General features: G+C 28.6%; 40 protein-coding genes and 1 pseudogene (1 of these 41 running past the window's edge). 18 read left to right on the top strand and 23 right to left on the bottom strand.

Features of this window, described 5'->3' with window-relative positions; all coding sequences use genetic code 4:
- Positions 1-276 precede the first annotated feature (276 nt).
- From ACX1M8_RS00005 to ACX1M8_RS00020, 4 genes are read right to left on the bottom strand one after another with little or no spacing between them, the layout of a single operon-like run.
- Positions 277-594 carry a Smr/MutS family protein gene (locus tag ACX1M8_RS00005; RefSeq protein WP_458616226.1) on the bottom strand — a complete coding sequence of 106 codons (318 nt, stop codon included), beginning with the start codon at positions 592-594 and terminating at the stop codon, positions 277-279.
- Positions 582-1,118 carry a cysteine hydrolase family protein gene (locus ACX1M8_RS00010; protein WP_458616225.1) on the bottom strand — a complete coding sequence of 179 codons (537 nt, stop codon included), beginning with the start codon at positions 1,116-1,118 and terminating at the stop codon, positions 582-584. The genes ACX1M8_RS00005 and ACX1M8_RS00010 overlap by 13 nt, the downstream gene beginning before the upstream one ends.
- Complete coding sequence (gene mutM, locus ACX1M8_RS00015) at positions 1,111-1,968, bottom strand: bifunctional DNA-formamidopyrimidine glycosylase/DNA-(apurinic or apyrimidinic site) lyase (protein WP_458836521.1); 858 nt, start codon at positions 1,966-1,968, stop codon at positions 1,111-1,113. Before mutM ends, ACX1M8_RS00010 begins: the two co-directional genes overlap by 8 nt.
- Complete coding sequence (locus ACX1M8_RS00020) at positions 1,968-6,353, bottom strand: PDDEXK-like endonuclease domain-containing protein (protein WP_458836522.1); 4,386 nt, start codon at positions 6,351-6,353, stop codon at positions 1,968-1,970. Before ACX1M8_RS00020 ends, mutM begins: the two co-directional genes overlap by 1 nt.
- Positions 6,354-6,535: 182 nt before the next feature.
- On the opposite strand from ACX1M8_RS00020, the gene ACX1M8_RS00025 reads away from it, so the two are divergent.
- Entirely contained in the window at positions 6,536-9,997 is a 3,462-nt protein-coding gene (locus ACX1M8_RS00025) for an MIP family Ig-specific serine endopeptidase (protein ID WP_458836523.1), read from the top strand.
- Positions 9,998-10,076: 79 nt separating this feature from the next.
- On the opposite strand, the gene ACX1M8_RS00030 is transcribed toward ACX1M8_RS00025, so the two are convergent.
- Together ACX1M8_RS00030 and ACX1M8_RS00035 are read right to left on the bottom strand one after the other, a co-directional pair.
- Entirely contained in the window at positions 10,077-11,147 is a 1,071-nt protein-coding gene (locus ACX1M8_RS00030; RefSeq protein WP_458836524.1) for a hypothetical protein, read from the bottom strand.
- A gap of 61 nt (positions 11,148-11,208) precedes the next feature.
- The gene (locus ACX1M8_RS00035; protein ID WP_458836525.1) at positions 11,209-11,421 is read right to left on the bottom strand and encodes a hypothetical protein; all 213 of its coding nucleotides are present in this window, start codon (positions 11,419-11,421) and stop codon (positions 11,209-11,211) included.
- A gap of 317 nt (positions 11,422-11,738) precedes the next feature.
- Between ACX1M8_RS00035 and ACX1M8_RS00040 the strand changes: the two genes are divergently transcribed.
- From ACX1M8_RS00040 to ylqF, 5 genes are all read left to right on the top strand, one after another.
- Positions 11,739-13,607, top strand: coding sequence for a ribonuclease J (locus tag ACX1M8_RS00040; RefSeq protein WP_458807185.1), 1,869 nt, complete (start codon positions 11,739-11,741; stop codon positions 13,605-13,607).
- A gap of 104 nt (positions 13,608-13,711) precedes the next feature.
- Positions 13,712-14,251: a tRNA (cytidine(34)-2'-O)-methyltransferase gene (locus ACX1M8_RS00045; protein ID WP_458616218.1), complete on the top strand. Its 540-nt coding sequence runs from the start codon at positions 13,712-13,714 to the stop codon at positions 14,249-14,251.
- Positions 14,232-14,960, top strand: coding sequence for a TrmH family RNA methyltransferase (locus tag ACX1M8_RS00050; protein ID WP_458798229.1), 729 nt, complete (start codon positions 14,232-14,234; stop codon positions 14,958-14,960). Before ACX1M8_RS00045 ends, ACX1M8_RS00050 begins: the two co-directional genes overlap by 20 nt.
- A 2-nt stretch (positions 14,961-14,962) precedes the next feature.
- Positions 14,963-15,226: a DivIVA domain-containing protein gene (locus ACX1M8_RS00055; protein WP_458811075.1), complete on the top strand. Its 264-nt coding sequence runs from the start codon at positions 14,963-14,965 to the stop codon at positions 15,224-15,226.
- Complete coding sequence (gene ylqF, locus ACX1M8_RS00060) at positions 15,219-16,079, top strand: ribosome biogenesis GTPase YlqF (RefSeq protein ID WP_458798227.1); 861 nt, start codon at positions 15,219-15,221, stop codon at positions 16,077-16,079. The genes ACX1M8_RS00055 and ylqF overlap by 8 nt, the downstream gene beginning before the upstream one ends.
- 60 nt (positions 16,080-16,139) lie before the next feature.
- Here the strand turns inward: ylqF and ACX1M8_RS00065 are convergent, their stop codons facing one another.
- The 11 genes from ACX1M8_RS00065 to efp all read right to left on the bottom strand — a co-directional run bounded on the left by ACX1M8_RS00065 (position 16,140) and on the right by efp (position 26,867).
- A complete protein-coding gene (locus ACX1M8_RS00065) occupies positions 16,140-17,786 on the bottom strand; it encodes an MHO_4530 family protein (protein WP_458836526.1) in 1,647 nt (548 codons plus the stop codon).
- Positions 17,786-19,972, bottom strand: coding sequence for an ATP-dependent helicase (locus ACX1M8_RS00070; RefSeq protein ID WP_458836527.1), 2,187 nt, complete (start codon positions 19,970-19,972; stop codon positions 17,786-17,788). The genes ACX1M8_RS00065 and ACX1M8_RS00070 overlap by 1 nt, the downstream gene beginning before the upstream one ends.
- Before the next feature lie 2 nt (positions 19,973-19,974).
- A complete protein-coding gene (locus ACX1M8_RS00075) occupies positions 19,975-20,619 on the bottom strand; it encodes an RDD family protein (protein ID WP_458836528.1) in 645 nt (214 codons plus the stop codon).
- Positions 20,619-21,638, bottom strand: coding sequence for a glycosyltransferase (locus tag ACX1M8_RS00080; protein ID WP_458616211.1), 1,020 nt, complete (start codon positions 21,636-21,638; stop codon positions 20,619-20,621). The genes ACX1M8_RS00075 and ACX1M8_RS00080 overlap by 1 nt, the downstream gene beginning before the upstream one ends.
- A 107-nt stretch (positions 21,639-21,745) precedes the next feature.
- Complete coding sequence (locus ACX1M8_RS00085) at positions 21,746-22,831, bottom strand: hypothetical protein (protein WP_458798224.1); 1,086 nt, start codon at positions 22,829-22,831, stop codon at positions 21,746-21,748.
- A 93-nt stretch (positions 22,832-22,924) separates the two neighbouring features.
- On the bottom strand, positions 22,925-23,518 hold the full coding sequence (locus ACX1M8_RS00090; RefSeq protein WP_458616208.1) for an FMN-dependent NADH-azoreductase: 594 nt from the start codon (positions 23,516-23,518) through the stop codon (positions 22,925-22,927).
- 32 nt (positions 23,519-23,550) lie between these two features.
- Positions 23,551-24,555, bottom strand: coding sequence for a nicotinate phosphoribosyltransferase (locus tag ACX1M8_RS00095; protein ID WP_458836529.1), 1,005 nt, complete (start codon positions 24,553-24,555; stop codon positions 23,551-23,553).
- A 53-nt stretch (positions 24,556-24,608) separates the two neighbouring features.
- Complete coding sequence (locus ACX1M8_RS00100) at positions 24,609-25,646, bottom strand: MAGa3780 family membrane protein (protein ID WP_458616205.1); 1,038 nt, start codon at positions 25,644-25,646, stop codon at positions 24,609-24,611.
- Between the two features lie 9 nt (positions 25,647-25,655).
- Positions 25,656-25,985: a hypothetical protein gene (locus ACX1M8_RS00105; protein ID WP_458616204.1), complete on the bottom strand. Its 330-nt coding sequence runs from the start codon at positions 25,983-25,985 to the stop codon at positions 25,656-25,658.
- 1 nt (position 25,986) lies between these two features.
- Positions 25,987-26,304, bottom strand: coding sequence for an MMB_0454 family protein (locus ACX1M8_RS00110; protein ID WP_458616203.1), 318 nt, complete (start codon positions 26,302-26,304; stop codon positions 25,987-25,989).
- Positions 26,304-26,867: an elongation factor P gene (efp, locus tag ACX1M8_RS00115; RefSeq protein WP_458616202.1), complete on the bottom strand. Its 564-nt coding sequence runs from the start codon at positions 26,865-26,867 to the stop codon at positions 26,304-26,306. The genes ACX1M8_RS00110 and efp overlap by 1 nt, the downstream gene beginning before the upstream one ends.
- 448 nt (positions 26,868-27,315) lie before the next feature.
- Here efp and ACX1M8_RS00120 point away from each other — a divergent pair, with 448 nt between their 5' ends.
- Both ACX1M8_RS00120 and ACX1M8_RS00125 read left to right on the top strand, forming a co-directional pair.
- Positions 27,316-27,747: a hypothetical protein gene (locus ACX1M8_RS00120; protein ID WP_458836530.1), complete on the top strand. Its 432-nt coding sequence runs from the start codon at positions 27,316-27,318 to the stop codon at positions 27,745-27,747.
- Between the two features lie 39 nt (positions 27,748-27,786).
- A complete protein-coding gene (locus ACX1M8_RS00125; RefSeq protein ID WP_458836531.1) occupies positions 27,787-29,238 on the top strand; it encodes a hypothetical protein in 1,452 nt (483 codons plus the stop codon).
- Between the two features lie 46 nt (positions 29,239-29,284).
- Here the strand turns inward: ACX1M8_RS00125 and ACX1M8_RS00130 are convergent, their stop codons facing one another.
- The 4 genes from ACX1M8_RS00130 to ACX1M8_RS00145 form a co-directional block, all read right to left on the bottom strand.
- Positions 29,285-29,719 carry a 23S rRNA (pseudouridine(1915)-N(3))-methyltransferase RlmH gene (locus ACX1M8_RS00130; protein ID WP_418018517.1) on the bottom strand — a complete coding sequence of 145 codons (435 nt, stop codon included), beginning with the start codon at positions 29,717-29,719 and terminating at the stop codon, positions 29,285-29,287.
- A 62-nt stretch (positions 29,720-29,781) separates the two neighbouring features.
- A complete protein-coding gene (mnmG, locus tag ACX1M8_RS00135) occupies positions 29,782-31,617 on the bottom strand; it encodes a tRNA uridine-5-carboxymethylaminomethyl(34) synthesis enzyme MnmG (protein WP_458836532.1) in 1,836 nt (611 codons plus the stop codon).
- A gap of 99 nt (positions 31,618-31,716) precedes the next feature.
- Positions 31,717-33,153: a hypothetical protein gene (locus tag ACX1M8_RS00140; protein ID WP_458836533.1), complete on the bottom strand. Its 1,437-nt coding sequence runs from the start codon at positions 33,151-33,153 to the stop codon at positions 31,717-31,719.
- A gap of 11 nt (positions 33,154-33,164) precedes the next feature.
- Entirely contained in the window at positions 33,165-35,384 is a 2,220-nt protein-coding gene (locus tag ACX1M8_RS00145; RefSeq protein ID WP_458836534.1) for a S8 family serine peptidase, read from the bottom strand.
- Between the two features lie 677 nt (positions 35,385-36,061).
- Between ACX1M8_RS00145 and gap the strand changes: the two genes are divergently transcribed.
- Positions 36,062-37,063 (top strand): type I glyceraldehyde-3-phosphate dehydrogenase, encoded by a 1,002-nt coding sequence (gap, locus tag ACX1M8_RS00150; RefSeq protein WP_458617103.1) that lies wholly within the window; start codon positions 36,062-36,064, stop codon positions 37,061-37,063.
- A gap of 75 nt (positions 37,064-37,138) precedes the next feature.
- Here the strand turns inward: gap and ACX1M8_RS00155 are convergent, their stop codons facing one another.
- Complete coding sequence (locus ACX1M8_RS00155) at positions 37,139-39,595, bottom strand: UU173 family protein (RefSeq protein WP_458836535.1); 2,457 nt, start codon at positions 39,593-39,595, stop codon at positions 37,139-37,141.
- A 729-nt stretch (positions 39,596-40,324) separates the two neighbouring features.
- Here ACX1M8_RS00155 and ACX1M8_RS00160 point away from each other — a divergent pair.
- The 9 genes and pseudogenes from ACX1M8_RS00160 to atpC all read left to right on the top strand — a co-directional run bounded on the left by ACX1M8_RS00160 (position 40,325) and on the right by atpC (position 47,235).
- Complete coding sequence (locus ACX1M8_RS00160; protein ID WP_458616196.1) at positions 40,325-40,546, top strand: hypothetical protein; 222 nt, start codon at positions 40,325-40,327, stop codon at positions 40,544-40,546.
- 17 nt (positions 40,547-40,563) lie between these two features.
- Positions 40,564-41,337 (top strand): F0F1 ATP synthase subunit A, encoded by a 774-nt coding sequence (locus tag ACX1M8_RS00165; protein WP_458616195.1) that lies wholly within the window; start codon positions 40,564-40,566, stop codon positions 41,335-41,337.
- A 17-nt stretch (positions 41,338-41,354) separates the two neighbouring features.
- Entirely contained in the window at positions 41,355-41,690 is a 336-nt protein-coding gene (atpE, locus tag ACX1M8_RS00170) for an ATP synthase F0 subunit C (protein WP_458616194.1), read from the top strand.
- 9 nt (positions 41,691-41,699) lie between these two features.
- Positions 41,700-42,290: a F0F1 ATP synthase subunit B gene (gene atpF / locus ACX1M8_RS00175; protein WP_458836536.1), complete on the top strand. Its 591-nt coding sequence runs from the start codon at positions 41,700-41,702 to the stop codon at positions 42,288-42,290.
- Between the two features lie 4 nt (positions 42,291-42,294).
- Positions 42,295-42,849 carry an ATP synthase F1 subunit delta gene (gene atpH / locus ACX1M8_RS00180; protein WP_458807200.1) on the top strand — a complete coding sequence of 185 codons (555 nt, stop codon included), beginning with the start codon at positions 42,295-42,297 and terminating at the stop codon, positions 42,847-42,849.
- Between the two features lie 3 nt (positions 42,850-42,852).
- Complete coding sequence (gene atpA, locus ACX1M8_RS00185) at positions 42,853-44,445, top strand: F0F1 ATP synthase subunit alpha (protein ID WP_458798011.1); 1,593 nt, start codon at positions 42,853-42,855, stop codon at positions 44,443-44,445.
- Positions 44,445-45,308: an ATP synthase F1 subunit gamma gene (gene atpG, locus ACX1M8_RS00190; protein WP_458616190.1), complete on the top strand. Its 864-nt coding sequence runs from the start codon at positions 44,445-44,447 to the stop codon at positions 45,306-45,308. The genes atpA and atpG overlap by 1 nt, the downstream gene beginning before the upstream one ends.
- Positions 45,309-45,325: 17 nt before the next feature.
- Positions 45,326-46,711, top strand: a pseudogene (atpD, locus tag ACX1M8_RS00195) (F0F1 ATP synthase subunit beta); the annotation flags it as partial.
- A 98-nt stretch (positions 46,712-46,809) separates the two neighbouring features.
- Positions 46,810-47,235, top strand: a complete 426-nt coding sequence (atpC, locus tag ACX1M8_RS00200; protein WP_458616189.1) for an ATP synthase F1 subunit epsilon — start codon at positions 46,810-46,812, stop codon at positions 47,233-47,235.
- A gap of 85 nt (positions 47,236-47,320) precedes the next feature.
- Here the strand turns inward: atpC and ACX1M8_RS00205 are convergent, their stop codons facing one another.
- On the bottom strand, positions 47,321-57,671 hold the 3' portion of the coding sequence (locus ACX1M8_RS00205; protein WP_458836537.1) for a GDSL-type esterase/lipase family protein. 659 nt of this gene lie beyond the right edge of the window; only the last 10,351 of its 11,010 coding nucleotides appear in the window; its start codon lies off the right edge, out of view; it ends in the stop codon at positions 47,321-47,323.

A 57,671-nucleotide genomic window follows, 5' to 3' on the forward strand; every position in this document is an offset into this window, starting at 1 on the left:
AAAAAATCACCTTTCTATTTACGAAGGTGATTACACAACATTCGGTCTATTACCCGTCCTAGTGGCGAATTTTTTTGTTCTAGAAACCATTAAGAGGATTGCAATCAATATTTAACTTGATTTAATCAAGTTTACACAAAGTTATTAATGTTACGTGTGTGATTGTAATGGATGTTGCGCTAACTTAATATAAGTTCAAATGCAACCATCACTACGTCATAGCTATAAAAGTAAAATAAAACGTCCTAAGACTAGGACGTGAGATGATACTTATAATTAGAATTTATAACCTGTAAAGATATCTTCTAGATCATCTTCATCGAGTTCTTCGACTTCAGTATCATCATAAAAGTTGGTACAATTTTTGAAACTATTATCTGAATCTAAATAGTAAGCTGCGCCATCATTACGTAATTCATAATCAATTTTATTTTTAACTAAAAATGATTCTAATACAGCTTTTAGTGTTCCTGTTCCATTTCCTGTAATGAAAAGAACAGAATCAATTTTATTTCTTTTTAGATCATAGATGTGTTTAACAACTTCAATCATTGCTTCTTCTGAATTTAAACCATGTAAGTCTACATTTCTCATTTTTTAATTATAACTCCTGCATTTTTTAAAGCTCTTAAGCCTACTAATGTATACTCATTAGCATCGTGTTCTTCATCATCGTAAGTAGCAATTGCATTTTCGTATGCAATAACTTTTTTGTCTGAATGAATTTTATTTAAATATGTTTTTAAAGTCACACCTAGTTGTAACACGCAAATATCTGTGCAACAACCTACAATATAAAATTCATCATATAGATCTCAAATTTTTGCCGGTATATCCCAAAAAGCATTAGTTGTATTTTTATATACAACTTCTTGCACATAAGGCTTTAGCTCTGAAACGATTTCTGATTCAGGATCATTAGCTAAACAATGTATTGGATATAATTTCATTTCTAAATCATTAATAGAATGATGATCACAAACAAATAAATTATTATCAAACTCTTGTACAATAGATTGTATTGTTGGGATAATCTTAGCAATATTGGGACTTGCTAAAGCTCCTTTATAAGCAAAACCATTTAACATATCAACAACTATAAGTAGTTTTTTATCCATTACTTTCCTTTTGACAGTTTGGACAAAAACTAGTGCCACGACCATTTTGCTTATAATCTAATTTTACTTTTTTTATTTTAAATTCCTTACATGTGGAACAAAATTGATTTTCTTTTCCATAAACTTGCAACTTATTTTGATATGTCCCTTTTTTAGAATTAACAGAAACATATGTATGGACTGAAGAGCCACCACTCGCTATTGAATCTTGCATAATTTCTCCAGCTGCTAAAAGTAATTGCTTAAGTCTTTCCTTACTTACTTTATTGCATTTTAGCATAGGGTACATTTTAACTCTATGTAAGGCTTCATCAGCATAAATATTTCCTACACCTAAAACTAATGATTGATCTAATAAAACAGATTTAATACTGATATTTTTCTTTTGCAATTTATTTCATAAAGAATCTACATCAACATCTTGGGGTAGTTGTGCTAGATTTTTAATTTCATAAATGCTTCTAGTATCACTTGCAGGGATAATTTCGAATGATCCAAACATACGATAATCGTTATATATCATTACTTTATTATTTTCTAGATAAAAGTAAATATAATTATGAGCATCTTGCATCATTACACTTTGTTCGCTTGTACCTATAACAAAGTATTTTCCAGACATTCTTAGGTGTGATATTAATCTAGAACCATCATCAAAAGTAAATATAATAAACTTTCCATAGTTATCTACACTTTTGATAGTTTTATTTACCAAAAAGGAGCTAAACTCTTCTTTGGTTGCGTTTTTGATTAATTTATCTTTTAGCACTGTAACAGAGATAATCTTGTGCCCTTGTGTTAATGAATTTAGTGTGTTGGTAACAACTGTAACTTCTGGATATTCAGGCATTAATTTCCTCCTCTGTCGGCAGCTGATTTTAGTAAGTAAACAACATTGCTTAATGCTGTTTGAGTTTGACGTTTATATCCTAGCAATTCTAGTGCAATTTTAGCTAATTCATCGTAGTTAATTTCGCTATTAAATTCTTTTGCTTTAGTTATGAAATCAACTCATTCATCAGGATGAACTCAAGTGATTTCTCTCTTAAATTCATCATTGTAAGCTGTTTTGAAAGCGATTTTTCTTGTGTTAGGAATTGTGTTGTAGACAAAATCATTATCACCTATAAATTTAAATCTACGTTGGTCAACTACGTCTTTATAACTTAATCCAAGTTTATCAATAATTGTTGTGAGTTCTTTTAGATATGCTACATCAATATTGTTGTGGATATATCAAACTCTATCTTTTGCTATCGGGATATTTTTAAGTTCTGCTCAATTAATTAAAGGCTTGAAAGAATTTCTAAAGTCTGACTTAGAAACTTGTTCGACTAATTCAGGAGCAGGAGTAACTTCTTTATTTTCTCTAAATGTTATATCACCATCTTGATTAATGTGTTTTTTAATGAAGTTAACTAATTGTTCTAGTTCCATATCTTTATTTTTGAATCAATCCGTAGATCACATACGATAAATAATTCAACCACGAGATTGAAGCACATTGCTTCTTAAATAATCGCGATCTTTTGCTACACGTGAAGAAGCGAATGTTGTTCCGTCGCATTCAAGACCTAAAACATATTTATCTAGTTCAGGGTTATAAATAGCTAAATCAAGTTTGAAATCACTAGCTCCAACATTAGAATGAACTTCGTAACCTAATTCTTTAAGTGATTGTGCAACATCTAATTTGAATGCTTCAGCAACATCGTTATTTGTTGCAGAAGTATCAACACCAACTTCAGCGTTCTTTAGAATTTCTTTTAGAAATTCAAGACCTCTAGCAGATGATTTGCTTAAATCGATATCTGTATATTTAAGTGAAGAAATAACATACATAGCTTCTTTAGATCTAGAAGCAGCTACATTTAGACGTTTGTATCCACCATCTTTATTAATAGCTCCGAAGTTATGTGAAATTTTACCTTTAGCATCAGGACCAAATCCGATTACAAGCAGAATAATATCTCTTTCATCCCCTTGCACGTTTTCGATATTCTTAATAAAGAATTTAGTGTTAGATTTTGGACTTAAAAATGCTTTATATTTATCATTGCCTTTTGCTTTTAAGAATTTATTTAATTCTTTTTCTAGATAGTTTGCCATCGTGATATTTAGTGTAATAACACCAATGGTCTTAGTATCTTCAAATTTATCAATAATTTGTGTTAATTGTTTAATTGTTGTATCAGCGTCTGCTTGATTTTGTTTATTTTCATAAACCCCATTTGTATAAATGAAGTTTAAACCAGTAAATGTATTATTTATAGATGCATTAGGGAATGAAACTAAAGTATTTTCATAAACATTTGAGTTTGAAGAATAAATAAGTGATTCATATTTAGAACGATAGTGTCATCTTAAAGCAATTGATTTTAAGAATGAAGCACCAGCAGAAAGAATAGATTCATATGCATCTAATTCATAGATATTATCGTCATCTTCGATTTCATCGAAATCACCTTTTTGTTCAAAGAAACTTGTAGGTGGTAGTTGTTCAATATCACCACAAATAATGTATTGATTTGCTCTAAAAATAGATGTTAAAGCATTTTCTGTTTTAATTTGACTAGCTTCGTCGATAATTAGCACATCAAATGTAGCATCTGAATCTTTTAGATAGGTAGAAACAGATAAAGGAGACATCATTAAACAACGTTTCATTTGTAAAATTGCATCACTTGCTTCTGACATAACATTTTTAACTGATTTAAAGCGTCTAGATTTTGATGCTTCAGCTTTAAGAATTAGATAGCTACGTTCAGTTCCAAGGAAGTTAGGAACTTGCTTACTGCAGGCTTCTAAAGCATTGGCATAAGCATTTTTGTTTAAAATAGCAATATCATTTTTATATCTTTCATGTAGGTCTTTTAATTTTACAAAGTCGCTTGCTAAGTTATTTTGTATTAATATGTTTTTGATCATTCAGCTTGAGTAAGCTCATTTAAATGTGTTAACAAATAATGTTTCATAGTTATTTGAGTGTAAGAAACTTAAATAGTTTTCTAATCCAAATTCAAATAATTTAAGCTCAAGATTATTTTTGTTAACTATGATATAACCATTATTTTGTTCGTAAATAAGATTTTCGACAAAATCCATTATAGCATAGTAGTTTTGAGCATCTAGTTCAACATTAAAGTCATTAAATAATTCATTATATGTTGTACTAATTTCGCTAATTAATTCTTGCAATTGAGCAAATGGGAAGTGAGCTACTGGAGCAACTTCTTTTGTGTAATTTACAGCAAAACTAAATTCAGAATCATTAAAGTGTTCTGATAACATTTCAAAATTATTAATAAGCACATTAAGCAATGTAATGTCCTTGATATCGAATTGGAATGTTAAGCTTGGAAGCATGCTTTCAATTTTTTCAAAAACCTTTTGAGCCTTTAAGCTAGCTTTATAAAGTTTTTTAGCTGCACCATAAGAATCAACTTTACGTAAGAAACCATAATTATGTAGTTGTAATTCGTTTTTGTTTTCTTTGTATTTTCTTGAAAATGCTCTAAAGAATGGATTAGAATTGTTGCTTAATCATGACTTTAAAAAATCAATATTTTGTATATTCATTTCTTTAGTAGGTTGATCAAAATCAAGTAATTTGCAGATTTGCTTATATTGTTTAGAGATTTCTTTTAAGTTTTTTAATTCATTTGTGAATGTAAAGTTATTTTTCTTATTTCAGTTAGTCTTTGTAAGGATAAAAGTAATATTTTTAACCTTTTCAATTTCATTAAATAATTCATTATTCTTAATAAAAATATAATCAGAATTTCCAAGTAAATAATTTAATTGAGACAAGTTATTTTTTAATGTGTTTAAGCAATTTATGACCTTGTTAAAGTCAATTTCTCTAGCACGTGTAATGTTTGACCATTTAGTGTAATTAATTTTGTTAAATGAAGCTAAAATAACTTGATAATTTTTAAGTAAATCATAAATATCTCTTAATTCATCTTCACTGTAGTTTCTCATAAAACTAAATGATTCATTAATTGGTAAATGATCTTTGATTTCTAAATAATTATTAAATAAGGTGAATAGTGGAACTTTATTTTTGTTAGTATCCACAAGAATATTTTCGTAGTTATTAATCAAATTAACATATTGAGAAATGTTCCGAGCCATTTCGTCTCTAAATTCATTATTTAATTTAGGATATGATTTAGTTTCTTCATAGTCTGCAAGCACCTTTTTAGCAAAAGATTTATTGTTGTCATCACTGTGAAGTCTTAAAACGAACTTTTCGAATCCCTTTTGAGATAATGTGTTATAAACTACATCAACAGCTGCTGTTTTTTCAGCAACGAATAGCACTCTTTTACCACGTGACATTAATTCTGTAATAATGTTTGTAATTGTTTGCGATTTACCTGTTCCAGGAGGACCTTGAAGAACAAAACTGTGGCCTTGAATAGCTGCTTGAATTGCTTTTTCTTGAGAACCATCTGATTCTAAACAATGGTAGTAATTTAAATAATCGATTTTTTCATCAATATCTTTATCAGAGATTAAATCAAAGTTAAAATCAATCATTTGTCCTGTTAATTGTTTATAAAATGGCGAAGCTTCTAATTTATCTCTATTTTGAATTAAGTCATTATAAATGCTAATTTTTGAATAAGTGAATACTCCAAAGTAGACTTCATCTAAAACTTTTATTTGTTCATGAGTTTTATTAAGGACCTCAAGAATTTCGCTTTCAAGTTGGCTCATTCCTATCATTACTTCTTCGATATTTGTTTTTGGTTCAAGATATTTTTCTAATATAGGCAAGATATCTACGCCATAGTCATTTTTAACCTTAAAAGCCATTGTATAGTTAGGCTCAATACTTGAAAATGAAGTATCAATGTAATAGTCATCTTTTTCTTTAGATAATTCAGAACTCATAGTAAAAATAGGTGAAAGAAGTTCATTATTATCACGATCTTTTCAATTTAGAAGGCCTAAAGCAAGATTTAAAATATTTATCCCTGTTTCTTCGATTGATAAACGATTTATTTTGATGAATTTATCTGCTTTAGTTGTAACTTCACCATCAGTTTCGTTAGTTAGCATCGCATTACGTTTTGCTTTAATTTTATCTTCATTATTTGTGAGTAAATAGCTTCCATCATTAACTTCATAAATCGAGCTAATTGAAATATATTTATCTGTTTTTAACTTAACAAGATTATTTGCTAGAGAGGTATCAAGCAATTTATTTAAAATATTTTCAAACATAATTCTCCTTTATTTTTTGTTTGATTAATTACTAGTAATTAAAGTTTATCAAAGTTTAAATTTTTCATTCAATTTTTAATAAAAATGGAAATAAATTTTTCACAATTTTAGAAATAAGATTTTTAGGTATTTAAAATGGTTGATTTTAATAGTCAAACTTGAATTTGGGATAAAATTAGAGTATGAAAAAGTTTAATAATTTATTATTAATTGCTCCTTTAATAAGTGCTGTATCCTCACTTCCAATGGTTGCTACTGCTTGCTTTAATGCATCCGAAAAAGATGAAAAAAGCAATGAGCTAGAGTTAAAAGTAACACAACTGCAAAATGAAAAAAGCCGTATGGAAGCTCAGTTTAATGAGAAAATAACTATTATTCAAAATTTAGAGCAAAAATATAAAAATGATATATCCCAAAAAGAAATAGAACTTAGTAATTTAAAAGAAGAGATTTCTTCAGCTAAAAACCAAATAGAAAACATTAAAAATAAATACAATAGTACTATTGATGATCTTAATAATAGCATTACTGATTTAAGAAAAGAAATAGAAGAACTTAAAAAACAAAAACAAGCTTATGAAGATGATGTTAGAAAAAATGAAAATCAAGCAACTGCTCTTCAAGGCGAAGTAGAAAAATCTAAAAACACTATAGCACAGCTACAAAAAGAAATAGACAGTAAGAATCTTAAAGCGATTGAGCTACAAAATAATTTAGATCAAGCTAGTGAAAAATATTCTCAAGTCTTAAAATTGGCTAAAGAAAAAGAAACTCAATATCAATTACTTGAAAACGAAATTTCAAGTAATAAATTGGAAATTGATAGATTGGATAAAGAAAAATCTTCGCTTATCAGTCTACATAATAAAGAAATTGCAGATAAAGAAAATAAAATCTCAAGCTTAATTTCTGAGCTAAATCAAGTTAAGAAAGAATTAGATTCCTTAGTTTCGGATGCTGAAATATTGCTTAACATCTATAAACAAACTCCTGCTTTATTGTCTAAATATCAAAAACAATATAATCAGTTGAAATCTAAATTCACAGAAGTAAAAACAAATAGGGACAACAAAGAACTTAGAACAGAATTGTTTAATGTTTATTCAGATGCTCTTAAAAACGCATATGCATTTTACACATTAAACATTTCTCAACTTAATCTATTAAGCAAGGAAATAGGCAATAGCCTAGTATTAAATAATAATAAGGTTGATAATCCATCACTTTCCGATTTAAAAGAATTAATTTTAATTTCTGAATCTAATCGAAGTTCAGTTATTAGTTCTTTTAATAACATGATACAAAATCAAGTAACTAACTTTAATCAATTAGATAATTCTTCAAGTGATAATGTAACTTTTACACCTATAAGCAAGGATAAAAACGAAGATTTTATATATAAAGCTAACCAAGTTATTTCTGATATTAAAGCGCAAGCTTGAAGCAGTATTCAAAATAAAATGAATGAAGTTAGCGCTTTATTAATTAAGGGTTTAAATTCTGAAGTGGTAAACCAATATAATGAAGTCAAAAATAAATTCCTTAATACAAAATACAATGATGTGAAATTTAGTAACTTATTTACTATTTACCAAGAGCTTTTAGTAGCTAAAGAAAACATCATAGAAGAGTCAACTAAAGCAAATGCAAAACTAATGCAAACTATTAGTGAAATTAAAAGCCAAATACAACAATTAAACAGTAGAATTTCTCAGTATGGTAATCAATATAGAAACTTACAGCACTATAATGCAGTGGCAAAAGATTTAAAAGATATTAATAATAATTTAGATTCATATAATTCATTATTTGATTTAGCAAGCAAAACTCCTAACGACGTCAATAATTTAGAACAAGAATTTAATTCTTATGAAATTGAATTTAATAAATTGAAAAATGATATACAGGCTCTATTTAAAGAGCTAAATGTTTGAAATACTAAATTACATACTTTATTAAATAAAGCTGAATTTTATAAAAATTCCGAAGAATTTAAAGCAATAATAAACTTAAATGATGAAACTTTTAATAGTATCAATAATACAGATTTTGATATCGAAAGTACTACAGCTCTTGCTCAAAAGTTATCTAAAGCAACAGAAAATTTTGAAAAAGAATCTAGATTATATAATGAGTTTATTAAAGAATTAAATGACCCAAGATCGTTTAAAGAAATGGATGAATTTTATAATAAATATGCAAGCAGTGTGCAAAAAATCATTGCTAATACTAAAGCTGAAAGAAAGCCTGGATTAAATAATAAAGCAATTTATGATTCAATTTTTAAGCGTTCATTTAATTTACAATTCTGACAAATGAATCAATCAAACCCAAATTCATATTCAATAGTTAGTGGTACAGGATGATTACTTGATTATGTAGATCTTGGAAATAACAAATATTGCTTGTACTTAGGTACAAATATGCACGTGGCTAATAGCAATGTTAACCCTGATGAATATGAAGAAAACAAACAAACTAGCAAAATAAGATCAGGTGAATTAACAGAAAGATTTACGATTGGATTCGATCCTAAGTGAGAAGATCATAGAAATCAATATTATATGTTTGAATTTAGCAGAAATAATTATGATGATAAAAAGTATATGCCTAAGAACTTTTTTGTAGCTAAAGATCATATGGATCGAAGTGTCCTTAATTCAAGTGTAGCAGCTGATTTTGCTGTTTTAGAGTGATATGTTGACTTAAATGATTTTTCTACAAGGGGCATTGATAAATTCCCTTATGTTCAAAGATATGCTTTTGAAAATTATGTTGAAAGCAGAGATAGTCGTATATATGAAAATTTAATAGCTAGAAGAGTTATTCAAAATAGTTTTGTTAATCATATAAGAGAAGCTATCGCTGAATTAGATGCATCTAAAAATAAGGTAGAAACAACTCAAATTGCTAACTTTAGTAATTCGCTTCCTTATATCAATGTAGATTATATGTCTGCTAATGCAATTGCTGAAGAGTTTAATAAAATGTATCCAAATAGTAAAATTCATGATTATTTACAACCTATTAATTATGCTTCATCAATTTATTTAGATGAAATGATTAAGAATAATTTAGGAACTAATTTAATTGATTTAAAACCAAATAGCCTATTAATTGGTGGATATCCTGCTGAAAACCACTTAATTACCGAAATTAATGGGGACTGAAATAAGATTAATACAAATACTGATAATATTAATGCCTTTAGTGATGCGTATAACAATATAGAGATGGATATTCGTGATGGTAGAGTAGGTCAAACAGAGTATGATAATACCACTTATAATCAATATATGTTACAGTACTCTGTACCAGCAACAAATGCCTTATTAGGTGGTTCTTCAGGCTCTATAGCTCTTAACCAAGATGGCTTGCCTGTAGGAATAAAATGAGGAATCAGACGTGATGCTAATGTAGTATATAATGATGCAAATAGAAGGGTTAATCAATACTCGGATGTTGTTGTTTCATTTGTTAATACATTTGATAAAAAATCTAAATACTATGGTAGTCAAACATTATATGCATACAATTTAATAGATGGTAGTGATAAAAACAAATATCCTAAACAAACTAATTCATATCGTGAAAGATTAATCAAAGTATATGGAAATAATGTAAAAACTGCTTTATTTAAGTAGAACAAAAACTAAAAGTTGGCACATAGCTGTCGACTTTTTTGATCAAAAAAGCCAACACTATGGTTGACTAAATTCAGATTTATTTAAATTCTATGTACATACCAGCAAATTGTTTAAGTGCTTTAGTAACGTTTTGCATGCTTTCCATTTCTTCTTTAGTTAGTGGAATATATTTTTCTAATTCAGCATCAGGAACTTGCTCAAATAAAGCTAGTGCATTATTTAATTGTCCTAAGACGCCTTCGATATTTAATGGCATATTGTTATTTTCGCCAGCTTGTGGTTGAATTAGTTTTAATCAAGCTTTAAAATTGGCGATGATGTTTTTTGCATATTGTTTAAATGTTAAGCTTTTGTTTAATGTTATTTTAGCCTTTAAATTAATTGTTAGTTTTTCCTTAGGCAGATTTTCTCTATCGATTAATCCTTTGTTTATTTTTTCTACAATTTGATTATTTTTTTCCTCAAATTTGGTTTCAAGCTCTGATAATGAATTTAAATTTGTTTCATTTAGTATGTCGTTTAAATCAAAATCTACTGTAGCAAAGTTTGTTAATTTAGTAATAGGATTAGTTTCGTCAGTGCTTATTGGGGTTAAATATGAAGTCGCTAGTTCTGGTAAATAAGTAATGATATTTTTAGGTGTTGTAGGTTGGTTTGATTCATTAGGAATCATAAAGTTATTTATTTGTAATCTAAGGAATGCAGCTGGTATTTCAAATACTGAGTTTCATAGATTTATTGTTGCATTTTTTATTTCTTGGCTTGAATTTTTAAGTTTTTTTAAAAAAGCTGCAGATTGTATAGCACGCTTGTAATTAATGTTTGCATCACTATGTATGTTGATTTGATCGCCGAATATTAAGTAAGATTCTGTTTGTACAGATAAGTTAAATGATTTTTTCACTTCATTACTTTTCATGAAGCTGTCTACATTATAAATAAGGTTTGTAAGTTTATCATCATATTTTTGTTCTAGCACACTATCTTCATTTTGATATTCTGGGTTATTAACACTTCCCTTTTCCTTATTAGGATTTTTATTATCATCGGTATCATTTTTGCTTTGTTGACATTGTACTGCGACAAGAGGCATTGCTCCTATAGTAGCAATTGTAAAAGGTAAAAGTATTTTTCTAAGTTTTTTCATTAATTTCTCCTTCTTATAGGTTTAAATCATGTTGTTTATTATTGTTAAGGCAAATTCATATTTAATATTCTAGTTTAAGATTATCGTTGGTTATTGTTATCGTTTTAACACTTGTTCCCTTTAAACATCCAGGGCAACAACAACCACTAAAATTAGGTTTATGCTTAATAGCGTTTTTTGTTGTTGCTTTAATTGTTGAAATTGATATTGTACCTACTATTATTGGTACAGTCACGACTAAAGCTAGAATAAGGAATTTATTTCTTAATTTCATGATTCACCTCCAAAAATATTCCTAATAAAATTATATAAAAATTTATGCAGTGATATTTGTGTGAAAACTGATATTTTATATTAAGCGTCTCCTTTGGAAAAATAGTTCTAATCAGATAAAAATGCTCTTTTTCCTTGCTTTATATGGCTAAAATAAAATTTAAGATTTTTAGCTATATTTATTGCTAAAAAGACCTTTTAATATATAATTGTTTTGATAAATACATTTAGTATTTTATTTAATATTTCAAACAGATAATAATTAATTTTAATGAATGAATTTCATTAACTTAATTTCATAATTTTTAAGGAGTTCTCATGAAACAAAAACAACCTACAGAGATTTTTGCTTTAGGTGGTGTTGAAGAAATAGGAAAATCAACACTTGTTGTAGATCATCACAATCACATTTTTATCATAGATTCAGGAATTAAATTTGCTGATACATTTAATACAGGAGTTAAAGGAATTATTCCTGATTATTCATACTTAAATAGACCTGAAAAGAAAATTGAAGGACTATTTATTACTCACGGACACGAAGATCACATTGGTGGAGTTGTTTATTTAGTACAACAAACAAGAATCAAAAAAATCTTTGCACCTAGAATTGCTATTCAATATTTAAAACTTAAATTCGAAGAAAATAGAATTAGAAAAGATATTGAGTTCATCGAAATTGAAAAGAATGAAGTTTACAAATTCCCACTAGGATGCCAAGCAGATTTTTGAACAGCTCAACACTCAATTCCGGATGCATTTGGTGTTAGATTAACTACACCAAATGGATCAATTATGTGTACAGGTGATTTTAGATTCGATTACACGCCTATTGGAAACTATACAGATTTTGCTAGATTAGATGAAATCGGTAAAGATGGTCTTACAGCTTTACTTTCAGATTCAACTAATGCAATGCGTCCAAATCACTCACCTAGTGAATCAGATATTTTAACCGACATTGAACGTCACATGCGTTCAGCTAAAAAGAAAATTATTATTACAGCTTTTGCTTCAAACTTAACACGTGTAAAAGTTATTATTGAATTAGCTGCTAAACTTAATAAAAAAGTTATTACATTTGGACGTTCAATGATTCAAGGGGTTAAAATTGGTCGTAAGTTAGGTTATATTAATGTTGGAAATGACGTAATTATTGATAAAAAAGATTTACCTAATGTAAAAGATTCTGATTTAGTTATCTTAACAACAGGTTCTCAAGGAGAACAATTAGCTGCCCTTTCTAGAATGTCTTACGGAAAGCATGCAACTATTAAAATTACAAAAGGTGACTTAATTATTTTCTCATCAAGCCCAATCCCTGGAAATAGAATGGTAGTTGAACTTCTTGTTAATAGATTATACAAGTTGGGTGCTATTATTAAGGAAAATGGAGTAGATGGTTACTTACATACATCTGGTCACGCTTACCAATGAGAACACGATAAGATTTTTACATTAACTAAACCTAAATACTTCTTACCATACCACGGTGATTATAGAATGTGTTTAGTTCATGGTCAAACAGCTGTAGCTAATGGTGTTAAAAAAGAAAATGTTATGATTCCTCAAAAAGGACAAATTTTTGAGATGTTAAATAATGTTATAACACCTACTGATCGTTTTGTTGAATATGGTCCAATTTATATTGATGGAAATACAGTTTTAAGTGTATCTGAACACATTTTATCAGATAGAGCTCAACTAAAAGATAGTGGATTTGTTAATATTATCTTCTTATTAGATAAATCAAAAAATGCTATCTTAGCACGTCCTCAAATTGTTACACGTGGAAGTTTCTTTGTTAAAACTTCAAAAGAATTAATAGAAGAAGCAAAAAGAGTAGCACATGGTGCTGTACTATACCACATTAAAAATAATGAAAAATGAACAACTGAAGAACTCGAAACAATTGTTAAAGAACGTTTAGCCACATTATTTTATAAAGAAAAACGTAGAGAACCTATTATTGTTCCTACAATAATATATACAGATGAACCTCAAGATCCAAAACTTGCTAAAGTAAAAATCAAATTCTCAAATAATCGTGATGAAGTTGAAGAAGAAGAAACAAAAGGTAAAAAAATGCGTAAGTCTCTTGCTCTTGAACTTGAAAAGGCAAAAAAATCAATTTTTGGTGAAGTCGAAAATGACGAACTTGATATTGATGAAGAAGACGAAATTTAATGACTTATCCACACGGTAAAATGTGTGGATATTTTTATTTTTGTTCCTAGGTGCTAGGTATGAAAGCGATAAAGTAAATGGAATAAACACTGTATAATATAAATATGTTAAATATAGTATTATATCAACCAGAAATATGCCCTAATACAGGGAATATTATTCGTACATGCTTCGCATTAGGAGCTAAATTACACATTATTAAACCAATTGGATTTGATCTTCATCCTAAGTGATTAAGAAGAGCTGGAGCTGGTAGAATGTTATCAGATATCCCTCATGAAGTGCATAAATCATATGCAGATTTTGCTGCTAAATATGGAGATAAAAGAATTTTTTATATCACTAGATATGGACTTAAATCATACACAGATGTTGATTACAAATCACAATTCGAAAATACAGGTGAAATTTGATTAATGTTTGGTAGAGAATCTACTGGAATTGATAAAAAAGTTTTACAAGACCACTTAGATGACTGCTTAAGAATACCTATGGTTTCAGCAATGCGTTCAATAAACCTAGGAAACTGTGTAAGTATTTTAGGATTCGAAGTAATGAGACAACTTGATTTTAAAGACTTATCACTTTACGAAGTTGAAAAAGGAAAGTACTTCTTAAGAGATTATGTTGAAGATAACAAGTAGATCTAATCCAACCATCAAAGAGCTTAAGAAATTACTTGATAAAAAGCATCGTGCTAAAGAAGGAAAATTTTTAGTCGAAGGTTATCATCTAGTCGAAGAAGCTAAACAAGCTAATTTATTACTTCAAACATTAGAGAGCAATTCTGAAAATATTAAGTATCAAGATTCAATCTTAGTTACTAATGAAATTATTAAAGAATTAAGCGATACTAGTACACCACAAAGCATTATCGGGGTATGTAAGTTCCCTCAACAAGGAAAAATTGGAAATAAAGTTTTATTCCTTGATGAATTACAGGATCCTGGTAATGTTGGAACAATTATTCGTTTAGCTAAATCATTTGATATGGATACAGTCATTATTAATAAGTTTGATTATTTCAATCCAAAAACAATTCGTTCATCCCAAGGTGCCTTCTTTAAAACAGATATTGTTCCAACTAAAAATGGAATTGATGTATTAAAACAACTAAAGGAACAAGGCTACTACATTTATTCTACAGTACTTAATACAAAGGCTAAAAAACTTAATGATGTATCTTTTGATAAAGAAAAAATCATTTTAGTTGTGGGTAACGAAGGTAACGGAGTAAGCAAGCAAGTTCAAGAATTAAGCGATGAATTTGTTTATATTCCTATTTCGTTCGAAAGTTTAAATGTAGCTTGTGCTACTGCTATTGTACTTGATAAAATAAGAAATAGAGGTTAAGTATGAATAATAAAGTAAATGATTTATGTGAACTAATTAAGAATCAAAAATTTCATATGAATCTTGAAGGCTATAATAAAAGAGAAGTAGATGACTTTTTACAACTTATTTTTGCCAATTTAATTGATGAACAAAGCCAAAAAGAAAGCTTAGTTAATGAACTAAGCAAATACAAAGAATTGTATCAAAAAGAAGTAATTAAGAATCAAATGCTTGAAGAAGAAAATAATAGATTATCTAAGGAAGTAGAGAAAATATATGAATAACAACAACGAAAACGAAAATAAATACCAAAATCTAATTCAATGATATCCTGGTCACATGGCTAAGGCGATGAAAGATTTAAAAGAAAATGCTAATTTAGCAGATCTTTTTATCGTAGTCTTAGATGCAAGATGTCCAATTAGCTCATACAATGAAGATTTTGATAAAATAGCTCCACAAAAACCTAGATTATTTATTATTACTAAGTCTGATTTAATGGATAAAAGTAAAAAAGATAAGATTAATGCTAGATTCAAGGGTGAAAACTTATTATGACTTGATTTAAGAAATCAATCATCTAAGAAAATTATTCTAAATAAAATTAAAGATGTAATGAAAGAAAAAATAGCTCGTAATAGAGCTAAAGGTATGCTTATAACAAGAATTAAATCTTTTGTTGTTGGTGTACCTAACTGTGGTAAAAGCACTTTAATCAACCTTGTTTCAGATAAGAAAACTCTTAAGGTGGCTAATTATCCTGGTGTAACTAGAGAAAAGAAATGAGTTGTTAATGGTGAATTTTTATTCTTAGATACCCCTGGAATTTTACTCCCTAAGTTTGATGATCAAGAAAATGCAATAAAACTTCTAGTAACAGGAGCAATTAAACTCGAAAACTTCCCACAAGAGTTCTGTGCTACTAAAATTTATGCTTTAATTTCTTCTTATTATCCTGAAAAAATTCAAGCTTTAGGACTTGTACCTAGTCAAAATGACGTTGAAATCTATGCTCAATTTCACCAATATGCTTCACTAAATAATATTTTTAAAGATGGTGGTAAAGTTGATTTAACTCGTGCTTATACTTTATTTATAAACTGAGCCAAAAACCTTAATGATGTTACTTATGATTAAATTTAAAAACACGGATAATAGCTTGCTGATAGAGCTATCCGTGTTTTTAAATTTGCTTAATTAGATTTTCTTGCCTTCTGTATAGTAGCATGCGAACACCTTGGCTTTATAAACAATTAGATCATCTAAACCTTGAGGTGGATTTTCATAAATAACCTTAATATTGTTGTTTGAAGCTAAGTTAATAACATTAATACAATCAAAGTAAACTTTAGTACTGTTAAGGTGTTTTGTAACTTTTTCTCCTATGACAATGGCTTTAAGTTTTGTATCATTAATGATATTAATTAAAGCTTTATCAATTTCATCGATATATAAAGCTGTAGGAATTGAATTTCTAAAGTTATCTTCAATTTTACGTTTTAAATTAATGTGATCAAATACATTATTGTATGCATAAATAAGGCAAATTGGTGAATCTTTTGTACTATTAAGAACCTTATTTAGGTATACTTCTTGACTAATTTTGATAAGTAGATTTCTATTAGCTTTATTTGAATTTTTCTCTACAAATTCATATCAGTATTTTTCATATTCATAATTTAAGATAGGAATATTTCTAAAGAAATCGTTTCACTTATTATCGTTAACATCATATGAATCGTTGGACACTGATGCAATGGTTAAATTAGAAGATTTTTGAGATTGGTAATTCTTAATAGGGAAGAAGTTAATATGCATGTTATTAAGTTCTTTATTAAGAAGTGAGTTCTCATTACGATATCTAATTAATTGATTATTAAATTCCTTAAATTCAGGTGTGCTGATAAAATCAAGAGATAGATCTAGGTAATTTTGATAATTTTTAAAATCATTAAGAATATTAAAAAGTGAATATGAAATTTTAGCTAGTAACATTTCTCTTGAGTATTCAGTTGCTAGTTTAGCGTTTTTGAAAATAGTAGCAGCTATAAAATACTTATTAAAGTTGATATTATCATTTATATGATGAATTTCATTTATATAGTTATTATAGGTATGATTACCTTTATCCTTAATAATAAGGAATAAAAATCCATTTTGTCTAAAAATAGAAGTACGTTTTCAAGATAAATCAAACTGATCAAATAAGTCTTGAAGATATTCTGAATCAATATCCCTTGTTATATAGTAAGGTTTTAGTGCAAAAGCAATTATGATACTTTTATCTTGCTTAAATTCAGCATCAAAAAAGACATTTTGATCATTAGAAACTTTATTCAGCCAACTAAATTTTTCGTTTTTAGTTTTTCAAGTGATAGTGCAATTATATTGTCCGTTCTCTGTTGGATAAATCTTTAAAACATAAGAGTTTGAGACTAAAGAAACACGATCAAATCAATAAACAAATCTTTCGAATGGTGTAAGTATTGATTTGATATTTTTATTAAATGTAAAAGGTATTTCTTGTTTACGAGTATTACCTTCTTGAATGTATTTTAAAATGTATTCTGTAGTTTCAGCATCAAATACATTTAGCAAGGTATCTTGAGGAATGTATTTATACTCTTGAAATTTAAGTTTTTTAGCATCAAAAACAGTTGAGAATGCATAGTTTTTTTCACTTAATCTCAAAACACGCTTGTTATTAGAATCGATGGTAAATAAGATGATTCCTGATGAAGAACGTGCATAGAAGAAATAAAGTGATAAGAAGAAGAGGAATGTAAGTAGGATAATTGTAACAAAAACACCTATTACAACTCCGATAATAGATGATGTTGCCATTATTTACCTATAACCTTTATTGAAGAGTGGTTTTTATTCAATGTTCTAATTTTTTTATCTTTGATGAATTCTACAACGATTTCGTTTGGCATTACTTCTAGGACTTCTCCTTCTCCAAACATAATGTGACTGATGATATCTCCTACAATAATGTGGTTACTTGTAATTGTTACATCTTCGCTGTTAAAATCACTGAAGTAACGATTTTTAGCGTTAATAATTGTTTCGTTAACATCTAGTCCCATTTCTGTGATGAATCTAGATGGTTTCTTATCGATATCCGTACCAATAATTTTTCCTCTTGAATCAGAAATAAATAGTTTATTTCTAGCTCTAGTTACGGCTACATAAGCTAAACGTCTTTCGTCTTCTAAAGTATTTGAGTATCTTCCTTTAGCAGAAAATTTTGAAGAATTTTGAGGTTCTAAAGATCTTCTGTTAGGGAAGATTCCTTCAGACATACCTACGATAAAGACATTATCAAATTCAAGACCTTTAGCTGAGTGAATTGTCATAAGTGAAACATAGTTAGGCACGTTGTCATATTCATCTGAAACAGACATTAAAGCAACCATATTTAAGTAATCAGAAACAGTTTTGTCTTTGTTCTTTTCTTCTCAGTTAGAAATTGAGTTGATTAGTTCTTTAACGTTGTCTTCAGCTGAACCGCGTAAGTTTTCGTTCATAGCTATGTGTTCATAGTATTTGATTTCTTCAAGGAATTTATTTAAAGTTACACTAATTTTGTTGTGTTGTAATGCTTTAGCATACTTAACAACTAATACCATAAATGGATAAATTGATTTAGTAATCTTTTCTTTAGGGATAGGAAGAGTTCTAATGTCTTCTTGTAGAGTTCTAAATAAAGATTTACCTTGTTTTTTAGCATATTCTTTAAGTTTACTTAAAGTTACTTCACCAATTCCACGGTTAGGAACATTAATGATACGTTCTAAAGCAATATCTTTTTGTTCGGCGATAACTCTTAAGAATGCTAAAGCGTCTTTAACTTCAGCACGTTCGAAGAATTTTGTACCATTAAAAATCTTGTGGTTGATATTTTCTTCAATAAGGGCTTCTTCGAATGGACGTGAGTAGTAGTTTGAACGATATAAAATAGCAATTTCTTTAAGTTGATTCTTTTGTTTTTTAAGTTCGTTAATTTTTTGAATAACTCATCTAGCTTCAGCTTCTGGAGAAAATCCGTGATAAAACTCAACATCATCACCAATTTCGTTTGAAGTGATTAAATCTTTGTGAAGTCTATTTGAATTTTGAGCAATTAATTTATTAGCTGCATCTAGTATTTTTTGTGTTGAACGATAATTAGTATCTAGAATAATTGTTTTAGCATCTGGAAATTCTTTATCAAAATTTAAAATTAAGTTAACATCAGCTCCACGTCAGTTGTAAATTGTTTGATCTGGATCACCAACAATTGTGAAGTGTGTGTTTTTTCCAACAAGAAGCTTAATTAAATCATATTGGATTCTAGATGTATCTTGAAATTCATCTACAAGCACGTATTCAAATTGTTTTTGATAAATTGCAGCCACTTCTGGGTGTGTTTCTAGTAGTGTTTTAGTTAACGAAACTAAATCATCAAAGTCAAGCGAACCTTTAGATACAAGTTCGTTTAAGTAAGCTTGATATACATCAGCAACTACTTTAGAATACTCAAATGTTTTAAGTTCGTCGCATAATTCTTTGTATGTTAATTCCATATTTTTAGCATATGAAATATATTCGATCATACTTTTGTAACTGATATCGTGGTTGGAAATACCTAGTTTACGATAAATGTTACCTAGAATTTGAATTTTGTCAGGTTCATCAATGATTAAAAAATCAGTGTGAAACCCTAGAAGTCTTATATGTTTTCTTAATAATTCTGCACAGAAAGAGTGAAATGTGGAGATTTTTAATTCATTTTTTAAACTCTTACTTGTGTATTGCAACACTCTTTGTTTCATTTCATTAGCTGCTTTGTTAGTAAAAGTCATAGCTAAGATATTTTTAGGTCTAACACCTAAGTCGTTAATTAAGTAAGCGATCTTACGAGTAAGAACTCTTGTCTTACCGGAACCTGCTCCTGCAATAATTCGAAGAGAAGTATCGAAATACTCAACAGCTTCTCTTTGTTTAGTATTTAAATCACTTAATAAATCAGTTTTTATTAAATCCATAATTAATCTCCTTTTATAATGTCGTCGTAATATTTAAATGTTCTTTCTGTGTAATAATAAGGAATTAAGATGATATCTTTACTTTCAACTAGTTCAATGTATTTATCTTCAACAATACGAGAACTAAAAGCAATATCAATAAGTGTTAATTTCTTTTTATAGAAAATTAGTAATACATAACCTAAAGTTTGTAATAAAAATCAAGTTCCCATAAATGCTGTAATAATTGCACTGATTACTTGAATGCTTGGATCAAGATTTTTATTGTTAAATAATTGGATTTTTGATAAATCCATTGATGATGTAGAAATAAGAACGATAATAAAGTTTAAAGTTACAAAGAAGCAACCTAAAATGTTGCGCTTTAAAATTAAGGTGTAATGAAATTTTTTATCTTCGTTTCCAATTAGTTTAAGATTAAAGATTCACATACCAATACTTTTTCCACCAATAAGCATAGGGAATAAGACATAGTAACAGTTTAATCAAATCATAATTAAGCACATAGAACCGTAAAAGTAAGAAGACTTATAAATAAGTGTGTTAGGTTGTGCTATAAAAACGATTGCAATAGCAATTGAGATAAAGAGAATAAAGTCGATTACATTCGAGAAGAATCTCTTAAAGAAACCTGCGTTTTTATACATTATTCTAAGTTATCCAAAATTTTAGTTTTAATTAGTTTTTTATAATTTTCTCTTAGCATACCTGTTTCTACATTGTCTTGTAGCATATACATATTTGTTGTTAAGAATGTTTGAAAATCAGGACTAGCTTCAAGCTTAGCTAAAATTTCATCGTGTTTTTGAATTAGAAGTTTACTTCTTTTTTCTTCGAGTTGTTCTTTATCAGTTTTTGAAAAGTGTCTGTAAACAAAGTATGTTTCTGATAAGAAACCTGTAAGAAGTAATTTTACAAAGTAATATTTAGCATATTTAAGTTCTTCTTGAATTTTTAAATTCATACGTTTAGCATTATCTTCTATAACTCTAAAAGCATCTAGAACTGTTTTTGTATTAAATCAAGTGTCTGATGAAATAAATTCACGAATGATTCTAAAGTCTAAGTATTTGTATTTTTTAGCTTCCATCATTAATAAGTAGTTAATTTCTAAACACATAACTGTATCGTTAGAAACTTTTGGTCTGTATTTAGCAATTTTCTTGACTAAAGCTTTTTTGAAAATTTTGTTAAAGATAAATGGATAAGTGTAAGCAATAACATTTGGATTTTTGTTTATATCAAGAACTTTATCAAATTCGCCTCTTTCTTTAGGTTTGAAACGAACAGTACCAACTAGTCTAGGTTTGAATTCTAGAACATCCACATTGAAACGTTGAGCATGTTCAATCATATCTCCGATAAAGTATCTCTTAATACTTGAGTCAGAATTAATTACAGTTACATAATCACCTTTAACAATTCTAAATGCACTAACTAAGTTGTGTTGGTATGAATTGTCTTTTGAGTTTGTAATTAAAACTAATCTGCTTCCGAAGAATTCATAATATTTTCTAGCTATTTTGAAAATATTTTTGGCTTCAGAGTTTTTATTTACACATAAAATTACTTCAAAACTCTGTGTTTCTTGTTCTTTTAATGAACTTAAAAATGTATCAACATATGATGCATCATCACCGACAAGTGAAATTATTGATAATCTCATATTTACTCCTTAAATTTATATTTAAATTTTATCATATTTAAATATTTCATATTTAAACAATTTCCAATATAAGACTATTTTTACAAGCAAAAAGAAAAAACTCAGCCTTAACTGAGCTTTGTTTTAGGGTAATAAACTTCAATTAGTTGATCTGCTAAATTGTTTAAGTATTTAATCATTGGCTTAGACATAATATTTGAACAAATAATGTTTAATGGTACAGGTAACATAGTTTTTAAAGATGTTAGAACTACTACTTCAATTAAACTGTTAGCTGTTGTTTTTAAGACTTCGTTTCCATCTTTAGAAAGTCCAGCAATAAGCATTTTGTAATCTAATGCTTTTTCAGCAACGGTAGCTTTTACTTTATCAAATCTTGAATCTTCATTGTTTTTAGCCAAGATTTCAGTATCACTTCAATCGCTGTGTGGTTTTCTAAAGTTTAACTTAATACCTTTAGCTACTAAATTATCTTTTTTCAAGGTAATTGTTAATGATCAACCTTTGTTTAAGTCTTGATCGATTTTAGATATTTCTAAATCGTCTGCTAATTTAACATTTCCATTAGTTGACATAAATGCTTTAATTTCATTTACTAGTGCATTATATTCTTCTTGTTTACCTTTTTTAATTGCATTTTCTAATGTAACTGAACCAAGTAGGTTTCCACCTGCATTTTTAAGCATTGTTTTGATTCTGTTAGTGAATCAATCTTCATTTACATAATAATTATGATATGCATCTTCTAAAGCTTTTTCTGCATTTGTAAGGTCATTTTGAGAATTAATTTCAATCAATAATGTGCCTAATTCTACGTTTGTATTAATCTTTTTAGAATTTAATTTTTGAATAAGTGAATTTCATTCATCTTTTGTATATTCAATATTTTTATTAAGATTGAATTTTCCACCTAATTGAATGTTATAGTGAAGTTTGATATCTGTAAAAGTTGCATCATTTTTGAATTCTTGATCTGCTTCTTTAAGTGTTTTAGCTAGTGCATTTAGTTCTGTAACTTTTGTAGCTGCTAATTCAACAGTTTTAACTTTCTTAACTGGTGTAACAACTACATTTTTGTCTGGTTCTGGTTTTTTAGCATCTTCTTGTTGTTTACTACATTGTGTAGCAAATAATGGAACTAATGAGGTTGTAATACCTCCAAGTGTTAATAAGATTCAGTGTGTCTTCTTCATTTATTCCTTTCTAAAAATAGTTTACAAAAAAAAAAAAAAACAGAAGTCCCCTCAAGAACTTCCATATCTTGTTCCATATTTTAACTTTTAAAGCTATTTTATAGCTGTATTGATTTGATTATCGATGTAATTTTCTAGTTCCTCAAGCTTTATTTCACTAGTAGGCTTAACTTTTGTTCCGTATCATTTAATGTGTTGAACATCTTGGACACCTAAAAATTTAAAAGTACCTTCTAGTCATTTAGCGTGATCTCCTCAAGGATATCACCCATCTGGAGCACCTTGAGTAGAAACTATAATTACTTTTTTAAGGTTAGTTAGTAGTCCAATTGCATCACCTTTACTTGAATATTTGTAACTAAATGTTTTATTAGCTACAGCAATAGCATCTATGAAGTTTTTGACTAGCGCAGAGCTAGAAAAGTTTATCATTGGGTTAGAAATCACTAATACATCAGTGTTTTTAACCTTTTCAATCCATTGATCTGATTCAACATCGTTTCAGTATGTTGAAAAATTATTGCTAGACATAAATGTTGTAGCTAGCTTAGTATCATTTAAATCAATTCTTTCGATGATATTTGTTTCATCTTCTTGATATTTAGTTTCTAGTAAATCTAAAATTTTGTGTGATACTGAATTTTTGCTAGGAATAACATGTCCATCTATAAATAGTATTTTTTGCATTATTTTATACCTCGATTATTTCTTTTATTTAATTACTTCTTGTAAGTAATTAAATTAGGATTATATCTATAACTACGACCTTCTTTAGCTTGCTTTTGATCGTTTAAAATAGTTGCATCTGCTGAAAAAGAATTATTAAGTTTAAAAATGCTTTGCCCTACACCGTAGTAATCAACGGGTACATTTAAGTCTTCAAATAATTTAATTTTTTCTGCATTAAATCCTGAAGAGACAACTATTTTATAATTAGTTGCACCAGCTTGATCTAAAGCTTTTCTTAGTCTAAAGATTTGTTCAGGATTTACTCCATATTGTGGTTCTTCATTATCAAACATATGATCAACCATATTTTTAGAAGTGTCGATTCTAACGCCTCAAACCTTATCTCCTAGGGCTTTTCATACTTTTAAAGCATCTGTAATAACATCATTATGATAGTCAACTAAAGCAATTAATTTATTGTTTGGAAAGAGTTCGTGATAAGCTTTTGTAGCTTCTACTACATCTCCATTAAATCCTTGAATTAGTACATGTGGCATAGATCCGAAGACAGACTCATTTTGATCTTTCGGATCTTTTTGTGCTAAGGTAGAAACTAATTTAATTCCACCTACTCTAGCTGCATATCCATCGATTTCTTGAATGATATAGTGGTCAGCTCTATCACCCATAAAAATAACTTCTTTGTTTTTTGCAGCTTGCACACAGTGGTATGCATTAGTTGCAATCGATGTATTACGTGTTAAGATACCATCAATTAGCCCTTCTCAGATACCAAATTCTTGGTATTGACCTTCAAATTCTAAAACAATATCTAAGCTGTTGATGTGACTACCTTCAGGTAAGTATCTAATAGTGTATTTGCTTGTATCTGTTTGAGTTTCTAGTATATCTAAAACTTCATTAATTCCACATAAAATTGCATCATCCTTACGTTGAAAAAATTGCATAATAATTTTATTATTAGGTAATTTTGTTGCAAGGATATCTTTAGTTTTATCGAAATAAGATGCGATATATTTTTCTTTTTCTTGCATAATTCTCCTATTTCATAGTTATAGAAAACAAACTAATTACCTTAGTTTGTTTGTTAGTCTTGATTATTATCCTCAAGAATAAATTCATTTGTTTCTTCTTGAGAAGCAGAAACAAGGTGTTTATGATTTTTCTTATCTAATTTTGCTTGTTTTAATTCGGCCTTATGCTTTTGAATAGCTTCACGTGTTTCAGGACGAATGAAGTAAACTTTTTTAGGTTTCTTTTGTCAAGGTGCTAGTATTCTTAGTACTTTGCGTAAGATAAATCCGATAGCTGGAGCTGTAAAAATAGCACATAATACCATAATTACATCTAAAACAACTATAACAAAGATACTATCACCTTTATATCCTATAGGGTGGTAGAAAGAAACAACCCCATATATAGTTACCCCTCTTTGTAGTTCTGTTCCACCAAAAGGAGCCATAAATTTATATCCGATAAAGTAGATTGCTACGGTAAATAATAAGTAAGCAATAGGTCAAGTGCAAAATGCTCAAATTGATCTAGTTGAAATACGTATTCTTTTACGTTCATAAGCAAATAGTGTAAATAAACCTAAGAACGGAGCACCAGCATGCATGATTAATGTTTTAATCATTTCAAAAGGTCGATTTTGAGTTATGATGCTGTTGTCAAAAACAACACCTCCTCAGTAACCCATCATAACAACAATGATATAAACCATTGAAGCAAAATAGAAAGTCTGTGCTCTACGAGATTTTTGATAGAATGGGTAAATAAATAATGTTACACCCATTAAAACGTTAGACATAAAAGTAAATCAGTATGTAGAACCACCTCAGAATAAATAAGTCGCATTTGGATACACTAATTCAGTTATAACTCGTTTAGCATCTTCATCGCTAGTGTTGTAAATTGCTTCAATATTATTTAAGATGGTTTTATTATCTTGACCTTTTAAATTATAAGCTTCTAAAACTCATATACTTCTAAAGTGTCATTCTAAAACAGTTACGGTTATATATGTAACAATTAAAGTAAAACCGATTGCACAAGTGATTCAATCCTGTCATTTAAATGAACCAAATAACCTTGAAAAATATTTGTGTATTCTTGAATTTTTCATTTTCTCTCATTAGATTAAGATTGCTAGCAAGATAATTAAGATGATTAAAAGTAGGAAGACTACTCCAAAAATAATGCTGTAAGGTCTATTTCTTGCAAAAGCATGCTCTCTTTTTAGTCTTTTAAATAGAACTTTATTAGGAACTAAATCCTTATCAGCAATTTTATGCTCTCTTAATTCAACTAAAAGAATATTAATTTGATCTAAATATTTTTTAGTTGCCTTACTAAATCTTTTTTGGTTTAATTTTTCAAATTTTTCTATTTCACTTTTAACTTCGTTGCTAAAAAGCTTACGATAAAGTGGCATTTTTTCTTTAGGAAATTCTCTGCGTTGCATTTTAATAAATGTCCATTAAAACAACTTGTACATTTTTAGGTTTTTTATCAATTAAACTTTTAACATTTTCTTCAATTTTATATGTTAAATCTTTAATTATTGCATATGGATCAATTTCGCTCGTTTGAGCTCCACGGATTTTAACATCTATGTAAATTTGTAAATTTGAGTGATCTTCTTCAAAGCTTAATCTCATATTTGAAAGATTACTTTTTACATATTTAGTAGTTTCTAATGCAACAGAAACAGCATCTACGATAGCTGATTCCTGTACGATATAACTTTGATTAGAATTGTATGGTACTGTAATTCAGTTCATTATTTATTTGATTTTCCAACGTATTTTCCAGATTCTGTAGAAACTGAAATAACGTCACCTTCTTTGATGAACATAGGTGTTTCTAATTCAAATCCTGTTTCAACTGTTACTTTCTTTTGTGGGTTTGTTGTTGTGTTACCTTTAACAGCATCAGGTGCTTCTGTAACAAGTAAATCAACGTTAGCTGGTAATTCAACGTCTAAAACTTCTTCTTGGAATTTTCTGATTTGAACTTCTGATCCTTCTTTTAAGAAGTTTAATTCTCATTCAACGTGTGATACAGGAATTTCAACTTGTTCAAATGTTTCGTTATCCATTAAAATAATGTTTTCACCATCTGAGTATAAGAAGTTCATTCTTCTTTTATCGATGTGAGCTGGTTTAACTTTATCACCACCTGTGTATGATTTAATTGTAGTAGAACCTGTTCTTAAGTTTTTAACTTTAGCTTTAACGTTAGCTTGACCACGTCCTTGTTTTGAGTGTTGTGCATCTAACACAACAAAGATTTCACCTTCATCTTCGAATGTGATACCTGGTTTAAATTCATTAACATTAATCATTTTTTCTCCTTTTTTAGCTTTAATTTAGTAATAAATTAGTTTTTGTTTAAATTAAAATAATTATATAAAAATAACTCTTATTTTTTATAAAAAAATAAGCTGTTGTAATCAAATTTCATACTAAGGCTTAAAGTGCTGATTTTTAACGAAAAATCAAATATTTTTATCGCTCAATCTAGGACTATAAATAATAGGTTTTATAAAAAATCTTTTGTTTACAAGTTACCGATTTAAAAAAATTTTAAAAAAATAAAAAATTTGCTTGATTATATATTAAAAAAGTATTACAATTATAGTGTAGATAAGATTAGTTTTACTTATCTACAATGGATTGTTTTACAATTCATATCGTTAACTCACGTAAAAAGTACATTGAAAAATGTACTTTTTTGTTTATTTTTTGTACACTTTTGAAATATTTTAATTTATATAATGAAAGGAAATCATTATGGAAACAATTAAACTATTTCAAATTTACAAAATAAATGATCAAATTAGTGATGCTTTAAATAAAGAAATAGATATAGAAACAAATTTTATTATGCCTGTATTTATTTCTGATGATAATGTTTTATTTTGTGAAATTAGAAAGAAATCTAAATATCAAAACAAGAATCAATGAAGTAAACAAATTACTTTATATACTAAGAAGAAATATACCGACTATGTTATTGAGCTCTTAAATATTTATAGAATACCTATCGAAATATTTAAAGAGCAATTTAATAATGTGCATTATGAATTGTTTAAAGATAATTTAGCAGAAGTAAATGAATTAGAAATTCTAGATGCTTTTGTTGAATCTTTAGAGCAAAATTTATTTGCAAGTAAATTGATAACTATCAATTTAAAGACTAAAAACACCAAGAATTGTTACTAAAATTACATTAAAATAATGTTTTTGTAATAAAATAATACCATGATTACAGATCGATGAAATAAGACAAGAAGTAAAAAAATAAACCCAGAAAATAATAGTTGACTTCTAAGTGAGAGGTTAGAAGTTCTAAAAAAATCAATATTTAAGCAGCAATTTTCAATTTTTATTGCTCATTTTATATATCAAGCTTTATTTATAACCTTTTTAGTATTAGGAATCGTGAATGCTAAAGGGCAAATTGATAGCAAGCAACAAACTTGATATACCTATATAGTAGTAGCTGTTTTATTATTTGCCTACTATAACTTTTGAGTATATGTTAAAGCATATCAATTACATTTCAGATTGCATACAGTCTTTCAAAATTTACATTGAAATAGTAAAACTTTTGAAAGACTTATGCAATTTGACTGAGTAATTACATTTTTACCTATTTCTAGTTTTCTATATAAGTGATTTATCTTAGAAAAAAATCTTGTACCCCAAAACAAGAATATAAATTCACTTCAAGATATAGTAAATATAAATTATTTAATTAATTTAACTAGTGATTCACGCTTTTCTAAATTAGTTAAAGACTCGTTTACATTTTCAATACAAGATCTAACAATGTCTAGTATGTTGTTAGGATTATTCTTAATTGTTACAACTTTAACAAAGTTCACAGGACTTTCTAAAGTTGGATTAAGTTTTGAGTATGTATTTTACATCGTGTTTGCTTTATTCTTTCCAACTTTTAAGGCAGTAATTTTAGGTTTAATAGCTGACTTTGCTTCATTATTGTTTACAGGATTTATATGGTCATGATTCTGAATGTATGCTTTAGTGCCTGTAGCAGTAGTGCTAATTTCAAAATTATTCCTATGAATGTATAAATCAAACACTATTGCTGGTGCCATAACAACAACTATATTATTAACTTTAATCTTTATAGCATTACTAGTTGCAACATCATATGCAGCTTACTTGCACAATATTGATCCTACAGCAGGAAATTTAAAAAACTTCTTTGGTGTAGATAAGAAAAATGGAAATGCTCAAGGATGAAGAATAACACGTACCTTTGGAGTTTCCACCCTATCTGATACAGTTATATGATCTATGGTAGGCATTAGTGGAGCTGCATTAATAGGGGTTGTTATATTAGCTAGTTTCCTTATTAAAGGATGTGGCAAAAAATCTGAAGAAGAAATTAACCGTACTAAATCACTTATTTTAATGAAAAAAATCTTAATTTCATTTGCTTTAGTGGTTTCAGTTATTGTATTAGCTCGATGAATTTATGGTCCATATGTTTACATTCAATATGCTAACTACTTCAATGGTAAAAATTACTTACTAAATGATAAATATATCTACTTTATGATACCAATCGTGCTTCGTTCATTTATATCTATTCCTATCTATACGGTATTACTAATTATGATATATTCAACATTAGATTTCTTTAAAGAAAGAATATTACATCAAAAGTTTCAAACTACTTATTAGCCACTGTCATAGTGGTTTTTTGTTACAAAAAAGAGGCTTAAGCCTCCTATTTATGATATGTAATATTATTTCTAATTGTGAATGCACGATATATTTGCTCAACCAGCATAACTCTAAAGAGTTGATGTGGAAAAGTCATTTTAGAAAAATTGATTTGATTAGGGAAATAAGATTCGATAACTCCATTAGAACCACCGATAACAAATGTAACATTATCAACATCTAAAAATAAGTCGCCAAATTCTTCGCTAGAATACTGTTTACCTCTAAGAGATAGGTAAAAAACTTTTGAGTTCTTAGGTATTTTTTCAAGTATTAATTCAGTTTCTTTTTGTTTTTTAAGTTCGATATTTTCGATTTTTTGTTCTTTAATTTCAATTACATTAAGTTTACAAAAGTAATTGATTTTTTTAGCATAATCTTCATAAAGAACTTTAAATTCTTTGCTTAATGAGCCAACACAAATAATGTTTAATTTCATTTTACTCCTTGCTTATAGGGATAAAGTGACTAATATTATTCGAATAGCCATTCCTTATCAAATTATTTATTTCTAGTTTCTATGTAAAACATTAACATTTGAATATCGGCAGGATTAATACCACTAATTCTTGATGCTTGTCCAATTGTTAAAGGTTTTATTTTTGTTAATTTTTGTTTTGCTTCAGTTGCAATATTTGGAACTTTTTCATAATCAATGTCTGAAGGTATTTTGAAGTTTTCAAGTTTATTCATTTTTTTAGCTTCAGCTTGTTGCTTTTTGATATATCCATCTAGTCTAACTGCGATTGTAAGCTCATTTTTAAATTCATAATCGCCTACAACTTGACTAGCTTCAACATCAGGGCGAGCTAAAACTCTAAGAAGTGATACACCATTTTCAATGCCTAAGGATTGAGCTAATTCGCTTTTTGATGATAGATAAGTGTTTGCTAATTCATTCATTTTAGCTTCTATACTTGCATATTTATCAACTACTTTTTGGTATTGTTCATTAGAGATTAATCCAACTTCATTTCCGTATTTTGCAAGTCTTAAGTCAGGATTATCATTTCTTAATAATAAACGATATTCAGCTCTACTTGTAAGCATACGATATGGTTCTTTAGTTCCTTTTGTAACTAAATCATCGATTAAAACGCCAATGTAAGCATCATCTCTTTTTAAGATTAATGGTTCTTTTCCTTCTAGTTTTCTACCGGCATTAATCCCAGCCATTAAACCTTGAGCTGCAGCTTCTTCATAACCACTTGTTCCGTTGATTTGACCAGCAGTAAAGATGTTTTTAATAACTTTTGATTCAAGAGAAGGCGAAATTTGTAAAGGATTTAATGCGTCGTATTCGATAGCATAACCTCATTTTTGAACTTTACAGTTTTCAAGACCTGGAATTGTACGAAGCATTAAGTCTTGTACTTCCACTGGCATAGATGTAGACATTCCGTTTACATAAATGATTGATCCGTCAACTGTTTCTGGTTCAAAAAAGACTTGGTGACGAGGTTTATCAGCAAAACGCATAACTTTATCTTCAATACTTGGACAGTATCTTGGACCAATTCCTTCAATTAATCCTGAATACATGGCTGAACGACCAATGTTTTCACGAATTATTTCGTGAGTTTTTTCATTTGTATATGTTAAATAACAAGAAATTTGCTTATCTAATTTAACATTAGATCTAGTTGAGAATGATAAATAGGTATCTTCTAAGTTTTCTTTTTCTACTTTAGAAAAGTCAATTGAATCTGCAAAAACTCTAGCAGGTGTTCCGGTCTTTAATCTTTGCAATTCAAAACCAAGTTTAGCTAAAGATTGTGAAAGTTTAGGAGTAGTTTTTTGGTTATCAGGCCCAGAAATAGTAATTTGATCACCTCTTAAAATACGAGAGTTCATATATGTTCCTGTAGTGATAACTAGTTCACTAGCTTCTAGCACATCTCCATTTTCTAGTCCTATTGCTTTAAATGAATTATCTTCAACTAAAATTTCTTCAGCAACTCCTTCAATTAAAGTTACATTAGGGTGCTTTTCTAAAGCTTCTAGAATTATTCTTGAGTATTTTTCCTTATCAATTTGAGCACGCATAGCTCTAACTGCAGGGCCTTTTGATTCATTTAGCATTTTAATTTGAATCATTGCTAAATCTGAAAAGTATCCTTGAACACCACCTAAAGCATCGATTTCACGTGTAATAATTCCTTTAGCAGGACCTCCGATTGAAGGGTTGCAAGGCATCATAGCAATTCTTGAAAGATCAAAGCTGATTAAAGCAACTTTATGTCCCATATTTGCTAAAGCAAATGTTGCTTCAACACCAGCATGCCCTCCGCCAATAACTATTGCATCATATTTATTATTTGAAACTGTTTTATTCATAGTTTTTATATTTTACTATTTTGGATTTAAATTACTAAAAAGTTTTTTGTTTTTAAAATTTTAAAAACTGCCTACATATAATGCAAACAGTTTTGTATATTACTTATTGTTTTTTAGGTATGATTCTTTTAATTTATTAATTTCATTATCCTTAAAGCTAAAAATATTAAATAAATCGTCATTTAATTGAATATTTTCACCATCATTATTATTAGAAAGATAAGATGCTAATTTAGACAATGCTAATGGTTTAGATTGATCGATTAAAATATTATGGTCGTTAAGTTTAATCGCTTGTGTATATGCGAGAACAACTGAGCTGAAATTTTCATCAGATACAGGAATAGAAAAATCAATATTTAATTTGTAAAATTTAGGTTTTACATATTCTTTATAACTTTTATATGCATCATTTAGATCTTTAAAATTGATATCTGGATTTCCAACATAAAATCCAGGCAATTCGGTTACATCAGAAGGGGATAACTCATCATCTCATAAAAGATTATTTTTATATCAATTTAATTCGAAAGTCGAAATATTAGGATAAGAATTATGATGTGTTGAAGCCAATACTATACTTATAGTTGAAGTATTGGTGCTTGAATCTTTAATAATTTGAACTAAAGGAGTGGCTTTATTTAGCATACTTTCACTCATATAGCAAAAGACCTCAGCGCTAATAGATAGTTTTTTAGTATTATTATCGGTTTTCGTTTCTTTTGTCAAAATATTTGAAGAAATTATAGGACTATCACCTAATGTGTTTACTGCATTACTACCTAATTTATTGATTAATAGATTTTTTTCTTTATGATTTAGATCTTTAAAAGAAGTAAACCAATCTGTAAATTTATTAAATTGTAATTCCTTGTTTATGACACTATTTTGTGTTAATAAATAGTCTCATAATGATATTTCGTTATTTTTAACAACAACTTTACTGTTTTTTAATAGAGCTAAATATGAATTATTTGAAAATCCTTTTGACATAATATTTCAATATTCGTTTATAAGAAACTCATTATTACTGTCAGAAATAAGTTTAATTTGTTTGTCTCTATTAGTTTGAGCTTCATTAATTATTGAGCGTTGACTGATAATTTCTTTTGCACTTACTTCTGGTTTAATATCAAGTGATTGAACTGTAAATCCAAGTTGTTCTTTTGGGGTTATAAAAGTTTCTACAAGTAATCCTAAATGATTGGTATATGAATCGATGACTTGCTTGTTATAATTGGTTTTGCTAAAATCAATAATTCTTAAAACTGCAGGTTTTAACCAATCTTTGAAAAACTCTTGATCCTTAGTGTTTTTTAGATTTAATTTTTTTGAAATTTCAACCAGCTTTTTGAAATCAATAACTTGATTATTTTTGATATCTTTATTAATAAGTGTAGTTCCATATGTTTTATTAAAAGTTTCAAGGTCGTTATTTTCTTTTTGTTGACTTGGTTGACAAGATATTGTTAAGAACAATATAGGTATTAATGCGCTTGAAGTCATTGATAATAATTTATAAAATTTATTTTTCATTGTATTCCTTTCTATCCTCTTTTTGCGATAAAATAGTCAGTTCCGATTATGTAAGTTATATCTAATGAATTAATATATTCGATAAAAATGTTTTTACATTCTTCTCAAGTAATTATGTCATCTAGATAATCATTCTGATTTTTGTAGTCACTGTATATTCTATATAACTCATTTAAAAATACGATTGAAATGTATACACTATAGTCATCCATAAAGATTGCATTATCTCTCTCATATACTGGCATATCTATTCAAATTTTTTCAACAGAAGATGTATTGGAGTTGCTAATAGATTTTTTAGAACGAGAAATTTCTTCAGGATAATAATTATAATAATCAAATCAATTTTGATAGTAAACTGTGTAATCAAACTCTGCTTTTAGGTTTAAAATATCAAAATCTTTGATATTTTTTGAACAATATATAAGAAAATCAAAGTATTTACCTGATTCATCATTTTTATTTGAAAGATATCACAAGAATCCTTTTTTATCATTTACAGGATTTATTTTATCATAGGATAAAACTATAGAATATCTAGATGAATTGTTGTATTCATATTCGTTTTCTGGTATTTTATAAGTAAATGTTTTATCATTTATGCTATTAAAATCAATCTTGAATTTCTTAAGTTGGCCATTTTTAACTATTTGATACATTTTGCGATAGTCAGGAACACCAAAACCTATTTTAGAAAATGAATTGTTTTTTCTTCTGACGCCATAGTTGAAATCATTTTTAATATAGTAAACCTCATCATAATCGGAATTTGTATATGTATTAAGGTTGTATTCTTTAATTTGTGAACTATATGCTAATAATGCTTTAATTTCAGCCATACTAAATGTTCTATTGAATGATTGTTGCAATAAAGAAATCATACCTGTAATTATAGGAGCTGAAAAGCTTGTGCCTTCGCTTGTTAAATAATAATTAATTAATGAGTTCAGCTTGCTGTCTGATGATTTTTCTTTTAAAGTTTCAGCTGAATTTAATTTAGGTGCTTCACCATATGAACTGACAAAAGGGAGATTATCATTTTCAGACATAGCAAATGTAGAAAATTTTGAAGGTTTCATTGAATCATTAACAGATGCTACATACACAACATTATTGCCTATGGTATTCTCTATAAATTTATTGTATTTACTAATAACATTTTTTGCTAAATTATCATCTTTATTAACTGAGGTTATAATATGAGACAATGAATTTTTATTTGCATTTACTACATCTAACAAGTTATTTAGATGTATTCATTCATTCAAGTCGTTTGACCTTCATGATGATTTTATTTGCCATTTTATCGAGTTTATCAATGAGTCAAGTGATTTGTATTTTTTTAACTTTTGAATATATTTTGTGATATTACTATAAATTTCACCATCATTACCAGCTGCAGCTATTACTGAGATTCCGTATTTTTTGTTATAAAAGTCTAGGATTTCATCAAGTTTTGATCCAGAGTTTAAATCTAAATTTAATATTTTTGATATATTCAATAGCCAATAAGTTTCGGCAATTTCTGGATATGTATTATCCTTAGCAATAAAGTTTTGAGTATTAATAAAATTATTTTCGATGCTATTAAGAACTTCGAAATCAATATTTTTATCTTGAGAATAACTAAGTAATTTAGGACCTAAACTTAAATTAACAATTTTTACATCATTAGCCACCATATAATCTAATGAGTTTTTTATTTTTGAATAAATGTTTTGGTTTATGTCTGGATATTTATTAAATATATTTTGTTTTTCTGAATCATTTTTTATTGAATTAATCATATCGAGACTACTATAGTACACATTTGCGTTATTATTTACTCCGAGGTCAGAGCCTATTAATGAGTAAACTTTAGAACCGTGCATAGTATTTGTATTTGAATATTCAGATATAAAATCCCCGTGAACATGAAAATTATGTGAATTAATTTTAGTATTTATTATGTCACTTTTCTTTATACCATTTACCTCAATAATTCCTACCTTACTATAAGATTCATTTAAATCAAAATTTAAATCTTCTTGCTTGCTTATGTTATGCAATTTAAAAAAATAACTATAAATGTTTTTATAAGAATTTAACTGTTCTAAAGATATAGTAGTGTTTGTATATTTATTAATCTTCACATCATTTGATAATGATGCAGACATTGATATAGGTATAGAAATACCAACAACAGAACTTAGAGTCAATATGCTAAATATTTTTTTGAATGTCTTTTTCATTTTTTATTCCTTATAAGAGTAATAAAAAGCCACACAAAAAAGTGCGGCAAGTTTTTTAGAAAAGTATATGCAATTTATATTTAAATATTTTGTACTTATTGTCATATATTACCCTTACATAATAATTATATTAAAATATATAGGAACTTTCTATAAAAATTAAAAATATGGCTTTCCACTAAAGAACTAATTTCGGTTGTAAAATAAAGTTTTTAATTTTAATTTTTTGTAAAAAAGGCAGCAGAAAAGCTACCTTACCCATAAAAATTTGATGAGATTGTTTTAGAAGATCACCAATTTTTAATAATGTTTTGAAAAAATTGTATGGCTCATTTTTTATAGTGTATAAATTGTTGGTATATTAAGACAAAAAATTATGCACATAATGACATATGTTTAGAATATTTATGTAGTGGCTTGAGTGTAATCTTCTCAACATTTCTTTCTTAATTTTGAATATGTCTAAAAATTTTCTTCTAATACGCTAAACAATAATAAAAACCCTTTTTTACATAAAAAACTTATTGTTTTTTAACTTTTTGTTTTTTAATACATATTTTTTTATAAATAAAAGAATTAAAAAAACAGTAGCCTATATATAAAAAAACTAATATAATATAACCGAACATAAAAAGATTACTTTTTATTATCAATCAATATAACCATTTGAAAGGAAGATTATGAAAAAAGTAGCAATTAACGGTTTCGGAAGAATCGGAAGATTATTCTTACGTAGATTACTAGAAACTAAATCAACAGATATGGAAGTTGTAGCTGTTAACGACTTAACAGATCCAGCTACATTAGCACACTTATTAAAATACGATACAGCATACCACGCATTACCTGCTGAAGTTCAAGTTAAAGAAGGTGCAATCGTTGTTAATGGTAAAGAAATTAAGGTTTTATCAGAAAGAGATCCTGAAAACCTTCCTTGAGCAGAATTAGGAATCGATGTTGTTGTTGAATCAACAGGATTCTTCACAAAACGTGAAGGTGCAGAAAAACACTTAAAAGCTGGAGCTAAAAAAGTTGTTGTTTCAGCACCATCTGACAAAGATGTTAAAACAATCGTTTACAATGTAAACCACAAAGAATTAAACTCAGAAGACAAATTAATCTCAGCAGCTTCATGTACAACAAACTGTTTAGCACCAGTTGTTAAAGTTCTTGTAGATGAATTTGGATTAAAATCAGGATACATGACAACAATCCACTCATATACAGCTGACCAAAGATTACAAGACGCTCCTCACAAAGACTTACGTAGAGCAAGAGCAGCAGCTCAAAACATGGTTCCTACATCAACAGGAGCAGCTAAAGCTATCGGACTTGTAGTTCCAGAAGCAGCAGGAAAACTTGATGGTGTTGCAGTTAGAGTTCCTACAATCACAGGTTCATTAGTTGACTTAACAGTTATGTTAGAAAAACAACCTACAGTTGAAGAATTAAATGCAGCAGTTGCTAAAGCAGCAAACGAAACATTAGCATTCTCAACATTACCACTTGTATCATCAGACATCATTGGAGAACACCACGGATCAATCTTTGATTCATTAATGACTTCAGCTAAAGATACAGCAGATGGAAAAATGTATAAATTATACTCATGATACGACAATGAAATGTCATATGTTTCACAACTTGTTAGAACTGTAGAATACTTCGCAAACTTATAATCAAATAATATAAAGCAAGTTAGCATTAGCTAGCTTGTTTTTTTGATACAAAAAAGGCTACAGCGTAGCCTTAGACTATATAATATCAAGTTTACCATCATCATTAATGTAATAGGTAAAATCATCTTTAGTAATCTTATATTCAAACTCATCTAATTCATCTTTAAATTTTAGTCTTCCTAAATACATTATTAATTCATAAACCATTATCATAGCCTTAACATCGTTTTCACAATACATTTTAAGCGCAGGTACAGTCATTTCGTTTCATAAGTTATCACCTATGATTCCTGCATTTCTTTGCATTGCCTTTTCCATAGCCATCGTACCTTTTTGAATTTCTAGATCAGCATAAGGGGTAATAAGATTTTTAAGTCTTAATCCTAGGTGTGTAATGTATTTCTCAATCTTTTTAATTGAGTAATAAAACATTAAATAATTAATTGAAATAATATGGCTATTTCAAGAAGTTATTTGAAGGAATTTTTCATAATCTATATCATTTAGGACTTTAATTGTGTGATTTTCTTCATCATCTTCAAAGAAAACATATTCTCTAAGAAGACGATCTGAATTATCTACAGGTAATTTATCTGCTGAGTATCGATTAAAACAGTCAGCTAAATCAATAGTGTGCTGATTAATATGGAAGACAATGTGTTCAAAATCTTTTAATCCATTCGGAAATAATTCATTAAATTCTTGAATAAACTCTATGTTGCTTTGTGAACCATCTCCATTATTAATTTGTTTACGTACAAGGTTTAAAACTTCTTTATTTCTTGTATTTTCATAACTTTTATTGTAAACAACATACCCATCGGCCTTATTACAGTAAATTTCCTTAATCATCTTTACAATATCAATTAGCTTGATATTTAATGTATCTATAACAAGGTTCTCTTTGAAAATTTCTTGACCATTTTGAGTAAGGATGATTGATACTTGGTTAATCACTTGGTTATATGAAGGCACATTATCTATTATTGGATATAAGTTCATAAATCCTTCATAGTCATATCAGCATATTTTGGCATCTTTTTTATGGATATTTTTAATTACGTTTAGCGCTTGTACATTAAAGAAATTGATATTTTTTCTCATCTTCACAATTTTATTTGTAATTGATTCAAAAGCTTTCTTTTCTGCAGGCTTATAAGCGTTTCCTGAATAATAATCATATTTATTACCTAGTATATAATTTAGTAAAACTGCTCTCTCCAAGGCAGAAAAGTATTCGGGTAGAGTAAAGATGTTTTCATCAGTTTTTGGAATTATTCCATTTTCCATTCAAGATTTTACCTTGCTATCATCTTCTAAATTATCAACTGAATAAAAGTATTTAATTGCATCATAATTTAAGGATTCTTCATTATTGAAAGCATAATAACTTCTTATTAATAATTCGATATAGAACTCAAAATTTTCGAGTTGTCTAATTGTTAAATCGCCCTTACCCTTAAATTTAAATGGCAATTTATTTTTAAGAAGCTCTTCATAAGGGTGTACTCTTAAATCAAATTCTGTAGATGCAGAATCTAAATCAGGAGTCTCATTTTTAATAATTTCAACACCATTTTGCAGAATTAAGCCTGTTTTAGCAGTTTTTACGAAGCTAAACATATTATCGCGTTCATAAAATCCTGAATGCCCTAACAAAGTAGCATCACCAGTTCTTTTTAATACAAAATCTAAATCAATAACTTCTGATCTAATTTTTGCGCTACTTGATTTTGAAATACTTTTTAGTGGGTATGCTGAATAAGATTCATAAAATAGAATTTGATTCTTTTTTACAGTTTTAAGAGTTGCTGAAACTGGATCAATAATTATTGTTGAACATTCTTTTAATTCTATGTCATTGCGCTTTAAGATTTTTTGTAAGAATCAGAAATGATAAAATTGTGTATTTTTTGCTCTAGAAACATATGATAAAGTTGTTAGCTTTTTAAGTTGTTTATCATAAATCAGCCCATCTGAGATAAATTTAAATTCTTGTTCTTGATTATCAACTACATCATAGCTAAAAACTGGATCAATAATTAATTTGATATTATCATCAGCAATAAATTTCAAAGTTGTTTCTATTTTGTTTTCTAATTTATCTGTGCCACGGATGAATCTGACATTTTTAGGTTGAATATTGTATTTTTTAATATATCAATTAATAGCATCTTTTTTATATTTGACATATGAATCTAGTCTAATATTAATATATGACTCGCTGATAGTATCAAAATCTATTTCTTGTTTTACTTTTGTTTCGAAGTGATCGTCTTTAATTTCAAAAAAAATTTCAACCTCATCATCATTAATTTCTTCATCATCTGTTTCTATTATTCCTGCTTCATCACTTTCGATTTCTTTAATTAAAGCACGGTGGTCTTCAGGTGTGTATCCTCATTTTTTAAGGTACTCACTTTCAATGATTCTATCTTGAATATTGCTTGTGTTATATATCATTGCTGGATTGTTATAAAAAACTTTTTTAAAGGTATTTCATTTGATAATAACTGGTTCTTTTTGCTCCATAAACTCTCCTAAATCTTGACAAAATGCTAAAGCAATCTGTAATAATTAAAATAATTATATTATTTTCATGAAGTAAATTTTTAAGAAAGCAAGGAATTTATTAAAAATACTGAGCTTAATAATTTTAAATTTTAGAAGAAATAACCTACTGATTTTCATAATAAAGAGCAATTTTTAGCCATTTTAAGTCAATAAATATGAGATACATACAATCAATATTAAAATTGATATAGTGAGAATAACAAAAAGCATTATTTTTGCCTATTTTTCATAAAAAAATGAAGAAAATGGCTAAAAATATGCTCAAAAATGTATGTTTTATTCAAATGTGAAAAAATGTGGAACAAGTTACGAAAATGCCTTATTTTTAGGCTAATTAGTAAGAGAAATTTGTAAGAAAATTTAGACAAATTAGAGGTATAAATATTTATATTTATAAAAAAATAAAAAAAATATACACGCAATAGGAAAAAGTATTAAAATACAGATATGCAATTCGTAAGAAAAATACTTAAAAATAGGAATTTTACACAACTTTATGATATTTTCTTTACGGGAATTTTTTTATTAATTATTTTTGTTATGTTGTGTTTGATACCTGTTAATTATGGGTTATTTTTCGGATATGCATTAGGTGCTCTATTAATGTATGTCTTTTTTAAATTAAATTGAATAATTTCTTATTTCACGTTGATAAATAAGAAATTAAAATTGTATGCACTATTTATTTTGAAAACAACATTATATTTTGCTATAGTTGCCTTGATTATGTTTCTCATACTTCAAATTAACTATTCTCATTTAGAACATCTAGAACCTAAATTAAACAAACCTTACACCTTATTGCAAAGAGTTGATCGTCCAATCAATCTCTTTGCGTTCCTAGGTGGATTATCAACAAGCTTTGTTGCAATCTTGCTAACACAGATTACAATTAGCTTGAATAAATAAAAGGAAGGAGGCTTGTTATGGAAATGAACTTTATGGCTTGAAACCAACCACAGCTACTTTCTTTAATGGTTACTGTAATTGCTATTTTAATTATTAGCATTATCGTTTATGTAAAAGTTAGTCGTGTAAAAGAAGATGAAGCTCCTAAAGGTATTGCTCAAATTGCTGAAGCATATGTATGCTTAATTGATAATACATTTGATGATACAACAGGTGGTGATAAAGTCCAAAAATCAAGACTTTATATCTTTACATTAGCTACTTTTATTCTTGTAGGTAACTTAACAGCTATGATTGGTTTAGAACCAATTGTTACATCATACTCAGTTCCATTTACCTTAGCTTTAATGAGCTGACTTGGAATTTTCATAGTTGGTGCTATCTATCAAAAAGTTAGATATTTAAAATCATTTATAAACCCATTGGATTTACCAGGTAAAGTTTCACCTCTTATTTCCTTGAGTTTCCGTATTTATGGGAACGTTATTGGTGGAACTACAGTTATATACTTAGTTTATTCACTATTTGGATGATTCTGAACATTAATCCCTGGAATTGGAGCTGGTAACCACGAATGATACTTCCTTGCATTGCTAGTATCTCCAGCATTACACTTCTATTTTGACTTGTTCGGATCGACCTTGCAAGCCTATATCTTTACATTACTAACAACTGTTTATTGAGTTGTTGAATCTTCAGGAACTTCTGGAGAAGGTAAAAAGGATAAAAAAGCAAAAAAATCATTAAGTGAAAAGGCTGAGGAATGAACTTCTCTACAAGCTATTTACTAATATAAAAGGAGAATAACATGATTGAAACAGTTACAAAATTATTTGAAAACGCAGCTGCAACAACAAATACTGCTGCTGCAACAGATGCTGCTCAAGCTGCACAACAAGGTGCTTCATCAGGAAGTGCATTAACAACAGGACTTGCAGCACTTGGTGCTGGACTTGCTGCAATTGGTGTTCTTGGAACAGGAATTGGACAAGGATATGCAGCTGGTAAAGCTGCTGAAGCTGTTGGTAGAAACCCAGAAGCTGAATCAAAAATTCGTCTTATGTTAATTATCGGTGCTGGGATTGCTGAAACTGCTGCTATTTATGCTTTCATCATTGCTTTATTATTAATCTTCGTAAAATAATATTTCAAAATGATTACTACAATTACAACAAAACTTGCAGAAGCTACTAGTAGAAGCATAGATGCTCCTACAGCAGCAAAAGATGGGATCACAGAAAAATTCGCTAATTTAATTCCTAGTGTTCCCATGATGATTGCAACACTACTTGCCTTTGCTATTGTTTTCGCTATTTTAACTTGATTATTATATAAACCAGTTAAGAAAATGATGAAAAGAAGAGCTGACTTTATTCAAGGTAATATTGATGATTCAATTAAAGAAAAAGAATTAAGTCAAAAAGCTAAACTTGAAGCTAACAACAAGCTACAAGAAGCTCACAAGCAAGCTGATATTATAATAACTAAAGCAAAAATTAAAGCTAGCGAAGTATCACATTCATATACTGAAAAAGCTAAGGCAGAATCAAAACGTCTTTTAGAAGAAACATCTCAAGATATCACTTCACAAAAAAGAGAATTTGATTCAAATGCCAAAAAATACATTGTGACAGTTGCCACAGACTTAGCAGAAAAAATTCTCAAAAGAGAAATTACTCCAGAAACGCAAACCGAAATCATTGATAAATTTTTAAATTCAAATAAATCCCCAGAGGAACTTTAATTAAATGTATGTAAAAAGAAATGTTTCAGCTTATGCTGTAGCAATTTACGATTTGGTTAAAGAACAAGATAAATTTAAGGAAATTCAATCTCAATTTGAAACAGTTAAAGATGTATTTGTAACAAATCCTAAATTTGCTACATATCTTGGTAATGACCTTATATCAGAAGATGAAAGATTTGAAACTATTGATCTTGCATTTAAAGACTTCGATATCATTATTCGCAATATGCTTAAAGTTATTGTACAAAGAAGAATGACATCTTACATTGTGAAAATTATCATTGAATACTTAAAATTATCTAACAACGAATTAAAAATTCGGTTCGCTATCGTTCGTTCTGCTTTTCCACTTTCAGAAGAGCAACTTGATGCAATTAGACAAAAAGTTCAAAGTGTTACACGTAGAACTGTTGTACTAAAAAATGAAGTTGATCCTAACTTAATAAGTGGGATTCAAATCGTTTCAAAAACAGAAGTTTTAGAAATGAATTTATTACATGATTTAACAAAAATCAAAAATGAAATTATCAAAAAAGAAAATGAAAAGGAGGTGTAATAGATGGCTATTAGATTAGATGACATATCTGCGATTATCAAAGATCGTATCGAAAACATGGGTAAGACAGCAGATAGATCAGAAATTGGTCAAGTTATCTCAATTGGTGATGGTATCGCTGTTGTTTCAGGACTTAACAAAGTTCGTAACAGTGAAATCGTAGAATTCCAAAATGGTGTTTACGGTTTAGCTCTTAACCTTGAAGAAGAAACTGTTGGGGTTGCTTTATTCGGTAATGCTAACTCAGTATCTGAAGGTTATACAGTTAAAAGAACTGGTAAAGTTATCTCAGTAAACGTTGGTGATTCACTTCTAGGACGTGTAGTTAACGCTCTAGGTCAACCAATTGATGGTAAAGGTCCGATCACAAACACAACTACAAGCGAAATCTTTAAAGTTGCACCTGGGGTTATGACACGTGAAGAAGTTAACCAACCTCTTGAAACAGGTATCATTGCTATTGATACTATGATTCCAATTGGTAAGGGACAACGTGAATTAATTATCGGGGATAGACAAACTGGTAAAACAGCTATTGCTATTGATACAATCATCAACCAAAAAGATAAGAATGTTAAATGTGTTTACGTTGCTATCGGTCAAAAGAATTCTACAGTTGCTCAAATTGTAAACAAACTAAATGAGTTCGGTGCTTTAGACTATACAACAATCGTTGTTGCTGGAGCTAGTGAACTTGCGCCTCAACAATACATTGCTCCATATACAGGGGTAACTATTGCTGAATATTGAATGTCTCGTGGTGAAGATGTTTTAATAGTGTATGATGATCTTTCAAAACATGCTATTGCATATAGAACACTATCATTACTTCTTCGTCGTCCACCTGGACGTGAAGCATACCCTGGGGACGTTTTCTACCTACACTCTCAATTACTTGAACGTGCAGCTAGATTAAACAAACAAAATGGAGGTGGTTCAATTACTGCTCTTCCTATTATCGAAACACAACAAGGTGATATTTCTGCTTATATCCCTACAAACGTTATTTCTATTACAGATGGTCAAATCTTTACTAAGGAATCATTATTTAACTCAGGGCAAAGACCTGCTGTAGATATTGGATTCTCAGTTTCTCGTGTTGGATCAGCTGTACAAATTAAAGCAATGAAGCAAGTTGTTGGTTCATTAAAACTTGAACTTGCTCAATACAACGAAATGCAAGCTTTTGCTCAATTTGGTTCAGACCTAGATGACTCAACTAAGACAATTCTAGAACACGGAGCAAAAGTTTACGAATTATTAAAACAAGAACAATACTTTGCTATTTCACAACCTGCACAAGCAATTATTTTAGTAGGGGTTAAAGAAAGAATTATTAACCCACTTCCAGCTGAATATATTCACGAATATCGTGATAACGTACTTGCTTACTTAAGAAATGATTCAGAAGGAATTAAACTATATGCAGACATTGTAAACACAGGTAAAATAAGCGAAGAAAACTACAAACTTATCGAACAAGCATTAATTAAGATAGTTAAAGATATTATTGTAGGTATCCCTAACTACGATCCAAAGATGTACAAAGCATTTCCGAGCAAATATCTAGTTGAAGATAAAAAAGAAGCAGAATAATGGCTAACTTAAATAGCTTAAAAAATAGAATTTCAGTTGTTACAAACACACGTAAAATCACAAATGCAATGCAACTTGTTTCTACTGCAAAATTAAGACGTATTAGAAACGAATTTGCAAGTGTTGATGCTTACTTAAATTCATTAAAAGATACTTTTGATGAATTGATCTCACACGTTGAACCAAGAGATTTCTTTAACATTTTCCCTAAGAACGATAATGTTGAAGCTAACTTACATATTGTTATGACTAGTGACCTTGGTCTTTGTGGTTCTTACAACCACAACATTATTAAGTTGCTTAAAACAAAACTTAAACCTGAAGACAAAATTATTGTTATCGGTCTTAAAGGTTACTCAATGATTCAATCAATGGGAGCAAGCGATCAAATCGTGTTAAAATACACAGAAATTGGTGAATCAGTTTCTTATGAAATTGGAACACTAATTGCTAAGAAATCATTAGAACTATATCGCAACAAAAAAATCGCTAATGTTTTCTTTTACTACACTGAATTTATTAACAACATTTTACAAGAAGCAGTTGTGCTAAAACTCTTCCCATTCGATATTCCTGAAAAGAAAGAAGAAAAATCACAACAAGCTAATGCAACAATTGAATTTGAGCCTAACTCAGAAGTTGTGCTTAAAAACTCAATTCCACTTTATTTAGCAAGTATGGTATTTGGACTTGGAACTAGTTCTAAAATATCAGAAATGGCTTCACGTAGAAATGCTATGGAAAATGCAACAAAGAACGCTGACGATTTAATCAAAGACCTAAGATTACAATACAACCGTAAGCGTCAAAGTAATATTACTCAAGAAATTAATGAGATCGTAGCTGGTGCAGATGCTACATAATAAAAAGGAGGATAATTATGGTTAAAAACGAAGGTACAATAGTACAAATTCTAGGACCTGTTGTCGATGTTAGATTCGATGAAGGTAAATTACCTCACTTACTTAATGCTTTAACTTTAGAATATGAAGGGCAAAAATTCACATTCGAAGTAGCTCAACACATTGGTGATGATACAGCTAGAACAATTTCAATGGTATCAACTAATGGGCTACAAAGAGGAATGAAAGTACTAGATACAGGTGCTCCTATCGAAGTACCAGTAGGTAACGATGTACTTGGAAGAATGTTTGACGTTTTAGGAGATCCAATTGATAATATGGAATTCCCTCAAAATGTCGAAAAAGCTCCTATTCATGCACCATCTCCATCATATGAAGAACAAAAAACTTCATCAGAAATCCTAGAAACAGGGATTAAGGTTATTGATCTTTTAATCCCATATGCTAAGGGTGGAAAGATTGGACTATTTGGTGGAGCTGGAGTTGGTAAGACAGTTTTAGTTCAAGAATTAATTAATAACATTGCTACAGAACATAACGGACTTTCAGTTTTCGCTGGAGTTGGAGAAAGAACACGTGAAGGAAATGACCTTTACCACGAAATGAAAGCAGCTGGAGTTCTTGATAAAACTGCTCTAGTGTTCGGCCAAATGAACGAACCACCTGGGGCACGTATGAGAGTAGCTCTTACAGGTTTAACAATGGCTGAGTACTTCAGAGATAAACAAAATCAAGATGTGCTTTTATTCATCGACAATATCTTTAGATTTACTCAAGCTGGTTCAGAGGTTTCAGCCTTACTTGGGCGTATGCCTTCAGCTGTTGGTTACCAACCAACACTTGCAACAGAAATGGGTGCTTTACAAGAAAGAATTACATCTACACGTAGAGGTTCTATTACTTCAGTTCAAGCAGTTTATGTGCCTGCTGATGACTTAACAGACCCAGCTCCTGCTACAACATTCACTCACCTAGATGCTAAAACAGTTCTAGAACGTAGTATTGCAGCTTTAGGTATTTACCCTGCAATCGACCCACTTAACTCTTCATCAAGATTACTTGATCCACTTATTGTTGGACAAGAACACTACAACGTAGCTCAAGAAGTTGTAGCAATCTTACAAAGATTTAAAGAACTTCAAGATATTATTGCTATCTTAGGTATGGGTGAACTATCTGAAGAAGATAAGAAAATTGTTGCTAGAGCAAGAAGAATCAGAAACTTCCTTTCACAACCATTTACAGTTGCTGAAAAATTCTCAGGTATTAAAGGACAATATGTACCTTTAAGTGAAACAATTAGAAGTTTTAAAGTTATTCTTTCTGGTGAATTAGATGAATATCCAGAAGATATCTTTAGATATGCAGGAAGCATTAATGATGTTATAGAACGTTATAACAAACTTCATAAAGAAACTAAGCTTCAAGAAGCTGAAACTCAAGTAGAAGAAGATCAAGAAATCCAAGCTGATGCAGTTAATAGCGAAGCTGATGAGCAATAATGAGTGATAACAACGTACACTTAATTATTACAGTACCTAGTGGAATTTTCTACGAAGGTGATGTTAGCATCGTAACCTTGAAAACTGCTTCAGGTTATATTGGTCTTCAAGCTGGACGTACACCACTTTTCTCAAATATTGAAATTGGTAGTTTAACTATCGGATGAGAAAACCACCCTGATACAATTAAATGCTACATTGGTGGTGGATTAGTTTATGCTGATGCAAATAAAATCAATATCATAACTGACGATATTATAAATGTTAAAAATATTGATGTTCAAAGAGCTCTTAGAGATAGAGATGCACTTCTTCGTCAAATTGAAGAAGCTTCACATAACGAATCTATTGATAAGCTTAAACTTGAAACCAAGTTGAAAAAAGCTCTTCTCAAAATTGATGCATACAATAATTTCAATAAATAATAATGGTAGCCATTTGGCTACTTTTATTATGCCCTTGAGGCATCCTAGTATGCTGCAAGGGCATAAATAAAACTAGGCCATAGGCCTAGCTGTATAATAAGTAACCACGTTCAAGTGCTTCAAAGTAAGCTTCTTGAAGTGTAATTTTTGGTTCTGGTGAATATTTATCGATGTATCCACCACGGAAGTAGTAAATATATACTAATAATTGGCTACGTTGGTAATTTCTGTCACTAGCTCAAGTTCCAGGGTCTCCAACGATAAATCAATCGTTATATGATGATCTTCCTCTATTAGCTCCAGCTGCGAATCTAGCTTCACTAGGTAGAGCATCAAATTCAGGAACTTCATCACGCATTTTTAAGAATGCATCTCCAACACCTTGTCTGAATAGTTTTTCAACAGTTATAGGTGATCAACTACTTCAGAATAATTTATCTAAATCACCTTTTTCTTTAATTACAAGAAGCAATACTGAAGATAAACGGAACATAGCTTTGTATCCTTCTGATTCAAGGTATTGCCCATTTGTTTCATAATCAACAGCTCCACTCATGATTTGTGAAAGTTGATATTTATATACAGGATAGAATAGAGCCTTGATTAAGGCTTTAAATTTACCAGGTACAGAGAAGATACCTACATCAAAGCTAAATCCAAAGTTAAGTTCGTTTTGAAGTTTTTTCTCTTCGTTAGCTTCTCTTGCAGAAGTTGCGACAACAGGATTTTCTTCTTCATTATTTTTAATAGGCACATTTAATAAGTTTTTAAGAGCTCTATAAATACCTGTGTTATTTTGTAATGAACTTGCTTCAAATAAACGATTAATTAATTTAACATAATTATCTGCTCCGATATTTTCAAGCAAGATTTCTAGGAAAGTATTCTTATTTAAGATTTTGTTTAATGAAATATTTTTATTATCTGCTGTAAGAATAATGCTTAAAGCACCTTTAATAATACCATTTGTTAAATCCTTCATTCTATTAGGACTAGCTTCGAAATTGGTACTCTTAATAGTTTCATAAATACCTTCAACAGCTTCATCTAATTCAGATGTTTCAGTTAAGGTTTTTAATAGACCATGTACTACATTTTTAAGCATTTTTCCATCTTCTTCAGATGTTAGATCGATGTTTAATGCATTAGAAATTGCATTTTGTAGAATGATTGAGGCACCTTTTGAAATGATATTATCTCTATCTTGCATAATAGCGATAAATCATTTCTTAAGGTGTTCTTTTGTATCTCATGCATTAGGTGAATTAAATAATTCACTAAGCATTGTTGAGTAAGAATTGTGTTGATCGTCTGTGTAAGTATCAACTCTATCAAAAATATCTCTTAATAATGCAATTAGTAAGTTAGCAAGCTCAGGTTGAGCAACTGCTTCAATTAACATATCATTAATTGCACTTGTAAGTTGTTCACGTTTTTGACTTGTTATTTTAGCTTGACGTTCTGAAGGAATTAAGGCGTTAACTAAGATATTTCCAACATTAAAGGTATGGATAATTTCAGCTATTTTTCCTTGTTTACCTTCAGCAGAGCTTGTAAGAAGTTTTGTGATTAAATCTTGAGTAATACTAATAATATCTTCTTTATTATTGGTAATTAGACTAGCTTTTAGGAATTTCTTAGCTGTCTTATATTCTGTAAATTCGAGTCCATTAAAGATTGCTAATCCAACTTTAGATGTAAAGTCACTAAATCCATTTGCTGACTTAATTGTGCTAATAATTGAACCAATCATTGACTTGAACATATCTGTTTCTTCAAATAATGATCCTAGATTATTAACAAATAAGTTAACCATTTTTTCTAGTTTAGCTTTTCCTTCTGCATCATTGCTGTAGTCTAATCCAGCAAAAACAAGAGCTTTATTTACTAATAAGTGAGCAATATTTCTTGCATAAATATTATCGTTAAGAACTGACTTAAATAAATCTATAAGAGCTGCTGTGGTATTTTCATCATTTTCTTTTACATTTAAGAATTTTTGAAGTCCGTGGAATCAATCTTTTGTTCCTTCAACATCTGTAGTGCCTTCAAGGTATGATTTTGTTACATTTTCAATAATTCCAGGAATTCTTTCATTATTCATAAATGCATCAACAAAGAATTTGAAGTTAATTCCAATAGTATCTACATCTTCTTGACTTAATGAAAGTGTATCAACAACTTTCTTGAAGCCAGCGCTTTCTTTTGGAATTGCATTTCAAGCAATTGTTCCAATTGAGAAGTTAGATGTAACGAATTGAGTAAAGTTTTTAAAGAATGTATAAACATCTTTTTGCAAGTTTTTAGCATTTACATCATTGATATTTGTTTTTAGAGTTTCGATAACTTTTTCTTGGAATCCATCGCTACTAAAAATCTTTTTACCTAGTGACATAAGTTTATTAGTAAAGTCACTAGTTGAAATTTTTAGTCCTCTTTCATTTACTAAATCAATTAAGGCATCAATTAATTGAGGGATTAAATCAAGTTTTGTATCGAATGCTCCTAAGTTGTTGATTAATACACCAATTAATGCTTCAGAGTTTTCGACACCATCAAATAATTGACTAAATGTTAATGAGCTGATGCTTGGTGCAGGGATTGTTTCAGTTCCTTTATGGTTTTTAATAAGAGGTAATCCTGCACTTATTTGACTTACATCTAGTGTTGTAAGTATTTTATTGATTGCTTTAGAAAGAACTTTAACAAAGTTTTCACTATTATTGATTTGGTACACTCAGTTTCTAATAGCTTGCACAGCTGCTGATTTAAATTTAGGATCAGAAACTAAAGCTTGAATTAGTTTTGAATATGCATCATAGTCTTCTGCTTTTGCATTTTCTTCTTCGATGTAATCTTCAGGCAATTTGATACTTGCAAATTTTTCTCAGTTTGCAGAGGTTAAAACATCTTCTAAGACTATGTGTAAGAAGCTTTTAGCTTCAGGCAAGTTTAATATTTCTTTAGCTAATTCAATTATTTCACCTGATTTTGCTTCAGGATTTGATTTTTTATCAGCAACTTGATAATCTAATTCATATTTATCAAGTAACTTATTAATTCCTGAAACTACTATGATTTGGTGAATTACATCATCACGTTGAGAAATATCATTATAGATAACATCGATTAACTTAATAATTGCATCTTTATTCTTAGGTAAGCTTTTAGCTTGTTTGAATAGTTCTTCAACAAATTTATATTTATTGAAATTAAATGCTTTCTTAAGATCTGCTTTCAATGAATCAAGAGCAATTTTAAGCTTATCATTAAATGCTTTAGCACTATTTTCTGGCGCTGTAATTGTTAAGATAGCTTTAATTAAAGCATCTAAAGTAGCATCCATTGATTTAGTTGCTTCAAGTCAATTAATTGTATCTAAAAGTAATTCTTTAGTTAATTGAGTTCTATCGACTGCTCCTAAATCGATGTGGAATATTTTAGCTAATTCATTAGTTACGTCTGTAACAACTTCATTAAATTCATCAGAAGCTAATACACGATTTAGAATTGATTTTAAATTTGTTTTAAGTGCATTTTGTAATTCGACATGTTTAAATGCACTGATAAATTTCATAGGATCAACTTTAATTAAATCACCTTCAAGTAAGAATGCAGGATCTTTAATAACATTGAAGTACGCTTTAAGTAAGTTATCAAAATCATCGTTTTGAGCCACTGTAGTAGACTCAGAAGTGTTATCAGCCTTACCGATAATTAAGTTGATTAAATTACTTAAGTGCTCTTTAGTTGTGTAGTTAAAGATATCGCTATTGATATTTTGAACTTGAGTTGAGATAAGGTTTTGTATTGTTCCATTATTTTTAAGAGCAAAGACAACATCTTCAACTATTTCAATATAGTTGCTGTAGTTTGATTTAATAAAGTCTAGGTTAAGTATCTTATTAACAAATGCAAGTGGAGCTTTCTTGACTGTTTCATTAATTAAGTTAGCTATATTTTGAGGAATTAATGCTGCATGAGAAACAACTTCTTCAGGTGTTTCTTGATTTCCGGCTTCTTTTAATCCATCAAATACAATTGAAATAACTTCATTAATTAATCCAACCTTATCAATAAGTGGTTTAAGGTTATTTGATAGTTGTTCAATTGTATTTAGTTTTTGACTTGAATAATTATCTGTATCCACACCAATAGCCTTAAGAGCACTTAAGATAGCGTGCTTAATAGCTTTTTGAATGTGTGTATTAGTTAATAGATCGTTAATGAATCCAAGAACATTTTCTTTAAGATCATCTAAGTTTACAAGTGAAACAAGTTTCTTAATGATGTCTGCATAAGATTTAACATCACTAAATTGATCCATGTGAGCAATAACGTTAGAAACACCTTTTGTTAATAATCCTTGGAAGTTATTATTTGTGAATGTAAATACAAAGATTTGTTCTAAATCATCTCTAGAGATATATTTAGTAATCTTATCAAGTGTATTTTGAGGAATTAATCTAAGAATTGAGTTAGTTAATTCAATTGCTTTTCTAGGACCTTGTTCTCCAAATTTAGCAGCTCAATCAGGAATTGAAGTTAGATCTTCGTTTTTGCTTAAATCACCTAAAACATTTTTAAGAATTTGTAAAATTTGAGGTTTGTTTTCTGTAAATAATTTTGAACCTGAAATTGAAGCAAATGTCTTAACAATTTTAGTTTCAAATTCATGATTTTGATCGTTAGTAATCTTGTCTGCAAATAATGTTTTAATAGCACCTAGAATATTAAGTTTACTAAAGTCAGCACCATTATTTTTCATATAACTGATTACAGTTTCAAATACTAAATCAGATATACCGAAGTTTTCATCAATTACATTGTATAAACCAACAATATTTTCAATTAATTTATCAAGATCGTTAGGTTCGATATCTTTAAAGACGAAAACAACTTTTTCATTCTTAAGTGCTTGTGAAACAGCAGCCTTAATAATGTCTAGAATTCCAGCTTCTTGAATTGAATTAGAGATTATTTCTAACACTTGAGGCTTGATTGTAGCGATATAAGTATCGTTGCTTACAAGTTTTTTTACTAAATCATTATAGTTGTTTGCTGATGATAAAGCAAGTTCTGGATTTTGCTCATTTTTAACATTAGCAATAATTGTTTTTAATGTTTCTTTAAGAATTGATTTAAATTGAGTTGAAAGAGCTAAGCTCTTAACAGCATTTGTAAGCTTGCTGCTATCTTGCATATTTAACTTTTCAGCAATTTTGTTTAGTGGAATTAATCCAACTAATTTATCTAGGTTATCTTCATATAGCTTGTTAGCTTGTGAGCTAGCAAATAATCTATCGATAAATTCATTTATCTTTGTACTGTAGTCTCAAATGTTTGATTTTAGTAATTCTTTTACATAGCCAAAGTCATTTAGGTTAACAAGTTTTAGGGCTACAGGAGCTAATTTAGAAGCAAAATCTCCTCATGAAGTTGCATCAGCTAATACTTCATTTACTTTAACAAGTAATTTTGTAAGTAAACTTGGATCATGGTAAATAACTGCTACAACTGTTTTTCTTACTTCGTTATAGAAATCACGTGGGAATGTAGTTTCTGAAGTGAAGACATTTTTGTTAATGAAGAAGTTATTTGCAAGTTTTTCAATAACATCAGTAACAGCTTGACTGTCTAAAATATTTTTGATTAATTTTGATAATTCTGTTGAATGTGATAGTAAAGAAGATTTCTTAAGCAATTCAAATGCTGATTGTGTTGGATTGCTCAATAATCCTTCTAAGTCATCAATTTCAAATGCTGTATCAATTACATCATTAATAACAACAAGTGTGTTTGTATCTTTTTGAAGTGTAGTAACTAAAGCTTTTAAGTTTTCTGCACTGACGTATTTGTCTAGTTTTGTGACATTTGCATCAATTTGTTTATTAATAAATTGTGTAACTTTATCTGATTTAAAGTATTTATTAACAAGAACTTTAACAATTATCTTTAAGTATTCCTTGTTGTTAGAAATAATTGGTGAATCAAGAATTGTTTTAACAAATTTATAAGGATTTTCCTTAAATTTAGTTGAAACAATGTTTAATAATTCGCTTGTTAAAGTTTTTAGAACTGAAGTAACATCTTGAGCATCTTTTGCTTTATTTAGAGTAGCAAATGCTAAATCTAAAATAGGTTCATAAATATCTAAATCTTTTAATAGAGGAAGAATGTTACTTACAAAATCACTAATAAAGGATTCTGTATAGTTATTTTGATTTCCTTCTTTAGCTGCAGTTACATAGAAATCGTTTAAGTTGTATTTAACAACATTGCTTAATGCTTTAACAACAATTTCTTTAGCTTCTTGATCTGCGAAGAATGATTCACTAAAGCCTTTAATTTGTTCTTTAATAGTGTCAAAATCTAAAGCTTTAAATGTTACTTTTAAAGCATCCTTGAAGCTATTAATGCTTTCAAATGTTCCAAATGATTCGATAACTTTAGTTAATTGTTTTGTAAAGACTTCTTTAACATCGCTGTTTGCAAAAATGAATTTGACTAATTTGTTTAAGTCTTCTTGAGAAACATATTTTTCAATTTGTTCTCTAATGTTTGCAGGAATTAATCCATAAACTTGTTTTACAAATTCTTCATCTGTAGAAATTTTGTTATATACGTTAGTTAAGATTTGTTTAATAAAGTTTGAGTGTTCTCTTAATAATGTTTCACCTACAATATGTAGAACCTTAATTGCATTAGGTTCAAGGTTTTCACCTTTAAATAGACTAGCAACTTCGTTTCCTACATATTTAAGTAGAGAAGCTAAATCTTGAGCATTTCCATCATTAGCAAATTTAGTTAATCCATCAAATAAAAGATCGATTAATTTTAATTTTTCTTGTGATTTAAGGATAAGGTCAAATACTGAAGATAAGAATGCTTTAAGTTGAGTATGATTATCATCACCTTCTACTGCAAAAATTCAGCTTATTTTATCGTTTGAGCTTAGCGCTTGGGCTAAAACAGAAACTAAAGCTTTTTTAGCTAAGCTAAATTCAGGTACATCATTAAACTTATTAATTACTCTTTGAACCACTGATTTAAGTTCAGAAATTAAGTCGCCATCTTTTAAGAATACGAATGCTAATTCTTTGAAGTTTGTAGCTGTGGCTAAAGCATTTTGGTTAGAAATAATAGCTTTTGTAAATGCTTTAGAAAGCTTGTTAAATGAATTTGATTTAAGAACTCTTAAAATGAATTTTTGAGCATCTTGTGATGAAATGTTGTATTTAGTTACTGCTTCAGGTAGCTGGATTTTTCCAATTAATTGTGTTAGGAAGTTAGGTTCATTGCTTGAAGCTAGTTGTTGTACTTGACTAAATAATGAATTAATGAATTTTTCGTATAATTCATAATCTTTTTTATCTACTGGATAAACTAATATTCCTTTAACTAAATCAAAAACATTAATATTTAAGTTATCAAGAATTAATTTAGGTAATCCATTTGTAAATGAATTTAAGTTGTCTGATGCTACAAATTTATCAATTACTAAACTTAAAATATTTGAAATCTTTTCATCGTTTCAAGCTTTATTTAAGGCTTTATCAACAATGTTTTCTAATAAAGCATCATATTTATCTTCGATTTGAATGTTGTTGTTTGAAGCTAAATATTTAATTAATTTAGCAAATGTTTTAGGAGCTTTGAAATCAGAAACTAATTTAAGAAGTAATGGTTTAACTTGTTCTTGAATTAGTTTTTTAAATTCTGCATCAGCAAATAACTTTTCAACCAATACACTAGGTGTTTTAACAAATTTTACATATTGTAAGTTATTGATAATAAAGTTTATTGCTTGAGGAATTAATGTTGTGATTTCTTCAGCATCAAATAAATCTGATATTAACTTAGTAACTTCATCTTTTTGGACATATTTATCAATATTTGCCTTATTTATTGCATTTGCAGCTACATCTTTAAGTTGTTTAACTAGCTTATTATTTACATTTAATTTTGTAAATAAGTAGTTAGCAATTTTCTTAATAAATGGTTTATTGTTTGCTAAAGCTTGACTATCTACAAAATCATTAATTAATGTTCAAGGATCATTTAATAATTTTTCTTTTAGGACATTAATTAAATCTGTTGGGATGTTTTTGGCTGTAGCATAGAAATCTTGGGATGTTTTTAAGGCTTGGATTGAAATGAATAATTGATCAATTAAAGGATTTAAAACATCTAATTTCTTAGCATAAGTGAATAGTGAAGACTTGATGTCTTTTGAGAATGAAGAAATTTCTTCATCTGTAATATTGCTTTCAGGTTTAATTGCTTCTAAAGCTTTACGCATTAAGCTTAAAATTGTATTTTGAATAGATTGATTATTTAATAATTCATCTGAAATTGCTTTTAAATGTGTTTTAAGAGCATCTAAATCTTGAGTTCCGATAAGTTTTTGAACAAGACCTGCTATATCACTGCTGTCTTTTAGATCATTGAAATTATCAATTAGGTTATCGATGATGCTTGAAATTATAGAGTTAGTATGTTCGTTAGAAATTATTGTGTTAAATAATGTAGCAAATCCATCTTGAGTAACGATGTCTTTAACAGCTTCTGGTAAGACTTTATAAACTACATTAGAAAGTTTTAGTGTGTGAGATTGAGCTACTAAATTGTGGAGTAATTGCTTAATAAATGTCTTGTTATTTTCAACTATTTTAGTATCAACAATGACATTTATAACTTTGAAAATTGAAATATTTAAAGCTTCATCTTTTTTGCCTAAAAGTTTATTTAGTGAGTCGTTTAAAGCATTAGTTAAAGCTCTTGAAATATTTTCAAAAGGTGTATCTTTCATTTCGATTAAGAATTGAGAAATGAAATCTGAAATAAATTGGCTTGTTTTTTCGCCTTTGAATTGAGAAATATTATCAAGGATATTAGAAATTAATGCATCTGATTGATCTTTAACTAAATTATTTTCTAAATGATATTGGTTAATTAATTTTCAAACAATATCTTGTAATGAATGCTTAATTGTTTCGTTGTTTAAGATATCTCAAGCAAATTCTGAAAGTGAGCTAGCCATTTGTTTAATGTTTTCGTCATCACTTAAGAAGGCTTTAACTAATTCTGGTACATTTTTAACTTTTTGGAATTGATCTGAGTTAGAAATAAATGTCTTAATTAAGGCGTTTAAAATATTGCTTAATTGAGGTGAAGAAATTACTGTATTAAGTAGTTTAGCAACATCTTCTTTAGAGATTTGTATTTTAGATAAAGTACCATCTAAAGCTTTAATGATTGCGTTAACAATAACATCTTGGTTCTTTTTAAATAAATTATCTACAACAGTGGTTAAAGCATCAGCAAGTTCTGCTTTATTGCTATTAATGAAATTACTTTTAGCAAGTGCGTTAACAAGTTTAAATAAGTTTTCTGATGTAAGTGCTTTGCTTAAAAAGATGCTTGGAATATCAGTTAACTTAAGCTCGTTAACTTTGTTGCGTTTAGTTAATTCAGCTTGGAAATCACCCATAATTTTTTGGATGACTTTATCATCAATAATTGCTTGAACAATTGATTCAAATCCATTTGCTCCATTGTTTTCAGCATCAAGAATTAATTTAGCAAGTTTACCTTCTGGATCTAATGATTTGTAGAAAGCACTACCAGTAACAGCTGTAATTGCTTCAATAGTAATGTTCTTAAATGTTTGAGACATTCTAAGAAGTCTTTCACCATAGTTATATGGTGAACGTGTTTGATTAATTTTTGTTAAAAATTCATCATTCTTATCTAAAAATTCTTGAGTATTTGCGCCAATAACTTCTTGAGGTGTTTTGTTAACTTTAATTTGGTATTTTAAAGTTAAAGCATCACCATCAATAAAGCTACTTGTTAAGTCGTATCCTTTAGGATAATCTACTAAGTTTGCACTTGGATTAGTCATCTTTAGATACATATCTAAAGCAAGTTTTTTATAACCTGTTGTGTTAGGGTGAATATCAAAATAAACATCTGAAAGGTCAGCTGAGTGTGAACTTCAGTATTGTGGATTGTAAGCATTTACAATACTTACACGGTTATTTGAACCGTAATCTTGGTTTAATAATTCGCTTAATTGTTTGAATGGTTTATTAATTTGGTCTAATAAAACTACAATTGGGTCAATTGGTAAATTGATTTTTATAAGGCCTTTAATAAAATCATCAAGAGATTTCTTAAGTCCTGACATAGGCATTGGGTAGGTTACAAGGTTAATATTGGCATTAGGTGCTAGAATAGTTAATTCATCTACTAGACGTTTTACACGAGTTGTAACTTCAGGAATTGTGAAGTTAATTGCATCATCAACAAATTTATAGATTCTTAAGTAATCTGGTTGCGGTTTCTTTAATTCATTGATAATAGCCATCGGATTAGCTTTAGCTAAGTGTTTTGTTAGTAAGAAGAAAAAGTCATTAGCTCCAATACTTAAT

This window comes from Mycoplasma tracheobuteonis (assembly GCF_054456995.1).